Annotated in this window: 58 protein-coding genes, 1 tRNA gene, 1 rRNA gene and 2 riboswitches (1 of these 62 running past the window's edge); of the genes, 54 read left to right on the forward strand and 6 right to left on the reverse strand. The window is 40.1% G+C overall.

Translation table 11 applies throughout. From position 1 onward, the window contains the following. The first annotated feature begins 193 nt into the window (after positions 1-193). The 8 genes from rrf to AC1TPB_RS15065 all read left to right on the forward strand — a co-directional run bounded on the left by rrf (position 194) and on the right by AC1TPB_RS15065 (position 7959). Positions 194-310, forward strand: a 5S ribosomal RNA gene (gene rrf / locus AC1TPB_RS15030). 162 nt (positions 311-472) lie between these two features. Further along, positions 473-1678 (forward strand): GNAT family N-acetyltransferase, encoded by a 1206-nt coding sequence (locus tag AC1TPB_RS15035; RefSeq protein WP_482077253.1) that lies wholly within the window; start codon positions 473-475, stop codon positions 1676-1678. Positions 1679-1821: 143 nt separating this feature from the next. Then, positions 1822-3279 (forward strand): IMP dehydrogenase, encoded by a 1458-nt coding sequence (gene guaB / locus AC1TPB_RS15040; RefSeq protein WP_482077254.1) that lies wholly within the window; start codon positions 1822-1824, stop codon positions 3277-3279. Positions 3280-3488: 209 nt separating this feature from the next. Further along, entirely contained in the window at positions 3489-4784 is a 1296-nt protein-coding gene (locus tag AC1TPB_RS15045) for a D-alanyl-D-alanine carboxypeptidase family protein (RefSeq protein ID WP_482064322.1), read from the forward strand. 121 nt (positions 4785-4905) lie between these two features. Then, the gene (pdxS, locus tag AC1TPB_RS15050) at positions 4906-5787 is read left to right on the forward strand and encodes a pyridoxal 5'-phosphate synthase lyase subunit PdxS (protein WP_482064321.1); all 882 of its coding nucleotides are present in this window, start codon (positions 4906-4908) and stop codon (positions 5785-5787) included. Between the two features lie 77 nt (positions 5788-5864). Next, positions 5865-6449, forward strand: coding sequence for a pyridoxal 5'-phosphate synthase glutaminase subunit PdxT (gene pdxT / locus AC1TPB_RS15055; protein WP_482077255.1), 585 nt, complete (start codon positions 5865-5867; stop codon positions 6447-6449). A 58-nt stretch (positions 6450-6507) separates the two neighbouring features. Continuing rightward, positions 6508-7788, forward strand: coding sequence for a serine--tRNA ligase (gene serS / locus AC1TPB_RS15060; RefSeq protein ID WP_482077256.1), 1281 nt, complete (start codon positions 6508-6510; stop codon positions 7786-7788). Between the two features lie 82 nt (positions 7789-7870). Beyond that, a tRNA-Ser gene (locus tag AC1TPB_RS15065) sits at positions 7871-7959 on the forward strand. Between the two features lie 281 nt (positions 7960-8240). Here the strand turns inward: AC1TPB_RS15065 and AC1TPB_RS15070 are convergent. Continuing rightward, positions 8241-8582 carry a DUF4870 domain-containing protein gene (locus tag AC1TPB_RS15070; RefSeq protein WP_482077257.1) on the reverse strand — a complete coding sequence of 114 codons (342 nt, stop codon included), beginning with the start codon at positions 8580-8582 and terminating at the stop codon, positions 8241-8243. A gap of 488 nt (positions 8583-9070) precedes the next feature. On the opposite strand from AC1TPB_RS15070, the gene AC1TPB_RS15075 reads away from it, so the two are divergent. Continuing rightward, positions 9071-9277, forward strand: a complete 207-nt coding sequence (locus tag AC1TPB_RS15075) for a Spo0E family sporulation regulatory protein-aspartic acid phosphatase (protein ID WP_482077258.1) — start codon at positions 9071-9073, stop codon at positions 9275-9277. 17 nt (positions 9278-9294) lie between these two features. Here the strand turns inward: AC1TPB_RS15075 and tadA are convergent, their stop codons facing one another. Further along, positions 9295-9774, reverse strand: a complete 480-nt coding sequence (gene tadA / locus AC1TPB_RS15080) for a tRNA adenosine(34) deaminase TadA (protein WP_482064316.1) — start codon at positions 9772-9774, stop codon at positions 9295-9297. A gap of 196 nt (positions 9775-9970) precedes the next feature. On the opposite strand from tadA, the gene AC1TPB_RS15085 reads away from it, so the two are divergent. Genes AC1TPB_RS15085 through AC1TPB_RS15095 form a run of 3 tightly spaced genes read left to right on the forward strand, consistent with a single transcriptional unit; the run spans position 9971 to position 13198 of the window. Continuing rightward, a complete protein-coding gene (locus AC1TPB_RS15085) occupies positions 9971-11767 on the forward strand; it encodes an ATP-binding protein (RefSeq protein ID WP_482077259.1) in 1797 nt (598 codons plus the stop codon). A 30-nt stretch (positions 11768-11797) separates the two neighbouring features. After that, entirely contained in the window at positions 11798-12475 is a 678-nt protein-coding gene (locus AC1TPB_RS15090; protein WP_482077260.1) for an NAD(P)H-binding protein, read from the forward strand. A gap of 18 nt (positions 12476-12493) precedes the next feature. Continuing rightward, on the forward strand, positions 12494-13198 hold the full coding sequence (locus tag AC1TPB_RS15095; RefSeq protein ID WP_482077261.1) for a pseudouridine synthase: 705 nt from the start codon (positions 12494-12496) through the stop codon (positions 13196-13198). A 46-nt stretch (positions 13199-13244) separates the two neighbouring features. Here the strand turns inward: AC1TPB_RS15095 and AC1TPB_RS15100 are convergent, their stop codons facing one another. Both AC1TPB_RS15100 and motA read right to left on the reverse strand, forming a co-directional pair. Then, positions 13245-14084: a flagellar motor protein MotB gene (locus AC1TPB_RS15100; protein WP_482077262.1), complete on the reverse strand. Its 840-nt coding sequence runs from the start codon at positions 14082-14084 to the stop codon at positions 13245-13247. Continuing rightward, positions 14077-14868 carry a flagellar motor stator protein MotA gene (gene motA, locus AC1TPB_RS15105; protein ID WP_482077263.1) on the reverse strand — a complete coding sequence of 264 codons (792 nt, stop codon included), beginning with the start codon at positions 14866-14868 and terminating at the stop codon, positions 14077-14079. The genes AC1TPB_RS15100 and motA overlap by 8 nt, the downstream gene beginning before the upstream one ends. Positions 14869-15286: 418 nt before the next feature. On the opposite strand from motA, the gene AC1TPB_RS15110 reads away from it, so the two are divergent. Both AC1TPB_RS15110 and AC1TPB_RS15115 read left to right on the forward strand, forming a co-directional pair. Beyond that, positions 15287-15580: a hypothetical protein gene (locus AC1TPB_RS15110; RefSeq protein WP_482077264.1), complete on the forward strand. Its 294-nt coding sequence runs from the start codon at positions 15287-15289 to the stop codon at positions 15578-15580. Positions 15581-15653: 73 nt separating this feature from the next. After that, positions 15654-16850, forward strand: coding sequence for an MFS transporter (locus tag AC1TPB_RS15115; RefSeq protein ID WP_482077265.1), 1197 nt, complete (start codon positions 15654-15656; stop codon positions 16848-16850). A gap of 184 nt (positions 16851-17034) precedes the next feature. On the opposite strand, the gene AC1TPB_RS15120 is transcribed toward AC1TPB_RS15115, so the two are convergent. Then, entirely contained in the window at positions 17035-17514 is a 480-nt protein-coding gene (locus AC1TPB_RS15120) for a C40 family peptidase (protein ID WP_482077266.1), read from the reverse strand. A gap of 7 nt (positions 17515-17521) precedes the next feature. Next, positions 17522-17667: riboswitch (cyclic di-AMP (ydaO/yuaA leader) on the reverse strand. Between the two features lie 239 nt (positions 17668-17906). Between AC1TPB_RS15120 and AC1TPB_RS15125 the strand changes: the two genes are divergently transcribed. The 20 genes from AC1TPB_RS15125 (at position 17907) to upp (ending at position 38857) form a co-directional block, all read left to right on the forward strand. Beyond that, positions 17907-19580 (forward strand): glutamine--tRNA ligase/YqeY domain fusion protein, encoded by a 1674-nt coding sequence (locus AC1TPB_RS15125; RefSeq protein ID WP_482077267.1) that lies wholly within the window; start codon positions 17907-17909, stop codon positions 19578-19580. 15 nt (positions 19581-19595) lie between these two features. Continuing rightward, complete coding sequence (hisC, locus tag AC1TPB_RS15130) at positions 19596-20657, forward strand: histidinol-phosphate transaminase (protein ID WP_482077268.1); 1062 nt, start codon at positions 19596-19598, stop codon at positions 20655-20657. 323 nt (positions 20658-20980) lie between these two features. Continuing rightward, positions 20981-21397 (forward strand): RrF2 family transcriptional regulator, encoded by a 417-nt coding sequence (locus tag AC1TPB_RS15135; protein ID WP_482064333.1) that lies wholly within the window; start codon positions 20981-20983, stop codon positions 21395-21397. 66 nt (positions 21398-21463) lie between these two features. Next, a complete protein-coding gene (gene trxA, locus AC1TPB_RS15140) occupies positions 21464-21772 on the forward strand; it encodes a thioredoxin (protein ID WP_482064305.1) in 309 nt (102 codons plus the stop codon). 277 nt (positions 21773-22049) lie between these two features. Continuing rightward, positions 22050-23150 (forward strand): redox-regulated ATPase YchF, encoded by a 1101-nt coding sequence (ychF, locus tag AC1TPB_RS15145; RefSeq protein WP_482077389.1) that lies wholly within the window; start codon positions 22050-22052, stop codon positions 23148-23150. A gap of 366 nt (positions 23151-23516) precedes the next feature. After that, positions 23517-24593, forward strand: a complete 1077-nt coding sequence (gene prfA, locus AC1TPB_RS15150) for a peptide chain release factor 1 (protein WP_482077269.1) — start codon at positions 23517-23519, stop codon at positions 24591-24593. Between the two features lie 117 nt (positions 24594-24710). Beyond that, positions 24711-25646: a peptide chain release factor N(5)-glutamine methyltransferase gene (gene prmC, locus AC1TPB_RS15155; protein WP_482077270.1), complete on the forward strand. Its 936-nt coding sequence runs from the start codon at positions 24711-24713 to the stop codon at positions 25644-25646. A 103-nt stretch (positions 25647-25749) separates the two neighbouring features. Next, a complete protein-coding gene (spoIIR, locus tag AC1TPB_RS15160) occupies positions 25750-26448 on the forward strand; it encodes a stage II sporulation protein R (RefSeq protein WP_482077271.1) in 699 nt (232 codons plus the stop codon). A 158-nt stretch (positions 26449-26606) separates the two neighbouring features. Continuing rightward, on the forward strand, positions 26607-27668 hold the full coding sequence (locus AC1TPB_RS15165) for an L-threonylcarbamoyladenylate synthase (RefSeq protein WP_482077272.1): 1062 nt from the start codon (positions 26607-26609) through the stop codon (positions 27666-27668). Between the two features lie 93 nt (positions 27669-27761). Beyond that, entirely contained in the window at positions 27762-28322 is a 561-nt protein-coding gene (locus AC1TPB_RS15170; protein WP_482077273.1) for a manganese efflux pump MntP, read from the forward strand. A gap of 24 nt (positions 28323-28346) precedes the next feature. Beyond that, positions 28347-28940 carry a low molecular weight protein arginine phosphatase gene (locus tag AC1TPB_RS15175; protein WP_482077274.1) on the forward strand — a complete coding sequence of 198 codons (594 nt, stop codon included), beginning with the start codon at positions 28347-28349 and terminating at the stop codon, positions 28938-28940. Positions 28941-29008: 68 nt separating this feature from the next. Next, a riboswitch (ZMP/ZTP riboswitch) is annotated at positions 29009-29089 on the forward strand. 131 nt (positions 29090-29220) lie between these two features. Further along, positions 29221-29679 carry a ribose 5-phosphate isomerase B gene (gene rpiB / locus AC1TPB_RS15180; RefSeq protein ID WP_482077275.1) on the forward strand — a complete coding sequence of 153 codons (459 nt, stop codon included), beginning with the start codon at positions 29221-29223 and terminating at the stop codon, positions 29677-29679. 6 nt (positions 29680-29685) lie between these two features. Next, complete coding sequence (locus AC1TPB_RS15185) at positions 29686-30240, forward strand: TIGR01440 family protein (RefSeq protein ID WP_482077276.1); 555 nt, start codon at positions 29686-29688, stop codon at positions 30238-30240. A gap of 205 nt (positions 30241-30445) precedes the next feature. Beyond that, entirely contained in the window at positions 30446-31693 is a 1248-nt protein-coding gene (locus AC1TPB_RS15190; protein ID WP_482077277.1) for a serine hydroxymethyltransferase, read from the forward strand. Between the two features lie 496 nt (positions 31694-32189). Continuing rightward, positions 32190-33836 carry a peptide ABC transporter substrate-binding protein gene (locus AC1TPB_RS15195; protein ID WP_482077278.1) on the forward strand — a complete coding sequence of 549 codons (1647 nt, stop codon included), beginning with the start codon at positions 32190-32192 and terminating at the stop codon, positions 33834-33836. A 127-nt stretch (positions 33837-33963) separates the two neighbouring features. Continuing rightward, positions 33964-34899 (forward strand): ABC transporter permease, encoded by a 936-nt coding sequence (locus AC1TPB_RS15200; RefSeq protein WP_482064294.1) that lies wholly within the window; start codon positions 33964-33966, stop codon positions 34897-34899. Next, on the forward strand, positions 34899-35822 hold the full coding sequence (locus tag AC1TPB_RS15205; protein ID WP_482077279.1) for an ABC transporter permease: 924 nt from the start codon (positions 34899-34901) through the stop codon (positions 35820-35822). The genes AC1TPB_RS15200 and AC1TPB_RS15205 overlap by 1 nt, the downstream gene beginning before the upstream one ends. 127 nt (positions 35823-35949) lie before the next feature. Continuing rightward, positions 35950-36948, forward strand: a complete 999-nt coding sequence (locus AC1TPB_RS15210) for an ABC transporter ATP-binding protein (RefSeq protein ID WP_482064292.1) — start codon at positions 35950-35952, stop codon at positions 36946-36948. Beyond that, a complete protein-coding gene (locus AC1TPB_RS15215; RefSeq protein ID WP_482077280.1) occupies positions 36945-37901 on the forward strand; it encodes an ABC transporter ATP-binding protein in 957 nt (318 codons plus the stop codon). Before AC1TPB_RS15210 ends, AC1TPB_RS15215 begins: the two co-directional genes overlap by 4 nt. A gap of 326 nt (positions 37902-38227) precedes the next feature. Next, positions 38228-38857: a uracil phosphoribosyltransferase gene (gene upp, locus AC1TPB_RS15220; protein ID WP_482077281.1), complete on the forward strand. Its 630-nt coding sequence runs from the start codon at positions 38228-38230 to the stop codon at positions 38855-38857. A 36-nt stretch (positions 38858-38893) separates the two neighbouring features. Here the strand turns inward: upp and AC1TPB_RS15225 are convergent, their stop codons facing one another. Continuing rightward, on the reverse strand, positions 38894-39040 hold the full coding sequence (locus tag AC1TPB_RS15225) for a hypothetical protein (protein ID WP_482077282.1): 147 nt from the start codon (positions 39038-39040) through the stop codon (positions 38894-38896). A gap of 168 nt (positions 39041-39208) precedes the next feature. On the opposite strand from AC1TPB_RS15225, the gene wecB reads away from it, so the two are divergent. The 20 genes from wecB to AC1TPB_RS15325 form a co-directional block, all read left to right on the forward strand. Continuing rightward, the gene (gene wecB / locus AC1TPB_RS15230; RefSeq protein ID WP_482077283.1) at positions 39209-40357 is read left to right on the forward strand and encodes a non-hydrolyzing UDP-N-acetylglucosamine 2-epimerase; all 1149 of its coding nucleotides are present in this window, start codon (positions 39209-39211) and stop codon (positions 40355-40357) included. A gap of 223 nt (positions 40358-40580) precedes the next feature. Then, entirely contained in the window at positions 40581-40778 is a 198-nt protein-coding gene (locus tag AC1TPB_RS15235) for an AtpZ/AtpI family protein (protein ID WP_482077284.1), read from the forward strand. Further along, on the forward strand, positions 40771-41160 hold the full coding sequence (locus AC1TPB_RS15240; RefSeq protein WP_482077285.1) for an ATP synthase subunit I: 390 nt from the start codon (positions 40771-40773) through the stop codon (positions 41158-41160). Before AC1TPB_RS15235 ends, AC1TPB_RS15240 begins: the two co-directional genes overlap by 8 nt. Positions 41161-41169: 9 nt before the next feature. Then, positions 41170-41937 carry a F0F1 ATP synthase subunit A gene (gene atpB, locus AC1TPB_RS15245; protein ID WP_482064286.1) on the forward strand — a complete coding sequence of 256 codons (768 nt, stop codon included), beginning with the start codon at positions 41170-41172 and terminating at the stop codon, positions 41935-41937. 102 nt (positions 41938-42039) lie between these two features. Next, positions 42040-42255, forward strand: a complete 216-nt coding sequence (gene atpE, locus AC1TPB_RS15250; RefSeq protein ID WP_482077390.1) for a F0F1 ATP synthase subunit C — start codon at positions 42040-42042, stop codon at positions 42253-42255. 85 nt (positions 42256-42340) lie between these two features. Then, positions 42341-42823, forward strand: coding sequence for a F0F1 ATP synthase subunit B (gene atpF, locus AC1TPB_RS15255; RefSeq protein ID WP_482077286.1), 483 nt, complete (start codon positions 42341-42343; stop codon positions 42821-42823). Next, positions 42820-43368: a F0F1 ATP synthase subunit delta gene (locus AC1TPB_RS15260; RefSeq protein WP_482077287.1), complete on the forward strand. Its 549-nt coding sequence runs from the start codon at positions 42820-42822 to the stop codon at positions 43366-43368. The genes atpF and AC1TPB_RS15260 overlap by 4 nt, the downstream gene beginning before the upstream one ends. A 15-nt stretch (positions 43369-43383) precedes the next feature. Continuing rightward, a complete protein-coding gene (gene atpA, locus AC1TPB_RS15265) occupies positions 43384-44898 on the forward strand; it encodes a F0F1 ATP synthase subunit alpha (RefSeq protein ID WP_482064283.1) in 1515 nt (504 codons plus the stop codon). Between the two features lie 131 nt (positions 44899-45029). Continuing rightward, entirely contained in the window at positions 45030-45893 is an 864-nt protein-coding gene (gene atpG, locus AC1TPB_RS15270) for an ATP synthase F1 subunit gamma (RefSeq protein ID WP_482064282.1), read from the forward strand. 31 nt (positions 45894-45924) lie between these two features. Continuing rightward, positions 45925-47331 (forward strand): F0F1 ATP synthase subunit beta, encoded by a 1407-nt coding sequence (gene atpD / locus AC1TPB_RS15275; RefSeq protein WP_482077288.1) that lies wholly within the window; start codon positions 45925-45927, stop codon positions 47329-47331. Between the two features lie 21 nt (positions 47332-47352). After that, a complete protein-coding gene (locus tag AC1TPB_RS15280) occupies positions 47353-47760 on the forward strand; it encodes a F0F1 ATP synthase subunit epsilon (protein WP_482077289.1) in 408 nt (135 codons plus the stop codon). Positions 47761-47902: 142 nt separating this feature from the next. Then, positions 47903-49159: a hypothetical protein gene (locus tag AC1TPB_RS15285; protein WP_482077290.1), complete on the forward strand. Its 1257-nt coding sequence runs from the start codon at positions 47903-47905 to the stop codon at positions 49157-49159. A gap of 2 nt (positions 49160-49161) precedes the next feature. After that, complete coding sequence (locus AC1TPB_RS15290) at positions 49162-51429, forward strand: proton-conducting transporter transmembrane domain-containing protein (RefSeq protein ID WP_482077291.1); 2268 nt, start codon at positions 49162-49164, stop codon at positions 51427-51429. 14 nt (positions 51430-51443) lie between these two features. Continuing rightward, the gene (locus AC1TPB_RS15295) at positions 51444-51674 is read left to right on the forward strand and encodes a DUF1146 domain-containing protein (protein WP_482064277.1); all 231 of its coding nucleotides are present in this window, start codon (positions 51444-51446) and stop codon (positions 51672-51674) included. A gap of 231 nt (positions 51675-51905) precedes the next feature. Next, on the forward strand, positions 51906-53234 hold the full coding sequence (gene murA, locus AC1TPB_RS15300) for a UDP-N-acetylglucosamine 1-carboxyvinyltransferase (protein ID WP_482077292.1): 1329 nt from the start codon (positions 51906-51908) through the stop codon (positions 53232-53234). A 338-nt stretch (positions 53235-53572) separates the two neighbouring features. Beyond that, positions 53573-54661, forward strand: coding sequence for a stage II sporulation protein D (gene spoIID, locus AC1TPB_RS15305; protein WP_482077293.1), 1089 nt, complete (start codon positions 53573-53575; stop codon positions 54659-54661). Positions 54662-54725: 64 nt separating this feature from the next. After that, positions 54726-55472 carry a peptidoglycan DD-metalloendopeptidase family protein gene (locus tag AC1TPB_RS15310; protein WP_482077294.1) on the forward strand — a complete coding sequence of 249 codons (747 nt, stop codon included), beginning with the start codon at positions 54726-54728 and terminating at the stop codon, positions 55470-55472. A 245-nt stretch (positions 55473-55717) separates the two neighbouring features. Then, a complete protein-coding gene (gene spoIIID / locus AC1TPB_RS15315; protein ID WP_482064273.1) occupies positions 55718-56008 on the forward strand; it encodes a sporulation transcriptional regulator SpoIIID in 291 nt (96 codons plus the stop codon). 164 nt (positions 56009-56172) lie between these two features. Beyond that, entirely contained in the window at positions 56173-57162 is a 990-nt protein-coding gene (gene mreB, locus AC1TPB_RS15320; RefSeq protein WP_482077295.1) for a rod shape-determining protein MreB, read from the forward strand. Between the two features lie 242 nt (positions 57163-57404). Then, positions 57405-57671: the start of a flagellar hook-basal body protein gene (locus AC1TPB_RS15325; RefSeq protein ID WP_482077296.1), read on the forward strand. 591 nt of this gene lie beyond the right edge of the window; 267 of the gene's 858 nt are visible here — the first part of the coding sequence; the start codon lies at positions 57405-57407; its stop codon lies beyond the right edge, outside the window.

Here is a 57671-nt window from a genome sequence, read left to right on the forward strand (position 1 = left end):
GATAGGTTCGGGGTGTAAGTGTAGCAATACATGTAGCTGACGAATACTAATCGGTCGAGGGCTTATCCTACAATTTTTCTAGACGGAGCGCAAGCGAAGATAGAAAAATACATCGGAAGCATAGATTCAAATGATTCACTTTGGAGTTTTACCTTTCACATCCAGTTTTGAGGGCGCAAGCTCTAGTAAGACGTTTGGTGATGACGGCGAAAGGGAACCACGCGTACCCATCTCGAACACGACCGTTAAGCCTTTCAGCGCCGATGGTACTTGGACCGCAGGGTCCTGGGAGAGTAGGACGTCGCCAAGCACGGATGAGTCTACTGCATATGCAGTAGACTTTTTTGTTGTTTTCTAACTTATGTTATAGGAGTGGGACAATAAAAGGATTACTGATTACTAGGTGCTGTGAATATTGCTTATTAACTACGAACTTTGTATAATACATTTAATTATAGAGGGGGTTATATGTATGTCTGATGCGAATTTAAGGAAATTGACAGCTGACGATTTTGAGAAAAGTACTCATTTATCATCCTATTCCTTTCAATATCCGTTATCCACTGAGCAGTTTGAGGATCGCAGAACGAGATTTATTCATGACTCTGAGGATCGATATGGTATATTTCTAGAAGATGAACTGTGCGCTCAAGCAAGTTTATTACATTTAAACGTATATATTGGTGGGAAATCAATGAAAATGGGTGGCTTGGCCGGAGTATGTACTGCTCCTGAACAGAGAAGAAACGGCAATGTTGCTATAATTATTGAAAAATTATTGCAAGAAATGCGCGCCAATGGTGAAGTTATTTCTATGTTGCACCCCTTCTCCTTTGCCTTTTATCGTAAATATGGCTGGGAAACGTATATAGAATATAAACAATATGAGATGGCTTCCGAGCACCTTACTTCGATTTTGAAAAAAGAACGTCAACGCGTACGTATAGGAAAAGTAAGTAGAGTACACAATTATGAAGAGCTACTTCCTGTATATGAGCGTTATGCTTCCATATATCATGGTATGCTGCAGCGTAATCTGGATTGGTGGACGGAAAGAATTGCAAGTCGTAAGTCCGGACATATCGCACTTTATCGCTCAGCTGAGGGGAATGCGGAAGGGTATATCCTTTATGATGTTACTAACAGAGTCATGAACATTCATGAAATAATAGCTGTAACTGCCGTGGCTGAGAACGAGCTATGGTATTTCATTGCTCAGCATGATTCTATGTTAGATGTTGTTAAATGGACTGCACCAAGTAATGATACATTTACAACTCGCCTAGATAATCCTCGTATTAAGCAGGAAATTGTCCCATATTTCATGGCGCGAATTGTTGATATTGAACCATTTATCCGTCAATATCCATTCACTAATGCTGCTGAAAGTGATACATTGATCATTAAGATTGAAGATCCACATGCGGATTGGAATAATGGCCTCTACCAACTTGTGATTGCAGCAGATGGAGTTGCGAACATTGAACGAATTGTTGATAAAAACGGTGAGGAATCTGATATGAATATGGATATCGGAGCATTAACGTCCACTTTATTGAATTATCAAAATTTGGAAGTCCTTCGGAAATTCGGGCGTGTAACGGGTAATGAGGAAGCTATCAATCGCTTACAAAATCGTATATCCGAACAAACTTCTTATTTATCTGATTTTTTCTAATAGATTGATGATTTCGTCAATTCAAAATGAATCATTTGATGAGTTTTAGACCATTTGTATTACATTGACACCCCTTATATCAAGTGATATCATTGCAATAATATACATGAGAGAGACATAAAAAATAAGGGAGGAACATACTCGTGTGGGAAAATAAATTCGCTAAAGAAGGCTTAACGTTTGACGACGTATTGCTTGTTCCGCGCAAATCTGAAATACTACCAAGAGCTGTTAATGTATCGGTTCGTCTAAGCGATACTGTGAAACTTAATATTCCTTTGATTAGTGCAGGAATGGATACCGTAACGGAGTCTGCTTTGGCGATTGCAATCGCTCGTGAGGGTGGAATCGGTATTATTCATAAAAACATGACAGTCGCTCAACAAGCTGAAGAGGTTGATCGTGTTAAACGTTCGGAAAGTGGAGTTATTACCAATCCATTCTCATTAACACCTGATCATCACGTATATGATGCCGAAGAGTTGATGGGCAAATATCGTATTTCTGGTGTACCTATCGTTGATGAAAACAAAAAACTTGTTGGTATCTTAACAAATCGCGATCTGCGTTTTGTACATGATTTCTCTATTAAAATTAAAGAAGTTATGACTCATGAAGAATTAGTTACCGCGCCTGTTGGAACTACTCTGCAAGATGCGGAAGGAATTCTTCAAAAACATAAAATCGAGAAGCTTCCACTTGTTGATGAAAATAACATGTTGAAGGGCCTTATTACAATTAAAGATATTGAGAAGGCTATTCAATTCCCTAATGCTGCTAAAGATATCCAAGGTCGTCTACTATGTGGAGCGGCAATTGGTATTTCTAAAGATACAGAAGAACGTGCTGCAGCACTTGTTGCCGCTGGTGTTGATGTGCTTGTCGTTGACTCTGCTCATGGACATCATATTAATATCGCTAATGCTGTAAGACAACTTAGAGCAGATTATCCTACGCTAACTATTATCGCGGGTAACGTTGCTACAGGTGAAGCAACTCGCGACCTAATCGAAGCTGGTGCTTCTGTAATTAAAGTAGGTATTGGTCCTGGTTCAATCTGTACAACACGTATTATTGCAGGTATCGGAGTTCCACAAATTACGGCAATTTACGATTGTGCTGCTGTTGCTCGTGAATATGGCGTACCAATTATCGCTGATGGTGGTATCAAATATTCTGGAGATATTACGAAAGCAATTGCTGCTGGTGCAAATTGTATTATGATCGGTAGCTTATTCGCAGGAACTGCTGAAAGCCCAGGCGAAACTGAAATCTTCCAAGGTCGTAGCTATAAAGTGTATCGCGGTATGGGATCACTTGGAGCAATGAAGGAAGGGTCGAAAGATCGCTATTTCCAAGAGAACGAAAACAAACTTGTTCCTGAAGGTATTGAAGGCCGTGTAGCATTCAAAGGACCTCTAGCAGATACGGTTCATCAATTACTTGGTGGATTACGTTCTGGTATGGGATATTGCGGTACATCTACATTGGACGAGCTTCGTGACGATACACAATTTATTCGCATTACTGGTGCTGGCTTACGCGAAAGCCATCCACATGATGTACAAATTACAAAAGAAGCTCCAAACTATTCACTATAATAGTAGATGTTCAACAAGCTTAATTTTTGAACCGTTTTTTATAATATAAGTGTGAAATATAAACCAGAGACTACTTATCAACTAAGATATATAGTCTCTGTTTTTTTATGTTCATTGTTAATTCGACTCTATTCCGCAAAAAGTTTAACTCAGTAGTGAAATTATGATACAATAATTGAGGATAAATCAATGAGAAGAGGGGAATTTAGGTGTTAAAGAAAATGGGGAAAATTCGATTACTATCGATTATAATACTTTGTACTTTACTTTGTATTTCGTCGCTTACAGTTGGTGGACAACAAGTAGGGGCTGTCGGTTATAATGATCGACCAAGTACAGATAATTCACTAGGTTTACAAGTGAAATCTGCAATGTTAATTGAATTTGAAACCGGGCAAGTGATGTATGAAGTTAATCCCGACGAGGCATTACCGATTGCAAGCATGACTAAACTTATGACAGAATATATCGTAATGAAAGAAATCGAGAATGGTCGATTGAACTGGGACCAGATCATCACTGTAACACCTGAGGCGGCAGATACTCATCCTTCAGAATCACAAATTTATTTGGCTACTGGCGATCAACATACTGTTGAAGAGTTATATATTGCAATGGCAGTAGGCTCAGCTAATGATGCTACAAAAGCTTTAGCAATTGCAGTTGAAGGCAGCATTCAAAGTTTTATTGACCGAATGAATGAAACTGCTGATCAACTTGGACTTACATCTGCAGTATTTACAAGTGTGACGGGTCTTGAGGATACAACAATAATGTCAGCGCGCGATATTGTTTCATTAGCCCGTACAGTTTTGACAGAAAGTCCTGATTTCTTGAAATATTCAGGTATGCAGGAATATAAATTCCGTGAACGCGATGCCGATCCTATTATTAACTTTAACTATATGCTTGGCGTTAATACGAATAAATCAGGTCTGAAGCATTTGGCTTATGAAGGCGTTGATGGGCTGAAAACAGGGTTTATCAGTGCAGCTGGTTATAACTTTGCAGGCACAGTACAACGTGAGGGAGTTCGTTATATTAGTGTTGTAATGGATACTCGCTCTAAAGATGCTCGTTTCCAAGAAACAGCTTCATTGTATAACCATGCATTTGCTACTTTCGAAAAGAAAACAGTTATTGCGCCGAAAAGTGTAGTAGAAGGCTACGAAAAGGTTAAAATAAAAAAAGGTGTGGAAAAAACTATTCCAGTTGTGACTGCATCTGATATTACAGTTCTAACGAATAAAGGTACAGAAGCGACGGTTGAACTAGTCAATGCCGACATTATGACGGAAGATCAGCTTGTTGCACCGATTGCTGCTGGTACTAAAGTAGGTACATTAAATTACAAATTTATCGATCCAGCTGGTAAAGAACTACAATATAGTGTAGATCTGCTTACTTCGGCAGAAGCAGAAAAAGCATCTTGGTTCAAATTATTTTTCCGTGGAATAGGCAATTTCTTCTCGGATCTATTCGATAGTATTATGAACATCTTTTAATCCGAGTTAATTACAGGGAAATAAGTACTTGCCTTAAGTGCTTGCATTACTGTACAATCAAAGCTTAGAGTAATAACGGTTATTATAATTCAGATGAATGAATATAGGAGGAGTATTTACTATGGAAACAGGTACTTTTCGAGTGAAAAGTGGTATGGCAGAAATGCAAAAAGGTGGCGTCATTATGGACGTTATGAACGCTGAACAAGCTAAAATTGCTGAAGCAGCAGGTGCAACAGCGGTTATGGCATTAGAACGCGTTCCTTCTGAGATTCGTGCTGCAGGTGGCGTTGCTCGTATGGCTGACCCGACAATCGTTGAACAGGTTATGAAAGTCGTATCTATTCCAGTAATGGCAAAAGCTCGTATCGGTCATATTGTTGAAGCAAGAATTCTAGAATCTATGGGTGTTGACTACATCGACGAAAGTGAAGTTCTTACACCAGCAGATGAAGTTTTCCATATTAGCAAACATGAATACACCGTTCCATTCGTATGCGGAGCTAAAGATCTTGGCGAAGCACTTCGTCGTATTCAAGAGGGTGCGGCAATGTTACGTACGAAAGGTGAACCAGGAACAGGAAACATTGTTGAAGCGGTACGTCATCTACGTCTAATTAACGGCCAAATCCGTAAAATACAAGCTCTATCTAAGGACGAGCTATATAATGAAGCAAAAGTTCTAGGTGTGCCTTATGAATTACTTCTAGGCGTACATGTAAGTGGTAAGCTTCCAGTTGTTAACTTTGCTGCAGGTGGTGTAGCTACACCAGCTGATGCTGCATTAATGATGGAGCTTGGTGCTGACGGCGTATTTGTAGGATCTGGTATTTTCACATCAGAAAACCCTGAGAAATTCGCTCGTGCAATCGTTGAAGCTACAACTCATTACCAAGATTATAAATTAATCGCTGAAGTTTCCAAAAACCTTGGAGCACCGATGAAAGGTATTGAAATTTCTAAGCTTCATGCATCAGAACGTATGCAAGATCGTGGAATCTAATATAGAAAAGCCCTAAGAGCCGATTTGACCTAGTAATAGGTTAGGTCGGCCTTTCCGAAACAGGGAGGAAATTGGATATGAAAATTGGAGTGTTAGCACTTCAAGGTGCTGTTGCTGAGCATATGCGCAGTCTTGAGGCTGCAGGTGCCCAGGCAGTAGCGGTTAAACGTGTTGAGCAGCTTGCTGAAGTAGAGGGTATTGTCATTCCTGGTGGTGAAAGTACAACGATCGGGAAACTAATGCGTCATTATGGTTTTATTGATGCATTACGTCAATTTCATAGCGACGGCAAGCCGTTATTCGGAACTTGTGCAGGGTTAATCGTGCTTGCAGATCGAATTGAAGGACAAGCAGATGCACATCTTCAGCTGATGGATATGACAGTAGCTCGTAACGCCTTTGGCAGACAGCAAGAAAGCTTTGAAACACAATTGCCTGTAAAAGGGATTGATGAGCCGATTACGGCAGTATTTATTAGAGCGCCTTTAATTACACAAGTAGGGGCGGAGGTTGAAGTGCTATCGGTATACAATGGGGAGATTGTTACAGCTAGAGAAGGTAATCTTCTTGCTTGTTCCTTCCACCCAGAGCTGACGGAAGACTATCGCCTGCACGCTTACTTTGTTGAAATGGTGAAAGAAGCTCAATCTATTGATGTATAAATTATATTAGAACCATAGCTGACGCTATGGTTCTTTAAAAGAGAGGAGCTTACCGCTCGTGCTTGATGTTAAATTACTTCGTACAGATTATGAAAAAGTTGAACAAGCATTGCTGAATCGTAACGCTTCAACTGATTTAATCGTACAATTTCCAACGCTTGATCAAAAGCGCCGTGAATTGATCCAAGATACCGAAACTTTGAAAAACAGACGTAATACCGTATCACAAGAAGTTGCTAAAATTAAAAAAAGTGGCGGAGATGCGCAAAGCTTAATCGTAGAAATGCGTGAAGTGGGCGACCGTATTAGAGAACTTGATGATGAGCTTCGAATTATTGATGCACAAGTTAATGATCTCTTATTAGCTATTCCGAATATGCCTAATGCATCTGTTCCTATCGGAGCATCAGAAGATGACAATATTGAAATTCGTCGTATAGGTGAACCTAAAGCATTCTCTTACGAGCCGAAAGCGCATTATGATCTTGCAGCTGACTTAGCTATTCTTGATTTTGAGCGTGCAGCAAAAGTAACAGGTTCTCGATTTGTGTTTTATCGCGGTCTAGGAGCTCGTTTAGAGCGTGCGCTAATGAACTTCATGATGGATCTTCACAGTGATCAGCATGGATATGAAGAGATCCTACCCCCTTACATCGTTAATCGTGATAGCTTGATCGGTACTAGTCAGCTTCCTAAGTTCGAAGAGGATCTATTCAAAATTGTTGATACGGATTATTATCTTATTCCAACGGCAGAAGTACCAGTTACAAATATATATCGCGATGAAATACTGGATGCACAAGCATTTCCGGCTAAGTTCGTTGCATTCAGTGCTTGTTTCCGCTCTGAAGCAGGATCAGCAGGTCGAGATACACGAGGGTTAATTCGTCAGCATCAATTCAATAAAATTGAGCTAGTAAAACTTGTTAAGCCAGAAGATTCTTATGCAGAGCTAGAAAGCTTGTTACAAGACGCTGAGAAGGTGCTACAGCTATTAGACTTACCGTACCGAGTGGTAACACTATGTACAGGCGATATGGGCTTTGCTTCGGCTAAGACTTATGATATTGAGGTTTGGATTCCGAGTGCGAATACGTACCGTGAAATCTCTTCTTGTTCTAACTTTGAAGATTTCCAAGCACGTCGTGCTAGCATTAAGTATCGTCCAGAGCCGAAGAGCAAAGCAGAGTTTGTCCATACATTGAATGGGTCAGGTCTTGCAATCGGTCGTACAGTAGCTGCAATACTTGAAAATTACCAGCAGGAGGACGGTTCTATCGTCATTCCAGCAGTGCTTCGTCCTTATATGGGTGGCGCAGAAAAAATTTCTTTGAAATAAATTAAAATAAATTAAAAAGGGGGTTGCAACCCCCTTACTACCTGTGATACAATATGTCTTGTCAGCAAATTAAATGCTTTTTGGAGAGGTACCGAAGTGGTCATAACGGGGCGGTCTTGAAAACCGTTAGAGCGCAAGCTCACAAGGGTTCGAATCCCTTCCTCTCCTCCATTATGTACACAACACGCTCAAGCGCAAAGCTTGGGCGTTTTTTTATTTTACGGATAATGGAACCGCGATAGTAGGGTGTATCATACTATGGCGGTTCCATTATTGGTGAAGTCTATATGCCTGTATGGTAGGCAACGGTGAACTACTACGATAAGTTAATTAGGCGTCTATACGCTTCGATAGGGTTGATACAAGCTAGTGGCAATTAATATACGCATATAACAATACAACACGCTCAAGCGACTCGCTTGAGCGTGTTGTATGAGAAATGTATGTAGGTGTTATTTGATAAAACGAATAGTTAGTGGGTAACGGTAAAATTCGCCGTTGTTAGCTTTTATTGCAGCGATAATAGAACAAACAATCCATACAATACCTACAGCAATTGAAGTAAGGAATCCAATAAAAATAAGCATTAGAATAGCGGAACCAATAAAGTAGATCATCATGCTAATATTAAAGTTAACTGCTTCTTTGCCTTGTTGATCCACGAAATAGGATTGATCCTTTTTGATTAGCCAGATAATTAATGGACCAAGAATAGTACCGAATGGTATTATAAATCCTGAAAATGTTGCAATATGAGTTAACATACCCCACATACGTTCATCTTTTATATTCATTTTCTCACCTCCCACAACTTTTCGTAGCTTCCCGATATTCCTCATGTGATGAAAAGTAGCATCGGAAGCACCTACTAAAAACTATATGCGATTGTATAGCTTTCATAACTAGCCTAATCATTAATATAATCAAGGAATGTTATTTAGGATATAGCGAAAAATGTAGAAAATTGTGATTTTTATTAGTATGTAGTCGAAATTAGATGATTTAATGTAATAGAAGCTTAAAAAGTCGCACTACTTGCGACGAATTTGCGACTTTATTTGAAGAAATTTCCCTGTTATTGGGATACAGGAACTGGAAATCAATATAGGACTTATTAAGGATTGTATTTATTGGGAATAAAGAGATATAATTTGAGATATTATCACAACTATTGTCGTTAAATAACTTTATTTTGGAATAATATATCGACATTTTATAACAAACAAAGTCTGGGAATATCGTTATAATAGGCGTACAAGCTATGAAATGAAAAATAAGGAGTGTGACGAAGCGAACCATGGACAAAAACCAATTAATGATACAGTTACAGTCGCTTCGGCACAAGTTATATGAAGTTGCTGAAGCAAAGGGGAGTTTTACTGATCCAGATGTTATAGCTATTAGTGAAGAAGCTGATCAGCTCATCGTCGCATTACAATATATGAAACGTAATCAAGAGTACGTCCACCAGCAACATATAAACAACTGAACAATAATGTGAGCCAATTATAGAGGTTCGGCTTTACGTCGTAATCTTAATTGCTTGAAAAATGTTTTTAACAATGTAGCGCACTCTGTTTGAAGAACGCCGCTAGTGAGCTCCGTTTCGTGGTTGAAACGGGGCTCTTGTAGTAAGTTCATCAACGTCCCCGCACAGCCAGCTTTATGGTCGCTTGTACCATAGACGACTCTTGTAACGCGAGATTGAACAATAGCTCCTGCGCACATTGGACAAGGTTCCAACGTTACATAGAGCGTACAATTTAGTAGTCTCCAAGCGTTGAGATACTGACTAGCCTGTTTAATTGCTATTATTTCTGCATGAGCGGTAGGGTCATGTAATGTCTCCCTTAGATTATGGCCTCTACCGATAATGACACCATCTTCCACGATGACAGCACCTATAGGGACTTCGCCTAGCTGCTGCGCCTTCTGAGCTTCAGCAATAGCTTCTTGCATCCAACGTTCATCTTCATGAATATACATAGCGATCTCCTTTATCTACAGAAAAATGGATTTATACATCGAACAAACATTCTTTTGTTAACAGACTGTGCATAACCTTGTTGATAATTTTATTATATCCACATATTTATTCACAAATAATCCACTTAAATATAACGGAAATGTGGACTATGTTAATAAAATGTGGATAAGTATATGATATAAGGATGTGAAATGGGTGTCGATCAAGTATAAGTTAAGTATTACTATAGCAGTAATGTTAGCTATTGTAATTGCAATTTTTCATTATGTGTGGGGCTATAATGAGCAATCCAAAAATTATGATTTGCTCGATCGTTTCAGCTTTACTTTATCAGAGCAAATTTATGAAGGGCTAGAACTTGAATCGCCAACGGCCCAGCAAGATCTTCATAACATGTTTCAATTGCTCAGTATAGGTAAACCGTACCTATTAGACATTGTGTATTACAATACAACGAATGAAGAAATTGTATATTCGGCTAATCAGTATGCCAATGCCGACATTATTATATCTAATGTACAACACAATTCCAACTATTTATATCAGTTATCAAACTTGTCTGAGCAGTCAGGAAATTATTATATAAGTGACTATCGCAACGATACAGTAAGTGAATTTAGAATAATTACACTGTATAATAAAGATATTTATAACGATATATATGGAAATAATAATTCATTGTTTTATGCAATATTAATATATTTAGTGTTCTTTTCTAGTATTGTTAGCTATTGGTTTATTGGTCGAATGCTTCAACCACTGAAAGATATATTGTGGAAGGTTAATGAAGTCAGTTCCGTCCGCTTTCATCGACCAATATCGATTACTACGAAAGATGAGTTTGGACTACTAGCATTTAAAATTAATGCGATGAGTCAAAATCTAAGCATCTATATGAATAAATTGAGAACTGCTTTTGATGAGAATCGTAGAATGAGACTGTATATGGAATCATTTCTTAATCATTCTACTGATGCGATCTATATTATGGATCTTGATGGAACGATTAATCAGACGAACCAATCATTTGTGCAGTTGTTTGGCTATACAGAGGAAGAGACAATCGGGCAACGTTATATTACTGTCCCTGAACATCTTATTCAAGAAAAAGAAAATATATTTTCGAAAATACATAAGGGTGAAATCATTTCCTCTATTGAAACGTTGCGAAGTACAAAAGATGGCGAGCTTATCCCTGTCAGCATTACAATAACGCCGATTCGCGATTCCTCTAATACGATGACAGGCTTTGCGAGTGTATGCAGAGATATGCGCCATCGTAATCAGATGGAAGAGCTCATGCGTCGCTCGGAGAAGCTTAATATGGTTGGACAGCTGGCTGCAGGTGTAGCGCATGAAATACGTAATCCATTAACAACTTTAAGAGGTTTTCTACAATTACAGGAGCAAAGTAAAAAGCTTAATGTAGATCATATCCATGTTATGTTATCAGAGTTAGATCGAATTAATCTTATAGTAGGAGAATTTCTAATATTAGCAAAGCCACAGGCGGTTAAGTTCAAAGTGAGAGATATTAGAGATATTGTCGCAGAGGTGACTTCTCTAATGGGAAGCGAAGCATTACTGCACGGTGTCACCTTAAAGGAGACCTATACTCTTGATGGTTGTCGAATTACCTGTGAAGAAAATCAATTAAAGCAGGTATTTATAAATGTGTTGAAGAATGGTATAGAAGCAATGCCAAATGGTGGACATGTGCATATTGCCGTACTACGCAATGATCAAGCCATTAGTGTGCATATTACCGATGAAGGCATTGGTATGGAAGAGGAAACATTAAAGCGCATTGGAGATCCTTTTTTCACGGGGAAGGAAAATGGTACAGGACTCGGTATGATGGTCAGTCAGAAGATTATTACGACGCATCAAGGGCAATTAGAGCTAACGAGTCAATTGAACGTTGGTACAACGGTGAAAATATTGTTACCTGCCTATCAGGATGTAGAACTAGCGGATGCGAGTAGCTTATAAACTCGATCATCTATTAAGAAGGATGTGAACATGACATTGAAGGCGGTTATCGTAGGAGCAACCGGTCTAGTAGGACGAGAATTAGTTCGGGTGCTACTAAATACTAAAAGGTATGAAAAAGTTACAGTTATAGCTCGCCGCAGACTAAGCATTGTTCATCCTCGTTTAGAACAACAACTTATTCAATTCGATCAATTGCATGAGTGTCCCCGGCAGTGGTTTGAGGAGGCAGATGTATTTTGTGCGTTAGGCACGACGATCAAGAAAGCTGGTTCAAAAGAGCAATTTGAAAAGGTAGATAATCATTATGTGATCGAGACAGCAAAGATTGCAAAGCAATCTCATAGCAACAAATTTATTGTCATAACTGCTATGAGCTCAGATGAGCAATCTAAAATATTTTATAATCGGGTAAAAGGAAAAACGGAGCAACAATTGCAGCAATTACAATTACAACAGCTGATCATTGTAAGGCCATCACTGATTTTGGGTGAGCGTAATGAAGTGAGATTCGGAGAAGCACTAGCAGTAAAGCTATCGACGTGGCTATCGTTCATATTTAAGGGTAAGATGAAAAAGTATAAGCCTATTCAAGCAAAGGATATTGCTATCGGTATGTTTAAGTTAGCAAAACTTTGCAAAGAGTCATTGATCATAGTATCATCAGATGAAATTGAAGTATGGTCCAAGAAAAAGCTAAACAAGTGAATGAACGAGGTGACATCATTGAGAATTAACAAATTTATTAGTGAGACAGGTTATTGTTCAAGGCGAGAAGCAGATAAGCTAGTAGAAGCTGGTGAAGTAACTATTAATGGAGTAAAGGCTGAGTTAGGCAGTCAGGTCGATCTTAGTGACATTGTCTGTGTAAGTGGAAGTAGAATAGGCGAGCAGAGAAAACATGTCTATATCGCGCTCTACAAGCCTACTGGGATTACATGTACGACTGAGCTTCATATACAAGGCAATATCGTTGAGTTTGTAAATCATCAGGAGCGTATTTTTCCAATTGGTAGATTAGACAAGGACTCGGAAGGACTTATTCTTTTGACGAATGATGGTGATGTTGTTAATCCTATTTTGCGCTCAGAAGGAAAGCATGAGAAAGAATATATTGTAACGGTAGATAAGCCTGTTACTGCTAGTTTCTTGAAGGGCATGAGTGAAGGTGTGCATATATTAGGAAGTATGACGCTCCCTTGTAAACTAACGCGTATAGGTGATCATACGTTCAAAATTGTTTTGACAGAAGGTCGCAATCGTCAAATAAGACGAATGTGCGATGCATTTGGCTATAAAGTTCGAGGGTTGAAGCGAATCCGTATTATGAATATTCATCTTGCAGAATTGCCTAAAGGTGAGTGGAGAGAATTAACAGAAGAAGAGAAGGATGTTTTATTCAGAGACATTCATTATCAACCGTCAAACTAAAAAAAGGCGTATATACCGATTACACGGTGTATACGCCTTTTCGTAATTATTGTTGTGATTTTACGGAAATACTTTGCGCTTTATTAGTATCAATGAAGGTATGAACGATAGAAAGTTCAACACGACGATTTTTCGCTTTGTTCTCAGCGGAATCATTGTCTACCACAGGGCGATATTCACCATAGCCGACTGGACTGAAGCGTACAGGATCAAGATTATCGTTGGATAGCATAATATCCATGAAACGAACGGCACGCATAACGCTTAGATCCCAGTTGGACTGGAATTTGCTATTGTGGATCGGCGTTGTATCGGTATGACCTGCAACAATAATGTTGAAGTCCGGATATTCATCTAACATATTAGCGATAGTAATAGCTAGCTCTTTACCATCGGTATTAACGATAGCCTCACCGGAATCGAATAACGCATTATCGCGAATCGTAATTAATAATTGTGACATATTCAATGATGTTTCTAGGCTAGTCGTTAGACCGTTAGAAGCGATGTACTCATCTAGTTCTTCCTTCAGCTCACTTAGTTCTTTCTGACTTTTGTCTAGTATATCCTGAATTTCTTCATCTGTTAGCGTTTCTTCTTGTTCAGCGGTGGCATTTTGATCATCTTCATCTTTTGATCCGCCATCTATCTGTTCAACATCAGAACCTTTTTCGATAATAGAAGGCATATCTAGTACGCCTTGACCACTGCTGAATGCAACGCTGAATGCTTTAGATAGCTCATCGAATTTTTTGGTATCAACGGAATTCATAGAATAGAGAACGATGAATAAGGCAAGTAGCAAGGTCATAATGTCTGCATAAGGAACAAGCCATGATTCATCGATATGTTCTTCGTGCTCTTCATGCCTACGCTTTCTACTCAACGTCACCTTCCTCCTTCTGTTTCATTAATTTACGCTCTGTAGGTGTCAAGTAAACAGAAAGCTTTTGCTCAATAGCAATCGTTGAGACGCCAGATTGGATGGATAGCAATCCTTCAAGCATCATTAGTCGAATTTGAATTTCTTGCTTAGACAAGCGTTTCAATTTGTTAGCCATTGGATGCCAAAGTACATAACCTGTAAATATACCTAGTAATGTTGCCATGAACGCAGCTGAGATCGCACTTGCAAGCTTATCCATATCGCTCATGTCTGATAAGGCAGCAATTAGGCCGACTACGGCGCCAAGTACCCCTAACGTAGGGGCATAAGTACCTGCTTGAGTGAAGATCAAAGCGCCACCCTTATGACGATCTTCTGTAGCAGAAATATCTTCAAGTAATACATCACGTACAAGATCTTGATCATTACCATCAATAATCATACGCATACCATTTTTCAAAAAGGCATCCTCAATATCATCAACTCTAGTTTCTAGAGCAAGAAGACCTTCACGACGCGTAATTCCTGCCCACTCAACGAATTGCTTAATAAGCTGTTCGCGCTCAGGAAGAGGGTTCTCTTTGAATAATAATTTGAATAATTTACCTACTTTTTTAAGTTCGCTTAAAGGGAAAGCGATGGTTACTGCTCCTACCGTACCGACAATAATAATCATAAAAGCTGCTGGATTGAGAAAAGCACTTAGACTTGCGCCCTTTAATGCCATACCTACTAATAGTGCTACAAAACCTAAAATTAAACCAATCACTGTTGAATTTTTCATATTACACCTCTATTAATCCGTATTCGTCATATTACTACTTCTACTATTATCGTCAAAAGGGTATTGTGAAGTTATAGTTATTTATTAGGAGGGTAGAAATAACTATAAATTTGTCGTAATTGTTACGTAATTTGTTATATTTTATATAGTAACAGTATTATGCGGTAGCGCACAAGATGCTTTATATCTAGCTGGTAGTTATGTAACATAGGTTGTCCGTATTGAAAATAGAATGATAAGTAGACTTATGGCGTTCAAAATGTCGGTAAAGTGCAGACATGCTGAGTGCAATATGTGATAATATGTCGGTATAGGAAGCGCTGTTTGGTGAAAGAATGGTAGGGTTATTGAATCAATAATGACCATTAAGTAGTGAGTAATTCAATAGTGTGAGGAATGACAAGGAGGCAATATTATTATGGGTATACGTCATGCAAGAGAATATAATGACATTTTACAAGACTTAACAGAAGCAATAGGTCAAATCGAAGACTGTTTCCGCTTCTTTGAGATGGAAGCTGCAGAATGGGAAGTTCTATCAACGGAGGAAAAACACGAGGTGTTAGAAGCACTTGCCGATGATGTTTTTTATGGGTTAGGAGAAGAATCTGTCATTGAAGTAGGTTCTGGAACAATAAGCTATAAAGCGGAACATCATATTATTGAGGTGGGGCAAAGTGACAAGGTGTCACAAATCATTCGCTTAATCTAGTAGAGGTAGTTCGAAAAGCAGACTTTGATCACGAATTAATAGTATTTATATTGAAAAGGAGTTTGTCATACTTGTGAGAAAAATTTTATGGCTAGCGTGTTTATCATATCTTGTTATTGGAATTGCACATATTATTGGTGGATCTATTCTTGAGCAGCTAGTGACGCATTATAATGTTTCGTATGCTAGTGGTGGTCAGTGGATTATGAATCAGTTTCTCGGTTTTCTCGTGGGTGTCCTGCTTGGTCCTACGCTATCAGCTAGATTAGGTAAGCGGATAACAATTGTTGTAGCAATGGGTGCATTAACGGTTGCCGAAGCATTATATAGTATGTTGTTACCGTGGGAGTGGATGCTAATCGTTGCTCCAGCAGCCGGATTTGGATTCGGTATGATTGAATCTATTGTAGGTGCACTTATTATTGAAATGTATAAGGATGCGAAGGCATCTGCAATGAGCAAGCTCGAAACGTTTTTCGGGATCGGAGCATTAATTATTCCGTTAGCTGCAGCCTTCTTAATTCGTAATCATATTTGGGAATGGTCATTCCCCATTTTAACAGCAATTAGCGGCATTACATTATTACTATGGCTATGCTTATCCTTCGGAAAAGATATCGATGATCAGCTATCACGGCCAACGAAAGCGCAGCGTCAAGAAGCGGGTGTTCGATTGAAGTATACATCAAGGGCGCTTCCGTTTCTTATTATATCCATGGCATTTTTCTTTTTATATGTAGGGACAGAAATGAGTTTCTCTAATTACTTACCCTCAATATTAATTGAACGTACTACATTATCAGAATCTAGTGCAGCAGGAATGTTGAGCTTATTCTGGGGCTTTATGGTTATTGGTCGAATGTTCTGTGGTATTTTGGCAGATCGCTATGGATATATTCGTTATCTAATAATCTCGATGGTCGGATCGGTCATAGCATTTATTGGGATAGCGGTATTTGAAGGAACAACGGCTATTCTTATTATGATCGCCTTAAGTGGTCTAAGCTTCTCAGGCGTGTTTGGCATTGGTTTGGTATATGTGAACTCTTGTATTTCCGGCATGACAGAACGGACGACAAGTCTGTTAGTAGCTTGTGGTGGAATCGGCGGTGCGCTCTTCCCGAGATTAACAGGCTGGGTGATGGATAAATATATGGTATCGGCAACATTGGCTCTTATTGCTTGTATTGTGGCTGTGATGCTTGTTTGTATGGTCGTCATGATGTTAGTAGGTCGTAATCGTGATTTGCAACAAGTGAAAAGCGCTTAGCTGTACAATAAGGCGGTAGGAAGAACAATCTTCGTACCGCCTTTTGCTATAGAAATAGATCAGAGTAAGCAATGGTATAAATTTGTACAGGCTAGCATAGTGTATCTAATATATAGAAAAAAAAAGCATTTCAGGAGCACTTCACATAAATGAAGTGTTCTCGAAATGCTTTTTTCGAAAACTATTATTTACTTGCTTTTACATATGTATCGTAGTCTTCATCAGATAAGATGTGACGAGCAGTTACATAACGTGGCTTGTAGTAGGAAGAATCCAATGAATCGATAACTACGCCCTTACTAGTAGAGGAATGGGCGAATTTACCATCACCTACATAAATACCAACGTGAGTAATGCCACCGTTGTTAGAACCGCTAGTATCGAAAAATACTAGATCTCCAGCAACTAAATCTGCTGTAGCAACTTTCGAACCTTCTAAAGCTTGGTCGGCAGAACGTCTTGGCAATTCATAACCCATTTTATCGAATATGTATCTTACAAAACCAGAACAATCAAATCCGCTAGTTGTATTACCACCGTATTTGTATTTTGTTCCTTTTACATCTTCGATGCTCGTAAGCATGGATGAATTTGCGGAAGCGTTTCCCACAGAGAAAGTCAAAAGAACGATAAGTGCTGTAAGCATTAAACTAAACTTCTTCACAATTTAAGACTCCTTCCAAATGTGCCGACGAGGTTAGCTGACGGGTTCGGTTGAAGGTTCCCTATGAGACTAGCAATTATGAATATTCATAATCTAGCTCAATTCACCCCAAATGGATCCCCCGTTTCTTAAGTGATTAAGCTTAAGAATTTGGCAATATAGGCTTACTTGTTACAAGCTTTATCATAGACTGAAAATTCAATTCTGTGTAGAATGTGAGAATATTCTAATGGTTTCTCATTCTATACTCAGAAATATGACTAGAAAATTTACTAGGCAGATTAGCTTGATCCGGTAATAACATCCGCATTTGCACGCATAAATGGGTGTATTTTCATAAGAATTTGTGTATGATAAGAGGATAATATTCGTTGTGTGAAAGGTTGGTCTATATGGAAAATAGTAATGAAAATAAATCGGCTCCGTCTAATTTCATTAAAAATATAGTAATAGAGGATTTACAAGAGGGCCGGGTTCAGGAAATTTACACGAGATTTCCCCCAGAACCTAATGGATATCTTCATATTGGGCATGCCAAATCTATTTGTTTGAACTTTGAGCTGGCTGATGAATTTAAAGGGAAAACAAATTTACGTTTTGATGATACTAATCCTGTTAAGGAAGATACGGAATATGTAGATTCTATTATGGAAGACGTAAGATGGTTAGGTTTTGAATGGGATGCGTTATTCTATGCCTCTGATTATTTCGAAGAGATGTATAATCGTGCGGTATTGCTTATTAAGAAGGGTAAAGCATATGTATGTGACCTGACAGCGGAACAAACTCGTGAGCTGCGTGGTACGTTAACTGAACCTGGTAAGGATAGTCCTTATCGTAATCGCAGCGTGGAAGAGAATCTTGATCTATTTGCACGTATGCGTGCAGGTGAATACGAGGATGGTGCGCGAGTACTTCGTGCCAAAATTGATATGGCTGCTCCTAATATTACATTGCGTGATCCAATATTATACCGCATTGCTCATGTACATCATCATCGCACTGGAGATGCGTGGTGCATCTATCCGATGTATGACTATGCGCATCCACTAGGTGATGCAATTGAAGGTATTACTCACTCTATTTGTACATTAGAATTTGAAGATCATCGTCCGATGTACGATTGGGTTATTGAACAATGTGAGATGGAAACACAAACGCATCAATATGAGTTTGCGCGTCTTAACATTACAAATACAATTATGAGCAAGCGCTATTTGAAATCGCTAGTAGATGAAGGCGTTGTTAATGGATGGGATGATCCTCGTATGCCGACGATTAGTGGTATGCGTCGTCGAGGATACACAGCGGAATCTATTCGTAACTTCTGTCGGGAGATTGGTGTTGCGAAAGCGAATAGCATTATTGATGAACGTAATCTTGAGTTCTTTATTCGTGAAGATTTGAAGATGAAGGCCCCGAGAACGATGGCTGTACTTGATCCGATCAAAGTGGTCATTACGAACTATCCAGAAGGTCAAATCGAATGGTTAGATGCTGAGGTAAATGCAGAAAATCCAGAGATGGGTATGCGTCAAATTCCGTTCTCTCGTGAAATTTATATTGAGCGTGAAGATTTCATGGAAAACCCGCCCAATAAATATTTCCGTCTATTCCCTGGTAATGAGGTTCGTTTGAAGCATGCTTACTTTATAGTGTGTAATGATGTGATCAAGAACGAGGATGGTGAAGTTGTAGAACTTCATTGTACGTACGATGTGGCAACGAAATCAGGCAGTGGCTTCAACGCTCGTAAAGTAAAAGGTACGATTCACTGGGTTGAGGCATCAAGTGCTATTCCAGCACAGTTGAGACTGTTAGAACCACTACTAGTAGATGAGACGGATAATAAGGATAAGCCATTATTAGAACGGATCAATCCGAATTCTATGCAAGTTGTGAATGGCTATATTGAACCAAATATGAAGGATGCACAAGCGGGAGATCAGTTCCAATTTTTCCGTCATGGCTATTTCTGTGTAGATAAAGAAAAGAGTAGTGAAGATGTGCTAGTATTCAATCGAATTGTATCGCTGAAAAGCTCATTCGATGCGAAGAAAGCGTAAGGAGAGTCGACAACGGTGAGTAAATATTGGAGTCCGCTAACTGCTGCATTGGAACCTTATATACCAGGTGAGCAGCCGAAGGATAAGAAATATATTAAGTTGAATACGAATGAAAATCCTTATCCACCATCTCCCAATGCAATGGCAGCGATGGCAGATGCAATTAATGAGGATTTGCGCTTGTATCCTGATCCTAATTGCGAATCACTAGTGGCAGCATTAGCAACGCGTCATGGATTACAGCCTAATCAAATATTTGTAGGTAATGGTTCTGATGAAATATTAGCCTTTGCATTCGCATCGTTCTTCGATCCGAGTAAGCCTGTCCTATTCCCTGATATTTCATATAGCTTTTATAAAGTATATGCGAAGTTCTACGGTATAACGCCGAAGCTTATACCATTGGATGAGCAATTCAACATCAAGGTAGAGGAATATGTAGGGGAGCATGGTGGCGTTATTATTCCGAACCCGAATGCTCCGACGGCAATTTTAATATCATTGGAGCATATTAAGCAATTGCTTGAACAGAATCCCGAACAAGTTGTTATTATTGATGAAGCTTATATCGACTTCGGGGGTCAATCTGCGGTTGTCTTAGTGGATAGCTATCCTAATCTATTAGTTATTCAGACCTTGTCGAAGTCTAGATCATTAGCTGGATTACGTGTTGGTTTTGCCTTTGGCTCAGCAGAGCTGATCGAAGGCTTGAACCGTACGAAGAACTCATTTAATTCTTATACTTTAGACCGCGTTGCACTTGCAGGGGCAGTAGCTTCTATTGAAGACGAGACCTATTTTGTAGAAATGAATGCAAAGGTCATTGCTACTCGTGAGCGTGTCGTCAAGCAGCTTGAGCAGCTACACTTTTTGGTTACTCCTTCAGCGGCTAATTTTGTATTTATTTCTCACCGCAGTATACCTGCAACGCAACTCTTTGAGCAATTAAGAGCAGCGGGTGTGCTTGTTCGTTACTTTGCCTCACCGCGCATTGATAATTTTTTACGTGTAAGCATTGGAACGGATGAAGAAATGGATGTGTTTATTAAAGCATTACAGAAATTAACGTTACAATAAATAAGTATGAATACAAGTAATAAGAAGCTAGTTATAGCTAATGAGTAGCTAGTAATGATTGATAAAAGTAGTCTGATTCACTTAAAATGCACCTCTAATTGTTAGCGATGTCTAACTTTTCGGGGTCACTTCACAAGTGGTCGGGCTGCTTTTTTTGCTGTATCGTATCCACCAGCGTGATAATAGTGAAATAATTAGAAATTGATGGCTTGTGTATAAAGGATGACAAAATGCTGAACACTATATAAAGTGGTTTCACTGTTATTGACAATTCTAACTGTAACGTTTATTATTACAGTATAACGCAGGGAGGACCACTTAAAGTGAATAGTGAATTTACAATTGCAGTGCATAGTTTAGTCTATTTGGCTAATTTGCCAGATAACATGGCTAGTAGTGAGATGATTGCTGATAATGTTGGTACTCATTCTGCGCGTATTCGTAAAGTCATGAGTGGTATGCGTCGTAGTGGCTTTGTTAATACAAGAGAAGGTTCTGGTGGCGGGTATCGACTTACTATTGATCCTAGCACTGTAACACTGGCGGATATTTACCGCGTGATGGCTCAAGGATCGCTCATTCCAAGCTGGTGCTCAGGTAATCCTGATGGTGACTGTATGGTTGGCTCGAACATGAATTCTGTTATGTATGGCATCTTTTGTACAGCAGAGAAGAAGTTAGAAGAACATTTCAGCGATATTACAATTAGTGATGTGCTTAAGCAAATTCACAGTTGTTAAGTTTCACCGCATGGTGTGAAGGGATTTTCCCATAATCATATATATTAGTTAGAGAGGATGATTGTAATGGCAATTTCATTAACTAAAGATAATTTTAATCAATCCATCGAAAGCGGAGTAGCATTAGTAGATTTTTGGGCTCCTTGGTGTGGACCTTGTAAAATGCAACTTCCAATCGTTGAAGAACTAGCTACTGAACTTGAAGGTCAAGCAGTAATCGGTAAAATCAACGTTGACGACCAACCTGAGCTAGCTGCTCAATTCGGCGTTATGAGTATTCCAACACTAATTCTTTTCAAAGATGGTCAACCAGTTGATAAAATGGTAGGTCTTCAAAGTAAAGATGCACTTAAAGCAAAAATTTCTAATGCTTAAATAATTGAGGCATTGATATAAGGGGGCTGTTGCTGTAGTGAAATCCACTACAGCAACAGCTTTCTTTGTGTGGATAGGCAGTCATATTCGAAGTCGAGTAAGCTACGAAGCTATCTCATTGTGATCACAAGCGAACGGGTCTTTCTTTGTTTGACTGGCTAGGGTATAATAGCGAAAGCTGTTTACAATCGGTTTCGAGTTAATGCTTCCGAAGTGACTTTATTGTTACGAGGTAGCTTGAGAGTAATATACAATAAAGTATTTAGGAGTTGAAATGATGGGTCTTTCATGTGGTGTTGTTGGTTTGCCGAACGTAGGTAAGTCCACACTTTTTAACGCAATTACGCAAGCTGGTGCTGAATCAGCTAACTATCCATTCTGTACAATTGATCCGAACGTTGGCGTTGTTGAAGTGCCAGACGAGCGTTTAGATAGACTGGTGGAATTAGTAAAGCCGAACAGTATCGTACCAACTGCATTTGAGTTTGTTGATATTGCAGGTCTTGTTGCTGGAGCGAGTAAAGGTGAAGGTCTTGGTAACAAGTTTTTAGCTCATATTCGTGAAGTAGATGCGATTGTACATGTTGTACGTTGCTTCCAAGATGAGAATATTACACATGTATCTGGTAAAGTTGATCCGCTTAGTGATATCCAAACGATTAATTTAGAACTAATTTTAGCTGATATCGATTCTGTTGATCGTCGTATCGATCGTTCTCGTAAAAACATAAAGAACGGTGACAAAAAGATCGCACAGGAAGTTGAAATTCTTGAGCGCGTGAAGGAAGCATTATATAATGACCAACCCGCTCGTAGTATCGAATTAACTCCTGATGAGTTGACGCTAATCAAAGATCTTCATCTATTAACATTGAAGCCAGTATTATATGCTGCGAATGTAAGTGAAGCAGAAGTTGCCAATGCTGATGACAACGAATTTGTGAAAATTGTTCGTGACTTTGCTGCCCAAGAAGGCGCTGAAGTCGTAGCAATTAGTGCAAAAGTTGAATCAGAAATTGCAGAACTTGATGGCGAAGACAAGGAAATGTTCCTTGAAGAGCTAGGTCTTGCTGAGTCTGGACTTAATCGTCTCATTCGTTCCGCTTATAAATTATTAGGTCTATACACGTACTTTACTGCTGGTGTTCAAGAGGTTCGTGCTTGGACGATTCGCAAAGGTATGAAAGCACCACAAGCAGCGGGAGTTATCCACACTGATTTCGAACGTGGTTTCATTCGTGCAGAGGTTGTTTCTTACGATGATTTATCGGCAGCAGGTTCGATGGCTGTAGCTCGTGAGCGCGGTCAATTGCGACTTGAAGGTAAAGAGTATTTGGTAAAAGACGGCGATGTTATACATTTCCGTTTCAACGTATAGCGTCATTGATCAATAATGAATGAAATATGAGTGCTTGGTGAATCCTTGAAGGAGGGACCAGGCACTTTTTTTATCCACATGTGTATACTAAAGGGGTTCGACTGTGATCACGAAGTTATACACTGTGGATTACTCGGCATCGAAGCTATTGTCCACAGAAAGAAAGATCTTAATAAGTTGTGGATAATAGCTTTCCATTTTGTGTATATCCTATTAATATTTGTGGATAATCCTGTGCATAACTCGATACTTTTGTGCATAACTCGATTTTTAGGTATTCAATGCAAAGCAAATATCGATTGAAGCCTGTTGATGTGATATAATAATAATTATCTTATTTTGAGGAAATGACAGAGGTGAGTGACTGTGTTAGATCGTTTACAAGCACTAGCTGATCGGTACGAGAAACTAAGCGAGTTGCTGTGTGATCCGGACGTATCGAGTGATCCTAAGAGGTTAAGAGAGCTTTCCAAAGAGCAATCTGATCTTCAAGGTGCATATGATGCTTTTACAGAGTATAAACAAGTTAGCGAGCAATTCGAAGAGGCTAAAGAAATGCTGGGCGAAAAACTTGATGATGAAATGCGCGACATGGTGAAAATGGAAGTCGATGAACTAGGTGCGCGCAAAACGGAGCTTGAGGAGAAGGTACGTATATTGCTTCTTCCAAAAGACCCTAATGATGATAAAAACGTAATCGTCGAAATTCGTGGTGCAGCAGGTGGAGATGAAGCAGCATTATTCGCATATGAACTATATCGTATGTACAATAGATATGCTGATACACAAGGCTGGAGAACGGAATTGATGGAGTTTACTGAAAATGACGTTGGTGGTTTCAAAGAGGTTATTTTCATGATTAGTGGTAAAGGTGCTTACAGCAAATTGAAATATGAAAGTGGCGCACACCGTGTACAACGTATTCCCGTAACGGAATCTGGCGGGCGTATTCATACGTCTACATCCACGGTAGCAGTAATGCCGGAAGTAGAAGAGGTAGACGTAGAGATCTTCGATAAAGATATCCGTGTAGATACATTCTGTTCTAGTGGCGCTGGTGGTCAGTCCGTTAATACAACGAAATCCGCTGTGCGTGTCCTTCACGTACCAACGGGTATTATGGCAACTTGTCAAGATGGTAAATCTCAACACGAGAATAAAGCCAAAGCACTTCAAGTTCTTCGTGCACGAATCTCCGATGTTCAACGTCGAGAAGAAGAAACAAAGTATGCTGGAGAACGTAAAAGTAAAGTTGGAACGGGCGATCGCTCGGAACGTATTCGTACGTACAACTTCCCGCAAAGTCGGGTAACCGATCATCGTATTGGCTTAACATTGCATAAGCTGGACTCTGTTATGAACGGTGACATTGAAGAGATTATTAATCATCTAACATTGGCTGATCAAGCCGATCATCTTGAACAAGAAACGATGGGTGCATAATAGTTACCTAGAGTGAATATATAGAGCGCTAGTTACGAGCAATATCTTACGAATAGGTAAGAGGCTGCTATGAACTGGCGCTTTCTTTTGATTAGCATTAGAAAGTGGTGAAAAACTGTGACAGCAACAACGGTGACATTAGAAGAGTGTATGGCTATAGATGAGGATATAAGAACAAAATTGCAGCAAGCTACTACTTATTTGACGGAATGTGGTGTGGAAGAAGCTAAGGAGAATGCACAATTAATTATGCTTCATGTTCTGAATGTGGAGCGGGGGCGCTTATTACTTATGTGGCGGGATATGTTTCCAAAAGCTAAGCTAGTGCCGTGGGGAGAGTTATTAGCTCGTAAAGGTAAAGGTGAACCGATCCAATATATGATTGGTGAAGCCTGGTTCTATGGAAGAAGCTTTACTGTGTCCTCTGCTGTACTTATTCCGCGTCCTGAGACGGAGCTACTTGTTGAAGCGGTGATTAAGGCAGGTACTAAGCTGTGGCAGCATAAAGCGAAGCAACCTGTAGTTCTAGATATAGGTACTGGAAGCGGCGCTATATCATTAACGTTACAGCTAGAACAGCCCCAGTGGCGAGTGATTGCCTCTGATATTTCCGCTGATGCATTAAGCGTCGCTAAGCATAATGCAGCCCAATTGGGCATCGCGCATAAAATAGGCTGGCAACAAGGTGATTTACTACAACCATTTATTATAGAAGGGCAAGCGCTGCAATATGAAGGTCAACATATTGATATTTTAGTATCCAATCCGCCCTATATTCCACAGAGTGATATGGCACAGCTCCAAAGAGAAGTGCGTGATTATGAACCGCATCTTGCATTAGTTGGTGGTGAGGATGGGCTTGATCCTTATCGTGTGATGTTATATAAGCTGGCCAAATTAGAAGTTAAGCCAACGATTGTGGCGTTTGAACTGGGGATTCATCAGCCTGCCATTGTCGTAGATATGATGAAAGAGATGGGCGCTTGGGACGATATCTCGGTTATTACAGACTATAATGGAATAGACAGACATGTTATCGCGGTAAAAAAGTAGATTGATAGGTTTATAGATTAGATGAGCTGGACATAATAGGGTTAGAGACGTTCCGGGACGCAAGCAAGTACATTTTAGCGGATGTACGAGAGGAGCTTGTGTAATGTTATCTAATTCATCTAATCAATTTTCTTTTTCTTATCGCAAAGTATATGGGTATGTCGCTATTATTTTAATCGTGCTAATTATGAGCTGGGAAAATCAAAAGGTTGACGCAGCATTTAATATGGAATCTATTCCAGAAGAATCTATTCGTCTACGTATTCTTGCTAATTCCGATGCTCCCAATGATCAACTTATTAAAGCAGTCGTTCGTGACGAAGTTGTCGCAGCAATGAATAGTTGGGTAACTGAACCATTAACGATTGAGGCAGCTAGAGAAGTGCTAAGCGCACATGAAGCGGAATTGCAAAACATTATTGCAACAACACTTACTAATAACGGTTATCAATATGGATTTACTACAGAGATTGGCCAAGTCGAATTTCCTACAAAAATGTATGGGCAGCTTGTCTATCCTGCCGGGATGTATGAAGCATTACTCATTACATTAGGCCAAGGGGAAGGGCGTAACTGGTGGTGTGTACTATTTCCACCGCTATGCTTTGCTGATACAGTATCAGGCGAAGCGACAGCTAGTCCATCTGTAGAGGCGGCAGTAGTGACAACGGGAGTAGAACAATTAGCAGCAACGTCAGAGGTAGAAACAGCATCGGTAGCAACGACAGATGTAGAAGTTGATTTTTTCATCGTTGAATTGTTTGAAGATTTGGGAGCATGGTTCTCCTCACTATTTGCATAAACATTAGCGAATTCAAATATTGAAGCGATAAGCGGCATAGCTGTTTATCGCTTTTTATTGTGGTCATTTGAAGCTATACTGTAAGTATAAGAAGTCATACTGTAGATATATGAAGTTATACTATAAGTATAAGTTGAAGAAACGAAGGATTGATAGCCGTGAATAACAGTACTCATTTATGGAAAATTAATATAGAGCAATCGGGCTGGGAGCAACAGCTAGAGGAAGCGGCATATGCACTTCAGCAAGGGAAACAAGTAGCCTTTCCTACAGAAACGGTATACGGATTAGGAGCAGATGCAACTTCAAGTGAAGCAGTACAAGGAATTTTCGCGGCAAAGGGCAGACCGTCTGATAACCCCTTAATCGTACATATTAGCGATAAGAGGCAATTGGATGGATTAGTTGAACATTATGATGGACTTGCAGAGCAGTTGATGGAGCGTTTCTGGCCGGGACCTTTAACTATCGTGTTACCTGTAAAGGAAGGTGTACTATCTCCTTATGTAACAGCAGGACTCGCAACAGTAGGTGTTCGTATGCCTGATCATCCTATAGCACTTGCGTTGATCGAGCAAGCCAATTGTCCGCTTGCTGCGCCAAGTGCAAATCGTTCGGGCCGCCCAAGTCCTACACTTGCCGGGCATGTATATGAAGATTTGGCAGGACAAATCGCAGGTATTGTCGATGGTGGAGCGACAGGAGTTGGCTTAGAATCTACTGTTGTTGAGGTCGATGGTGATTCTACCATTCGTGTGTTGCGCCCAGGCGGAGTAACGGAGGACGATTTGAGAGTATGTTGTCCAGAGGCGAACATTGTGACGGAAACGGAGCTGCAAAGTAGGGAGGCACCTCGTTCCCCAGGGATGAAATATACGCATTATGCACCGAAAGGACAGCTTATCGTTGTGAAAGGTGAAGCAACTCAAGTGGCTGCCTATATCGGGGCGCAATTGGATCGTTACCAAGCGACTGAGCGATGTGGTGTATTGGCTTTTGCTGAGCATATGGAGCATTATCGTGCCGCTGAGCTTGTCATTAGTATGGGAAGTATTCATCATCTTGAAGAAGCTGCGGCTTCGCTCTATGCTGCCTTACGAAGCTTTGATGAACAGAATATTTCTCGGATATGGTCGGAAGCAAGTAGCTACGATGGTATCGGTGCGGCATTGATGAATCGATTGCATAAGGCGGCTGGTCATGTCGTTGTCAATGTCTAACGAACATTATTTTTTGATTTATTAAATTAATAGTCAACTTTATCTCCTTCTCCGCATATGTTTGTACAAGTATAGTGGACAAGGAGATCATTTATGTTAGATACAAACGCATGGATAGGACAGCTTATGGCGATCATGATGATTGCGATCGCATTAGGTTTTGATGCATTTTCACTCGGAATAGGCATTGGTCTGAAAGGAATTCGTTATCGACATATATTGAAGCTTGGTATCGTAATCGGGTTGTTCCACATTGTGATGCCCATTGGTGGTATGCTCATGGGCAATCTGATGAGCTCGGTTCTTGGCAACTGGGCTACTATTGTAGCGGGAATACTATTAATTATGTTAGGTACGCACATGATTATTAATTCCTTTAAGGAAGAAGAAATGCAAATGTTAGATCATCGAACATTTTGGGGACTTATGCTGCTATCATTTAGTGTAAGTGTAGACTCTTTTTCAGTGGGCATTACACTTGGAATGTTTCAAGCAGAATTCTGGCTAACGGTATGTTTATTCGGGATATTGGGAGCTGTAATGGCTATGCTAGGATTAAGTCTTGGTAAAAGAGTGAGTCAATCAATGGGAATATACGGTGAGACATTTGGTGGCATTATTCTTGTCGTGTTTGGGGTTTATTTTATAGTATAATAGGAGTTGAAGGGAGTTGGCGCTATGAAAAGAATATTATTCATATGCACGGGTAATACTTGTCGATCTCCTATGGCGGAAGCATTTCTCAAAAGTCTTGCCTATGAAAAGGGGTTAACCGTTGCTGTACGTTCAGCAGGAATATCGACGGTGAATGGTATGCCAGTATCGGCTAATTCGTTACACGCTCTGAATCGTCGTGGTATTCAACATAAAGGAAGCTCATCTGTACTGCAAGAAGAAATACTGGAATGGGCGGATCTCGTCTTAACGATGACATCTGCACATAAACGAGATTTGTTGCAACAATATGCTCATATGATGGACAAAACCTTCACGTTGAAGGAGTTCGCCTATATGGATGAAGATCTGGAACAGATAATTACGGAGCTAGAAAGTTTATATACAGATGTGCAGATGAAGCAAATTTTAGGACAACCCGTAGAGGAAAAGCAACGTCAGCGGTTGATGGCATTGGAGCGGACTATTCCTAGCTTTGATATTGCAGATCCATATGGAGGCACACAGTCACATTATGATCATTGTGCCGATGAACTAGAGGAAGCGATCTTCAAGCTAGTCGACAAACTATTATTACGTAATCAACAACAAAAATAGATGATAAATTCTAATAATTAGATGATTGATATTTGCAGCTAAATCCGCTATTATATAGCTATATAAGCGGTCTTCGATGTAACTGGCGACGGAAGTGGGTAACCACGATGGAGCATCGGAGTATACGGCCGGTCGCCTGGGCAAAGAGCAACGTGCTATTCATAGCATGTTTTGCTCTTTTTTTCATTTTTTAAGGAAAAGCGGTATACTACAAGTATACTTTATGTTCAAAAAAACATCTTGTATCCAATCAAATTATCGAACCGAGAGGGTGTTATGCTTGAAAATTGCAATTGGTGCTGATCACGGTGGATATCGTCTAAAAGATGAAATTGTCCCATTTTTGAAATCATTAGGTCATGAAGTGGAAGATTTTGGCTGTGATTGTAATGGTTCAGTAGATTATCCTGATTATGCATTGCCCGTATGTGACCAAGTTACAGCAGGTAAGGCAGATCGTGGTATTTTAATTTGTGGAACAGGTATTGGAATGTCTATTGCTGCTAACAAGCATGCAGGTATCCGTTGTGCTTTAGTAGGCGATACATTCTCAGCACAAGCCACTCGAGATCATAATGACACGAATGTACTTGCACTTGGTGAGCGTGTTACTGGTCCAGGTCTAGCGTTAGATATTGTGAAGATTTGGATTGAGACACCATTCTCTAATGGTGAACGTCATGTCGGTCGCCTGAAAAAAGTAACAGATATTGAAAAGCGATTCATTACTGGGGAGTAGTGCAGTATGACACATTCGCTTGATCTTATTGCAACGCAAGTTGAAACTGTCATCTGCGAACTGATGGAAGTGTGTCAATGGACAAAACCGAAATTGTTAGTGTTCGGGACGAGTACTAGTGAAGTGATCGGGGAGCATATTGGCAAAGCAGGGGCAGTTGATGTAGCAAGTGCGATTTATCGCGGAATCGAAGCTGCACGTCAGCAATTCAATTTTATTCCCGTTTTTCAATGCTGTGAGCATCTCAATCGTGCCATTGTTATAGAACAGGATGTAGCGGAGTTACTTCATAAAGATATTGTCCATGCTGTACCAGTGCCCCATGCTGGAGGCTCGATGGCTGCTTACGCATTTACACAAATGAAGCAGCCGTGTCTTGTTGAAACGATTGCAGCAGATGCAGGAATTGATATCGGTGATACGTTTATTGGGATGCACTTGAAGCAAGTAGCGGTTCCCTTACGAGGGTCATTGCGCTCAATTGGTTCAGCGCACTTAACGATGGCGTACTCTAGGCCGAAGTTGATCGGCGGACCTCGTACCACCTATGTTCGCATGTGATTACGATGTGTATGCTGACGTAGCAAATTCGACTTCGAATATGGCTTTCCATGGGGCGTATGATGCCCCTGCTCGGAAGCTCCAATTCTTATTTTTTAACTTTCTTTGAAAGTATATATAAATCAAATTCTAGCCTATGCTTTCGATGTATTTTTGTATCATTGAAGTCTAGCAAGAAGTAACAAAAATTTTAGGAGGAATAATAATGGAAAATTTACGTAAACAGGATCCGAAAATTTTGGAAGCTCTTGGTCTAGAGCTTAAGCGTCAACGCGATAATATTGAGTTAATCGCTTCTGAAAACATCGTTAGCCCAGCGGTACTAGAAGCTATGGGTTCAGTATTAACGAACAAATACGCAGAAGGTTATCCAAGCAAACGTTACTACGGTGGTTGTGAGCATGTTGATATTGTTGAAGATATCGCTCGTGATCGTGCAAAAGAACTATTCGGTGCGGAACATGCTAACGTTCAACCTCACTCAGGTGCACAAGCGAATATGGCAGTTTATCTTGCTGCATTGAAACCTGGTGATACGGTATTAGGTATGAATCTTGCTCATGGTGGTCACTTAACTCATGGTAGCCCAGTTAATGCTTCCGGTATTCTATATAACTTTGTTGCATATGGTGTACAAGAAGATTCTTTCACTATTGATTATGAAGAAGTTCGTAAGCTTGCGTTCAAGCATCGTCCTCGTATGATTGTGGCTGGTGCAAGTGCATATCCTCGTATTATTGACTTTGAAAAACTTGGTCAAATTGCGAATGAAATTGGTGCGTTGTTCATGGTTGATATGGCGCATATCGCAGGTCTTGTCGCTGCTGGTTTGCATCCAAATCCAGTGCCTCATGCTCACTTTGTTACAACGACAACACATAAAACTCTTCGTGGACCTCGTGGTGGTATGATTCTTTGCCGTAAGCCTTGGGCTGCTGCGATCGATAAAGCTGTATTCCCTGGTTCTCAAGGTGGTCCATTGATGCATATTATTGCTGCTAAAGCTGTTGCACTCGGCGAAGCTCTACAAGATGATTTTAAGCAATATGGACAGAATGTTGTTAACAATGCAAAAGATCTTGCAGATGGACTTACTGCAAATGGTATTAATCTAGTTTCTGGTGGTACAGATAATCACCTCATGCTGATCGATACTCGTAACTTGAACATTACTGGTAAAGTTGCTGAACATATTCTTGATGAAGTTGGCATTACAGTGAACAAAAATGCAATTCCATTTGACCCAACTAGCCCGTTTGTAACAAGTGGTATCCGCCTAGGTACACCAGCTGTAACTGCGCGTGGTATGAACGCTGAAGCTATGCAAGTGATTGCTGATGTTGTCGCAATGGTATTGAAAAACCCTGAAGATGAAGCTGTGAAAGAAGAAGCTCGCGTTAAAGTTCGTAATCTTACAGCTAAGTTCCCTATCTACCCAGGTCTAACTTACTAATAGAATAATATATTAGACTGTCCTGTCAGAAAAACACTTCTGATAGGGCAGTTTTTTTATCTTTTAAAGTCAAATAATATGTTTCAAATATAACGAATAGGAGGGATTAATTATGCAAATAGTAAGGAAGTGAAGTATATCTGGAACACAATAATTAATTCAATATATTACCACTATACGTAACATTTAACTGGGATAAAATGTGCTCACAATAAATTCACTATTTTATTGAGTGCGTTAATAATTCAGTAGTACCAAGGGATTATTCGTCAAGGTTTACAAGTATTTAACCATTGTAAATTTTTGTTGTGTTGACACGTTTTACATTCAAGTAGTATAGTCAACCCCATGTTTTCATTTAAGAATTGTATAATCGCAAGATAGCATAAATATTAGTTTTGTTGCATGAGGATACACCCTTCTAATATTTTCATCATGATTTTTACGGTTCAAACAACAAAGCTTAACCACATCTAGATTAAAGGGGAGTAAGAACATGAACAGAAAGAATCTAATTTCTATCCTTTCTTTGGTACTTGTACTAGCTATTTTCACAACTGGCTGTGCTAGTGGTTCTGGAAGTAAGAGTGGCGCAAGTAATAATGAATTCCGTATGAATTTAGCTACCGAGCCTCCAACATTAGATCCAGCACAAGCAACAGATCAAGTATCTTTTACAGTTATTAATGCAATCTATGAAGGTCTAACAATTGTTGACGAGAATGGTGATATTCAACCAGGTGTTGCTGAAAAATGGGATATTTCGGAAGATGGTAAAACATACACATTTACAATTCGTTCAGACGCTAAATGGAAAAATGGCGATGCTGTAACTGCTAACGATTTCGAATTTTCTTGGAAACGTGCGCTTAATCCAGAGTTAGCTCCTAAACCATCTGAATATGCGTACCAATTGTACTATATCAAAGGCGCTGAAGCTTATAACACGGGTAAAGGCTCTGTTGATGATGTAGGTGTAACTGCTACAGACGAGCACACTCTTGTCGTGACACTTAACAGCCCAACAACATATTTTGAATCATTGCTATCTACTGCTATCTACTTCCCAGTTCACTCTTCTGTAACTGAGAATGAAGCTTTCGCTGCAGCGGCTGATACGATGATTACTAATGGTCCATTTACAATGACGGAATGGAAACGTAATACATCGATTGTTCTTGAGCCCAACGAAAATTATCATGCTCTTGCTGATATTAAATTCGCAAAAGTATCCATGACTATCGTTAATGATCCAAGTTCAGAACTTAATATGTATAAAACAGGTAAATTAGATTATGCTGGTCACCCAACGGGTACACTTCCAACTGATCAATATGCAACACTTGCAAAAGAATATCCAAACGATTATGAAGTTAAAGGAACTGCAAGTTTGTATTACTACATTATCAATACAACTGTAGAACCTTTCAATAATGCAAAAATTCGTCAAGCTTTATCAATGGCGATCAGTCGTTCTGACTTAACTGAAAAAGTAACACTTGGTGGTCAAATTCCTGCATTTGGACTAGTTCCTCCAGGTATTAAAGGTGTTGAAGATGAGTTCCGTAGTGAAGTTAAAGATGATTACTTCCAAGAAAATATTGAAGAAGCAAAAGCATTACTTGCTGAAGGTCTTGCAGAACAGGGTTGGACTGAGCTTCCTGCGTTCAAATTAACTTATAACACTGATGCTGCTCATCAAAAAGTAGCTGAGGCAATTGTTGATATGTGGCGTACAAATCTAGGAATTGATGCTCAAATCGGTAACGAAGAATGGGGCGTATTCTTAGATAATCGTACAGCAATGAACTACCAAATCGCACGTGCCGGTTGGGGAGCAGACTATAATGATCCAATCTCATTCATTGGTCTATTCACTTCTAATAGCGGTAATAACAACACAGGTTACGCCAATCCAGATTACGATGCTTTGATCGCTCAAATTAACGCTACGGATGATCAAAAGGTTCGTATGGAATTAATGGCTCAAGCAGAAAAAATGCTTATTGAATCACATTCTATTATGCCGCTTTACTATTACAGTTCAGTGCATATGATGAGACCTGATGTAAAAGGTGTATATGTTGACTTTAAAGGTGATGTTAACTACACACGTGGGTACTACGAACAAGAACAAGAATAGGGTTCAGAGATACTTCTGAAAACTTACTTTTGAACTTGCATTAATAATACAAGTTGGGGGGATATATGCTTCTTTTTCAGCATATATCCTTCTCTTGTAACATGACATATTGGAGGTGTGACATAAGTTGGTCCGCTATATTATACAGAAGATAATGTACATGCTCTTGTCGATATTTGTTTTAGCTTCAGCGACGTTCTTCTTAATGAAGGCGATACCGGGTAATCCGTTCCAGTCAGAGAAAAACATCCCTGCTGCTATTCAACAAAAATTGATGGAGAAATACGGATTTGATAAACCGATATGGGAGCAATACTTAAACTATATGAACAACCTGCTGCATCTTGATCTTGGAACATCAATGAAACAGCAATATACAACAGTAGAATCTGTTATTGTAAATGGTTTTGGATATTCGATGCAGCTTGGTTTATGGGCAATACTCTTATCTATTGCTGCAGGATTGCTTCTTGGTCTTATCGCTGCTTTAAATCATCGTAAATTTCTTGATGGTTTCACAATCTTTATTGCTGTGCTAGGTGTATCTATACCTAACTTTGTCGTAGCTGCCGGATTACAGCATATATTCGGAGTTGAATTACAATGGTTTAACGTAACGGGGCTAAATGGTCCTATGGACTACGTGTTGCCAGTTATTGCTTTATCGTTCCTTCCGACAGCATTCATTGCGAGACTTACTCGTTCAAGCATGCTTGAGGTTCTATCGGCAGATTATATTAAAACAGCCAAATCTAAAGGCTTATCAGGAAAAGTTATTCTTGTACGTCATGCCTTAAGAAATGCAATTTTGCCGGTTGTGACTTATGTCGGTCCGATGACTGCCAACATTATTACAGGGTCTGTTATTGTAGAGCAGATATTCGGAATCGGTGGTTTAGGTAAAGACTTCGTCAATAGTATTACAAATCGTGATTACACGTTAATTATGGGACTTACGATTTTTTATGCAGTTATTCTGATGCTTGCGCGCTTAATTACAGATATCGCCTACGGTTTTGTTGATCCGCGAATTAAGTTAGCAAGAAGCAAAGGAGGATCGTAATGTCAGATCAAACGTTAACTAAGAAAGATTTTGCAAAGCTAGAGAAGAATGAAGTTTCTTCTGATCTAGTTGTGCGTGAAAGTATATCTGCTTGGAAAGATGCTTGGATTCGTCTGAAAGAAAACAAGCTTGCTATGATAAGTTTAGTCATTTTAATAGTCATTATTTTCTTTGCGTTTTTTGGTCAAGCGATGACGCCATATGATTATAAAACGAATGATTTGTCGATTACGAATCAAGCGCCGAGTTCTGAGCATTGGTTCGGTACGGATGCTCTTGGACGAGATATGTTTGAACGTACTTGGATGGGTGCAGGAATATCGTTACAGGTCGGATTATATGCTGCAATAATCGATCTCATTCTTGGAGTTATTATTGGCGGTATTATGGGGTATTACGGCGGTAGAGTAGATGAGATATTGAATCGTTTTTGTGAGATATTGTATTCCATACCAAGTATGCTAGTTGTTATATTGCTAATTGTTATTCTCGAGCCGAGTATGTTCACGATTGTATTAGCACTTAGTATTACAGGCTGGATTAATATGGCGTGGATTGTCCGTGGACAAGTTATGCAACTGAAAAGCCAGGAATATGTGTTGGCTGCTCGTACGCTAGGCGCTAGTACAGGTCATATTATGAGAAAACATCTTATTCCAAATGCAATGGGTCCAATTATTGTTACGATTACAATGACGGTACCATCTGCTATTTTCGCAGAAGCATTTTTGAGCTTCCTTGGTCTAGGTGTTCAATCACCTGCTGCTTCACTTGGTACATTAATTAATGATGCATTGAAAGCTATGACAGTCTATCCGTGGCGTATGATTTTCCCTGCCATTCTAATTAGTTTAACAATGCTTTGCTTTAATATATTTGGTGACGGATTACGTGATGCACTAGATCCGAAAATGAAAAAATAACGGATGCTCACGGTAATTCACTTCGATGAGAAGTAATATAAAAAGTTTTAGATCATGCTTCCGAAGTAACTTTTTATCATGAGAAGTAGATCAAGATGCAATATATAAAGTTTTAGGAGGTGGAATAATGGAAAAGCTACTTGAGGTACAGGATCTTAAAGTTCACTTTAATGTCCGTGGTGGTGTCGTTCAAGCTGTCCGTGGTGTGAATTTTCACATCAATAAGGGTGAAGCGGTAGCGATTGTTGGCGAATCTGGTTGCGGCAAAAGTGTAACTGCCCAATCTCTAATGCGCCTTGTTCCTAGCCCCCCTGCTGTCATAAGCGGTTCTATTATGTTCGAAGGTAACGATTTACTGAAAAAAAGCGAAAAAGAAATGGAAGCGATTCGTGGTAAAGATATCGGGATGATCTTTCAAGATCCGATGACTTCTTTGAATCCTACCTTAACAATAGGCACACAAATCGTTGAAGGATTGTTGAAGCATGAGAAGCTAAGTAAAGCTCAGGCTCGTGATCGTGCTGTTGAAATGCTTACGCTTGTAGGTATTCCGAATCCAGCAGATCGTATTAAACAGTATCCTCATCAATTTTCCGGTGGTATGCGTCAACGTGCGATGATTGCCATTGCACTAGCTTGCAATCCTTCACTCTTGATCGCTGATGAGCCCACAACTGCACTAGATGTAACAATTCAAGCGCAAATTATGCAAGTGATGAAAGATTTGCAGAAAAAGATGGGTACTTCCATCGTTCTAATCACGCATGATCTTGGTGTCGTAGCCGACGTATGTGATAGAGTCATCGTTATGTATGCAGGTAAAGTGGTAGAAACAGGAACAAAGTATGAGATTTTCAACAATCCACAGCATCCTTATACTAGAGGATTACTGCGCTCTGTACCACGTCTTGATCAGAAGAAAGATGAACCATTGATTCCGATTCCTGGTACTCCACCAGATCTGTTCTCACCGCCGAAAGGCTGTAGTTTTAGTGCGCGTTGTCCTGAAGCGATGAGAGTATGCGTTAATATTGATCCAGATCTTGTATCGGCAGAAGATAATGAAGCTCATCGTTCTGCTTGTTGGTTATTACACCCTTATGCGAAAGAGGGGGATTCAGAATGAGTAAGCCATTAATAGAAGTTAATCATCTGAGTAAATTTTTCAACCTTGGAAATAATAATATATTGAAAGCTGTTAACGATATAACATTTTCTATTCAGCAAGGTGAAACAGTCGGTGTTGTTGGTGAGTCTGGTTGTGGGAAATCTACTGCCGGCCGTACAATGATGCGACTATATGAGCCTACTGAGGGAGAAGTTCTGTTTCAAGGTAAAAATATTTACGATTTGAAGGGCAGTGAGATGAAGGCCCTTCGTCGTAATATGCAGATGATATTCCAAGATCCGTATGCATCGCTTAATCCTCGTATGACGGTTATGGATATTATTGGAGAAGCGTTAGATGTTCACAAATTAACAAGTAGTCGCGCTGAGCGCAAGAAAAAAGTAGAACAACTACTAGAGCTTGTTAATTTGAACTCTGCTCATGCATCTCGTTATCCACATGAATTTTCTGGTGGACAACGACAACGTATTGGTATTGCACGTGCACTTGCAGTTGATCCAAAATTCATTATTGCCGATGAACCAATATCCGCACTCGATGTATCGATTCAAGCTCAAGTGGTGAATCTATTACAAGAACTACAACGTGATATGGGATTAACATATTTATTCATCGCTCATGACCTATCCATGGTAAAACATATTAGTGATCGTGTTGCGGTTATGTATCTGGGTAAAATTGTCGAGCTGGCAAGTAGTGAAGATTTGTATGCAGATCCAAGGCATCCATATACTAGAGCTTTAATGTCGGCTATTCCAATACCGGATCCAGAGGTTGAGGCAACGCGTGAACGTATTGTATTAACTGGCGATTTACCAAGTCCGATTCATCTACCATCAGGTTGTCATTTCCATACGAGATGTCCGATTGCGACTGATAAATGTAAGGTGGATGCTCCTAAATTGTTAGATGTTAAGAAAAATCACTTTGCAGCCTGTCATTATGCGTAGAGGATATAAAGTGAAAATATTCAAATAAAACAAAAAACGACTGCTGTGCAAATATGCGAACAGAGCCGTTTTTTGGTTTTTTGCTTGAGCCTGTTAGTGTAATAATACAAAATAGTTATGCTAGCACCATAATATTTTGTTATTAATTATTATGTGGAACCAACTTGGTTATATGCCGTAGCAACAGATAAGTTGTTCCCGAGTATTTTATAGAATGATAACGAATTTAGGTGCAACAACAGACCTTCAGTGCTATAATAAGTTGGATTATGATCGATATGAGATATAGTTAGAAAGAAAATATATAGACAATTCTGGGAGGTTCCATGAGCAATTTATTTATTTGTGATCATCCGATGATCCAGCATAAGCTTACTTTTATTAGAGATAAGGAAACGAATACGAAAGATTTTCGTGAACTTATTGACGAAGTAGCTACTTTCATGGCATATGAAATTACAAGAGAAATTCCACTTCAGACGATCAAGGTTGAAACGCCAGTTGCGATCACAGAATCTAAAATTGTCTCAGGACGTATGCTTGGCCTAGTGCCTATTTTGCGAGCAGGTCTAGGTATGGTTGATGGTATTTTGAAATTGATTCCTTCTGCAAAAGTTGGTCATATCGGGCTTGCTCGTGATCATGAGACGTTGCAGCCCAAAGAGTATTATATTAACTTGCCAACTGATGCACAAGATAGAATGCTTATTGTCGTCGATCCCATGCTTGCTACAGGTGGTTCCGCTATTGCAGCGATTAACTCTTTGAAACAGCGTGGTTGTGAGGATATAAAGTTAATGTGTATTATTGCTGCACCAGAGGGTGTGAAAGCAATGCAAGAAGCTCATCCAGATGTAGATATCTATATTGCTGCATTAGATGAATGTTTAGATGAAAAAGGTTATATCGTTCCAGGGCTAGGTGACGCAGGAGACCGTATTTTCGGCACAAACTAAGAGGTAGCTCAAATTATCCGCTTGTGATCACGAAGGTTAAGCTGATGAAGCGTATTCGACTGCGAATATGAAATGAACTTGGAAAGTGTAGCGTAAGCTTCCGATGTATGTTTCTTGCAGAAACATTGTAGGTTCGCGTGTACCAAGTACGTACCTTGCGCTTCCGCCTTTCTCAAGTAACATTCCATCTTCTTGGTGCTGACAAGCGAATAATTTGACCTTGATTGGAATGAGGTAGCTCAAATTATCCGCTTGTGATCACGAAGGTTAAGCTGATGAAGCGTATTCGCCTGCGAATATGAAATGAACTTGGAAAATACGGATTGAAAAGTAGAATTGGAGTGGAGCAGTTTGTCTAAGTTAAAAGTAATGACAATTTTCGGGACTAGACCGGAAGCTGTAAAGATGGCTCCGTTAGTATTAGAGCTGCAAAAACGTGAAGAAGAAATTGAATCGATTGTTTGCGTAACCGCACAGCATCGTCAAATGCTAGATCAGGTGCTCGATTTCTTTGAGATTAAGCCGAATTTTGATTTGAATGTAATGAAGGATCGTCAGACGTTAACAGAGACGACAGTTCGTGTGCTTGAAGGTCTTGATCCTGTACTGGAAGAGGCAAAGCCCGATATTGTGCTAGTCCATGGTGATACTCAAACAACATTTTTAGCTAGCTATGCATCATTCTTGAAGAAAATCAAAGTAGGTCATGTTGAAGCGGGACTTCGTACATGGAACAAGATGTCTCCGTATCCCGAGGAGATGAATCGTCAGCTTGCTGGTGTATTGTCTGATGTTCATTTTGCACCTACCGATTCGTCTGCGAATAATCTGCGCAAAGAGAATAAGCATGAAGATACGATTTATGTTACGGGTAATACAGCTACCGATGTATTCCAATATACAGTGGATGATTCCTTTACACATCCTGTTATTGAATGGGCGAAAGGCAAACGAATGATTTTAATGACAGCACATCGTCGTGAATCATTAGGTGAACCTCATCGTCATATTTTCAATGCTGTCAAACGGATTGCTGATGAAATTGAAGATGTTGTATTCGTATATGCCGTACATCCAAATCCAGCTGTACGTGAACCAGCTCAAGAAATTTTGGGTAATCATCCGCGTATACAGTTAATTGATCCATTAGATGTATTCGAATTCCATAATTTCTACCCACATACTTATATGATTATGACAGATTCTGGCGGGTTGCAAGAAGAAGCACCATCATTTGGTGTGCCAACACTTGTGTTACGTGATACGACAGAGCGTCCAGAAGGAATCGAAGCTGGTACATTAGAGCTTGTTGGTACCGATGAAGAACAAGTGTATGAACGTGCAAAAGCATTGTTGAGCGATTCAGCATTATATATGCGTATGAGCCAAGCCGCTAATCCTTATGGTGATGGACAGGCTTCAGAACGTATTGTTGATGCGATTTTGCATTATTTTGGAAAATCATCGACTCGCCCCGATTCGTTCACACAACGTTCATAGTTTCGTGGCCATTCATATCGTTAAGAGAAAATGTACAGTATACAGTAGCACTGTACGGTTTGTCATATAAAACATCCCTTGCCTGACAAGGGATTACTAGTAGGAACTATTGTTTTTATGTAGTAAAATCAATTGACAAACCTTATATTGCTTCGATAAAATATATGAAGATTGGCAGGAGTGTCTGTCCATGACGAAGAAGAGCAAGGAAGATAACCCGCTGTTGGGGTTGGCGCTTGTTGGAGCGCTTGGTATTCAAGTTGCTGTTTGTATATTTCTTGGGTATTGGGCTGGAGCCTACATTAGCGACCGATCGGGCAATTCAGGATGGGTCGTAGGCGGTGTTATGTTCGGACTTGCCGTAGGCATTGTATCCGCCATCCTTGTCGTAAAAAAAGTGCTGGAGGACTCCAATGGATAACATGATGAAGTCAGCTGTACGCTGGATGTTCATTCTTATCGCTTCTGCATTTATAATGTGGCTCTTCCTGCCTCAGTGGAAGTCGGTTACATTAGGAATTGCGTTAGGGCTTATAGCAAGCAGTATGAATGCGTTTTTATTGCATCGTAGAGTTGGCTTAATAGCTGAATACGTAGAGAAAAGTGGCAAGCCTTCTAAACCAAAAGGGCTGGGTTTCGGTAATCGGATCGCAACAGTGTTACTACTTGTGATGATTGCTTACCGCTATCCAGATATTATAAATGTACCAGCCGCTCTTGCAGGCAGCTTGGTTATGCCCTTCTTAATTTTAGCAGCAGCTATTGTTCACACTGTGAAAGAAAATAACAGCGGAAAGGAGTGAAGTTGAAATATGCATATTTTCCCAATTGTGGACTGGGGTGGCGTTGAATTTGACCTTTCTGCTATTATTGCCATCACTGTTACTTCAATTCTTGTATTTGTGTTGGCGCGCTTAGCGGTTCGTAATTTATCGGTTGAGAATCCGACCAAAGCACAAAACTTTTTGGAATGGATTGTGGAATTCGTTCACAATACAATTGCGAGTACGATGCCATTGGAAAAAGCCAAAAAATTTGTAGGTCTTGGGATGACAATTATTTTATTCATCTTTACAGCCAATGTGATAGGGCTACCGGCTCAGATAGTGACAGAAACGGATCATGTGATTCTGTCATTGGGAATTACAGAAGAAGTACTCGCAGAACATGACGGAATTGCGCACATCTCTTGGTGGAAATCACCAACAGCGGATCTGTCTGTTACAGCGGGCTTGGCCCTTGTAGTATTCTTTATTATTCATTTCTTAGGAATAAAATGGAATAGGAAGCACTATTTTAAGCATTACTTTGAACCATATCCGGTTTTCTTTCCAATTAACGTAATCGAGACGATTGCAAAGCCAATAACGTTGGCATTGCGTTTGTTCGCTAATATTTTAGCGGGTGAGATATTGATTACGACGATCCTGATGCTAGGGATTTTAGGAACTCCGTTTATGATGTTATGGCAAGGTTTCAGTATTTTTGTAGGCGGACTTCAAGCGTTTTTGTTTACAATACTGACAATGGTATACATTTCTCAAGTAGCTATTCACGAGGAAGATCATCAGCAAACATAACGACAACTTTCTTTGTATGAGCGTGATAAACGCCTTCAAAGTTCGTTATAAATAAGTAATAATAAATAATTACCCAATTATAAGGAGGAATTAGAAATGGATTTGAATGTATTGTCAGCAGCTATTGTAGTAGGTCTAGGCGCGATTGGCGCAGGTATTGGTAATGGTATGATCGTATCAAAAACAGTTGAAAGTATTGCTCGTCAACCAGAACAAAAATCTGCGTTGCAAACAACAATGTTTATCGGTACAGGTATCGTCGAGGTAGTTCCACTAGCTGGTGTAGTTATCGGCTTCTTGGCATTCTTTGCTAACTAATAAAAGTCTTTAATGGCGGGGAAGGGCTTGCCCTCTTCGCCTTTGTTTTGATTATATCGCCCGATCGTTGGAAAGGAGTGCGGTTATGGATTTATATTGGACAAATACTGCGTTTACCATTATTGCTTTTATACTGTTACTGTTGCTTTTGAATAAATATGCATTTGGCCCGTTGTTTGCAGTAATGGAGAAGCGTAGACAGATTATTCAGGAGCAGATGGATGCTGCAACTAGCAGTCAAGCACAAGCAGAGGCTGCTATGGTTGAGCAAAAAGCAGCGCTTGATGAAGCGCGCAAGGAAGCATATTCAATTCTTGAGCAAGCAAGAGCGACTAGCTCCAAGCAAGCTGAAGAAATGGTATCTTCTGCGAAAAATGAATCTATAAGAATTAAAGATGATGCACTCAAAGATATCGAGAGTGAGAAAAATAAAGCGATCTCCGCACTTCGTGCAGAAGTGGGCGGCATTTCTGTGCAAATTGCTTCTAAAATTATTGAGAAACAAGTTGACGAGAAGTCTCAAAAAGAGATCGTTAATAAGTATTTAGACGAGGTTGGAAGTAAATGAGCCGTGATATCGTCGTAGCGAAGCGCTATGCACGGGCGTTGTTCGAGCTTGCAGCCGCTGGCAAGGTCGTATCTCAGATTGAACAAGAATTAAAACTTTTCGTAGATGTAGTTGCTAGCGATGAGCAGTTAAATAAATTTTTGGAACTGCCAAGTGTACAGCTTCAAAGTAAGATGACGTTGCTGAAAGATGTTTTCGGCGAAAAGTTGTCTGAGCTTGTATACCAAACGTTACAGCTTATGGTTGAACGTGGCCGTCAGCAAGGTATACCGAGTCTGTACGAAGCCTATGTGAAAATTGCTGGTGAAGCATTAGGACAAGCGCATGCAGTAGTTTATTCTGCTCAGCAGCTTTCTGATGACGAGCTAGCTAATGTTGCGACTCAATTCGGACAAGTAACAGGTAAGAAAATTATTGCAAAGCAAATCGTTAATTCAGCTCTTCTTGGTGGCGTTCAAGTTCGTATTGGCGATCGTCTATACGATGGAAGCTTATCTGGTAAGCTGGAGCGGTTGCAGAAATCTTTAAATTCTAAAGCACTGTAGATAGGGGTGAACGAATTGAGTATTAGGCCTGATGAAATTAGTACGCTGATTAAACAGCAAATTGAAAAATATAAGTCGGAAATTCAAGTCGTGGACGTAGGCACTGTTATCAATGTCGGTGACGGTATTGCTCGTGTACATGGTCTTGAAAATGCGATGCAAGGAGAACTTCTTGAATTCGCTAACGGTGTCGTTGGTATGGCTCTTAACCTTGAGGAGAGCAATGTCGGTGTCGTTATTCTAGGACCTTACACGGATATTCGTGAAGGAGACCAAGTTAAACGTACGGGTCGTATTATGGAAGTTCCAGTGGGCGAAGAGCTGCTTGGACGTGTTGTCAACGCACTTGGACAACCAGTTGATGGTAAAGGTCCAATCAATACAACGGAGTTCCGTCCGATTGAATCACCAGCACCTGGTGTTATCGATCGTAAATCTGTACATGAGCCCATGCAAACAGGTCTTAAAGCAATTGACTCTATGGTACCTATCGGTCGTGGACAACGTGAGTTGGTTATCGGTGACCGTCAAACAGGTAAAACGACGATTGCTATCGATACCATCATCAACCAAAAAGGCACTGGCGTAAAATGTATATATGTAGCTATAGGTCAAAAACAATCTACTGTTGCTAACGTAGTAGAAACACTTCGCCGCAACGGTGCACTTGATTACACAATCGTTGTAACTGCTGGTGCTTCTGAGCCATCTCCATTGCTATACCTAGCTCCTTATGCAGGCTGTTCAATGGGTGAGTACTTCATGTACAAAGGCGAGCATGTACTAGTTATCTATGATGACTTGTCCAAGCAAGCTGCAGCATACCGTGAGCTTTCCCTACTGCTTCGTCGTCCACCAGGTCGTGAAGCGTATCCAGGGGATGTATTCTACATTCACTCTCGTTTGCTAGAGCGTGCAGCTAAGCTAAGTGATAAATTGGGTGGCGGTTCTCTAACGGCTCTTCCATTTATCGAGACTCAAGCTTCTGACGTATCTGCTTACATTCCAACAAACGTAATCTCCATCACTGATGGACAGATCTTCCTAGAGTCTGACTTGTTCTACTCTGGACAGCGTCCTGCGGTTAACGTAGGTATTTCTGTATCCCGTGTTGGTGGTGCTGCACAAATTAAAGCAATGAAGAAGGTTGCTGGTACACTTCGTCTTGACCTTGCAGCTTATCGTGAGCTTCAAGCATTCTCTCAATTCGGTTCTGATCTTGATAAATCTACAGTTGCCCGTCTAAATCGTGGTGCTCGTACGATGGAAATACTTAAGCAAGGTGTTAACCAACCGATGCCAATTGAGAAACAAGTTGTATCGATCTATTCTGCGGTTAAAGGTCATCTTGATGATATCGCAGTTGAAGATGTTCTTCGTTTCGAGCAAGAATTCCACGCATTCCTTGATAGCAGCCGCTTAGAAGTACTTGCTTCTATCCGTGATACGAAGGATCTTGTTGCTGATAACGAGAAAGCACTTGTTGATGCGATCAATACATTCAAAAAAGGCTTTGCTGGTTCCGTATAATTGGACAGTGTAAGTTCGAGATATATGCTATATATGGGTACATGTATAATTGTCTGCACCTAGCCTGCTAAGTGCAGACCCCTTACCACGCTTGGATAAAGCACCGAGCAAAAGAAGGCGGGTGAAACGAAATGGCAAAAGGCATGCGTGAGATAAAACGTGAGATCAAAGGTAAGCAAAGTACAAGACAAATAACTAAAGCGATGGAAATGGTTGCTGCATCTAAGCTTAGAAGAGCACAAGAGGCTGCAGTTGCTGCAAGACCATATGCTGACAAGTTGTTAGAGGTTGTTAACAATATCGCTGCTGGCACGAAAGATGTGCGTCACCCCATGCTAGAGACCCGTCCGATCAAAAGAACGGGATATCTTGTTATTACTTCCGACCGTGGTTTGGCTGGTGGTTACAATGCGAACGTCTTACGTAAAGTAACGCAAACAATTAAAGAAAAGCATAAGTCTTCTGAAGAGTATGTAATTTTCGTTATCGGACGAAAAGGACGCGACTACTTCCGTCGTAGACAAATGCCAATTCTTGAAGAAGTAATCGGCTTGTCTGATTCCCCTTCATTTGGCGATGTGAAATCTATAGCTGCTACAGCAGTTCAAAAGTTCTCAGAAGGTGCTTATGATGAACTTTATATTTATTACAATGAATTCATTAACGCACTTACTCAACTCCCAACAGAAACTCGATTATTACCATTGGAAGATGTATCTGATGGCAAGACACCAGTTTCTTCATACGAATATGAGCCATCTGCTAAAGGAGTGCTTGAAATACTCCTTCCGAAATATGCAGAGACACTTATATACAGCGCTGTACTAGACGGTAAAGCTAGTGAATTTGGTGCTCGTATGACGGCAATGGGAAGTGCAACGAAAAATGCAACGAAGATGATTAACCAATTGACATTAACGTATAACCGTGCGCGTCAAGCGGCAATCACGCAAGAAATAACTGAAATCGTTGCAGGAGCTAACGCACAATCTTAAGTTCATATATGAGGAACCGGGAGGGAAAGCAATGAAAAAGGGACGCGTTGTATCCGTCATGGGTCCGGTCGTCGATTTAGAGTTTGAACGAGGGTCTTTGCCACAAATTATGAATGCTGTAACCATCAATCATAAGGCAGAAGCTGGTAGTGTAGCTATTAATCTTACACTTGAAGTTGCCGTTCACCTAGGCGATAACCTAGTTCGTGCAGTAGCGATGAGTACTACCGACGGTCTAGTTCGTGGTATGGAAGCAGTTGATACTGGATCCGCTATTACAGTACCTGTAGGTATGGCTACTCTAGGACGTGTATTTAACGTACTAGGTCAACCCATCGATGAAGCTGGCGATGTTGTATCTGAAGTTAAACTTCCGATTCACCGTGAAGCACCGAAATTCGATGAATTATCTACACAATCGGAAATTCTTGAAACAGGGATTAAAGTTATCGACTTGCTTGCCCCTTATTCCAAAGGTGGTAAAATCGGTTTGTTCGGTGGTGCCGGTGTAGGTAAAACAGTAACAATCCAAGAACTTATCAATAACATCGCCCAAGAACATGGCGGTATTTCTGTATTCGCGGGTGTAGGTGAGCGTACTCGTGAGGGTAATGACTTGTACCATGAGATGAAGGATTCCGGCGTACTTGCAAAAACAGCGATGGTATTTGGTCAGATGAATGAACCTCCAGGAGCACGTCTACGTGTAGCCTTGACAGGTCTTACTATGGCTGAGTATTTCCGTGATAATGAAGGTAAAGACGTACTTCTATTCATCGATAATATTTTCCGCTTTACACAAGCGGGTTCTGAAGTATCTGCGCTACTTGGTCGTATGCCGTCAGCGGTAGGTTACCAACCAACACTTGCAACGGAAATGGGTCAATTGCAAGAGCGTATTACTTCTACTAACAAAGGTTCTGTTACATCAATCCAAGCGATCTACGTTCCAGCCGATGACTATACGGATCCGGCTCCTGCAACGACGTTCGCCCATCTTGATGCGACAACTAACCTTGAGCGTAAAATTTCCGAAATGGGTATTTTCCCAGCGGTAGATCCGCTTGCTTCATCTTCTCGTATCCTAAATCCCGAGATTCTAGGAGCAGAACATTACAACGTAGCTCAAGGCGTGAAGAAAATTCTTCAAAGCTATAAAGAGCTTCAAGATATTATTGCAATCCTTGGTATGGATGAGCTTTCTGATGAGCAAAAATTGATTGTATCGCGTGCGCGTAGAATTCAATTGTTCCTATCTCAACCATTCCACGTTGCTGAACCGTTTACTGGTCTTGCTGGTAAATACGTTCCAGTTAAAGAATCAATTCGTAGCTTTAAAGAAATTCTCGAAGGCAAACATGATGACCTACCTGAGGAAGCATTCCGTTATGTAGGTGTTATTGAAGAAGCCGTGGAGAAGGCCAAAACGCTAGTATAGCGAAGAGTGGGAGGAATCCACATGAGTACGTTTCTAGTTGAAATTGTAACGCCTGAACGTAAAGTTTATGCGAAAGAAGCAACTTTGGTGACGGTAACTGGTGTTGAAGGTCAATTAGGCATTATGGCTAATCATATTCCATTTGTTACACCATTGAAGATTGCTCCTGTTATCATAAAGCGTGATGGTAGTTTAGATGAAATTGCAGTAAATGGCGGCTTTATTGAAGTTCGTAAAGATAAAGTAGTTATTCTAGCTGAAAGTGCTGAGATATCTGAAGATATTAATATTGAACGTGCAGAAGCAGCGAAGCAACGCGCGCAGCAGCGCCTAGCTCTTGCTAAAAGCGACGAAATTGATTTCAGAAGAGCGGAATTAGCATTACAGCGTGCAATGAATCGTCTGCATACAAAACATGTTATAAAATAAGAAAGCTGATTGTCCGTTCGGAACTTCCGAAATGGGCGATCAGTTTTTTTGTTCTTGGCTTGTTATTACGGTAATAGGTAGCTAGTTATTAGTGAAGTATAGTAATATATGTAGTGACTGTTAACAATTGAGGTGAGGCAAGTTGGCAATGTTTTCGCAAGAGGTATGGCTTATTCCTATATTATATATCGCAGCGTTCATCACGATTATTACTGTGGGCAAAAGCATGAAGCAAGGGGGAGCCCTTGTTAATGTCGTATTTGCTATGCTTGCCTTTGGCTTATCAATTACTGTGCTCATTGAGCGATTACGACCACATACATTAGACTATAGTTTCCATCTAGACTGGTTAGTTGTTGGTGAAGTCTATTACGCGATAGGCTATGAAATTACTGATCTCAAAACATGGCTACTAGTATTAATAACAGGAATATACTTCCTTATACATATTATTTCGATTCAGAAAAAAACTCCAAATCTCGCCTCATCAATCTACGCTTATATGAGCTTATTTATGTTCGGATTGAGCGGTATACTGCTATCAGACAGCATTTTAGTTTTCTATATATGCTCAGTATTAGTTAGTGTAAGTGTATATCTCATGTTAGTACATCCAAGCGTTGAATGTCATCAGACGTTACTATGGCGCTACGTATTATCTCAGTTATTTGCACATACCGCTTTATTAGTCGTAATTGTCGTCCTATATTGGTACATGCCAGACACATCATTACAATTCACGATGCTGCAAAATGTATTTGGTGGGCAGGCTGAACATTTTACAGAAGCGATGCTAGTTTGGTTGTCATTATCTATAGTCGTTAGTGTTATTTGTTTGACGGGACTATTTCCGTATTTACATAGGTTTAGATTAGTTCGCTCTGGGCAGTCGATGGTTCAACTACTTGTTAGTACATTAAGCTTTGTTTTTGTTCCTATATATACACTTATCGCATTTGCTGATCTTATCACAGCATCGCCAATTATGGCGGGCAAGCATTCACTATCGCTATTGGAAGAACAGATCGGCATTGACGTTAATCTAATGCCTGCTTTATGGATTGTTATAATAATAGGTATAGTTGTTTCCTTAGGTCCGCTATATAGTAAGCGTTGGAATGAAAAAGTGGAAAAGCGTTTGATGACTGACGATGGTAAATATACGAATAAATTTTCGGGAAGTATTCGAGGCGCAGCTATTCAAACAGGTTCATACATCGTGCAATGGGTGGCGATGCTTGAACATATTTTATACCAATTGTGTACTGTCTGGTTGCTATATCCATTGCGCAGAATAAGTCATATGTCAGCAAATACGACAATAATGCGTGCGACGATCTGGATGATCATAATTGTTACTTTGTTGACTGGACTATATACATGGATGTGGAGGGGATGACATTGGTTCAATTGATGTTAATAGGTCTAATAGTTATTCCACTCCTTGGGGTTATCGCACTTATGTTACTACGGCGTTCATCGCTACGAATCATTCGCCCGATGACGATATCAATTACAGTTCTACCGATATTCATGATTCTCATATTAATCTATGAAATTTCACATACGGATTCCTTAGAGCTATTTACGATATCACTGCATAGTTTGTCACTGCTTTCCAATCAGCAACATTCTTTACCGGCTACATTGGTATTAGGGCTAGATGCGGTTTCTTTATGGCTGATGTTGTTCGTTACGATCATTATCGTGCTTACTGCATGTGCAGGTGTATATATTAAGAAGCGCCAGAAGCTATTTTACGGATTAATTATGCTTGCTGAAAGCTTACTACTTACGCTATTTATGGCGCGCGAAGGATTGTTACTTATCGGTCTCATTGCTATACTAGCGATCATTATCTTCTTTCTTATTGGCATATGGGGACAAGATGGCAGTGTTATTGTAGCAAGAAAGTTTGCGATAAGACAGCTAACAGCTTGTGTCCTATTGATAGTGAGTAGCTTATTGCTTACAACTTTACATACGAATGAAAGTGATTATGAATATCAATTGTCATTAACGAATGAAGCGAGCTATATGATGCAGGAGCATTTGTTAGATGAGCAATCTGACCAACAACAAGTACGGCAAGCTGCGTTTGTACTGTTTGTCCTTGCATTAATTTGTATGCTACCAATGATAGGGGCACATCACTGGTTTATCGCCCTATTTCGCAAAAGTCATATGGTCGTCCTCATGCTCTATTGTGGAACGATAGCGATCACAGGGTGGTATGTGCTTTATCGAATCGGTAGCATATATTTCTTCGATTTGCTGGCGTCCATTAGTGAAGCGGTACTATGGATATTAAGTATTCAATTTCTATATGCTTGTATGCTGCTTTGGAAGCAACAGCAGCTTAGAGGTTGGTTTGCTTACGGGGTATGGGGGCAAATGTCGCTCATCGGTATTCTTATGCTTACGATGTCGGAGCAAGGCTTAACGATATCGCTGCTGCATCTATTATCCTTCGTAGCGACAAGCTCGCTCTTATGCTTCTTATTAGCTGCGATCATTGAACGAACGGGGACAGATCAGATTCAGCCATTAAGCGGGGTATTGATGAATACACCTTTTCTAAGTGGCAGCTTAGTTGCTACAATTTGTGCGTGGCTCGGTATTCCAGGATTATCACAATTCATCGGTACAGCTCATGCAGTCATTTTGACGTTTCCGACTAGTCGCTGGATTAGTGTAATGGTTACGCTTGGTATGCTATGCAGTGTGTTAGTTGCGGTTCAACTATTGTATAAGCTGCAACGTGGCAAATTAGATGCATCGAATGTACTGAATACACGACATGAATCGAATATACCGAGTAGCGAGTTCAAAGATATGCGCTTCACTGAAGCAATTCCGATTATTGTATTGTTATCTATTATGATATTGATTGGATGTTATCCAATTGTCGTTGCAGATATGTTGGAGCTAGAATTACATACTGTTTATAATATGTGGAATGATATTGGGGTAGCTGCTGCATGGGATATCGGGGGAATTATTGCGATATGGACGACACTCGGTGAACATTCGAATATTATCATTGTGTTTGCTTTGCTTATGATGCTAGCGATTGGGTTAGTTAGTCGGAAAAACACTCGAATAAGTGCCTTAATATATTGGCAGACATTATTTCAGCTACTTGCACTTGTTGTTATCATCGCTTCTAGTTATAGGTCAGGGTATACAATGAATGGGCTAGATCTTACGCTATATGTAGTCGTCTATATTGTGTTGCTAGTAGCCACGATGCTGGGCGTTCGTAGCTTTAACGAGCCGCAACAACGTAAGTCGATATCGGAATGGCAGGGCTTATATTATCGTGATCCGCGATTAGCATTGATGATGCTATGGCTTATTATGCATTGGATGGCATTACCGTTTACTTCGCTGTTTCAAGTGAAGCTTACTGCCATTAGTACATGGCTAGAGCAGGGTAATTTTGGATTGCTAACGGTATGGGCTTTGCTGCATCTTATGATGTTGAAAATGTGGTTGGATTGGCTAGCTGCCATATATCTCGTAAGTGATACGCAACAAGTATCCGCTCGCCGAAGCTTATCGACCTCATCAGATCGTAATGGATTAACGACTTTGAAATCCCGCAATGCCCGCATATTATTAATGGGCTGTTGCTTAGTTCTTATTGTTATAAGTTTTATTGTATAGAAAGAGGTTGTAGTATGACTACAGGAGTAGAAGGTTTATTTTCAATTGTACTTATTGTATTGTCTATTATTTTCGTATGGATTATTATGTCAGAAATTCGCTGGGATAAAATTTTGAAAAAACATACCAGCATAAAATCGCGTATGCTGCAAGTAGTCATAGCTATTGTCATTGGATATTTGTTAGGTAGCTTTATTTTGCAATATTGGGGTTACTCCACAATGCTCCAGCAGTTTGTCGAATAACTGGAGGCAAAGATGCAAACACTTGATATAAATAAGCTCAAAGGTAGTTCAAAACATCCGTTTGTGATCAGGATGTGAACAAATACGACAAAAAATTTAGATTAGAAAATTCTTCTTGTCGATTGATCGCCAAAGATGTTAAGATGAAGATTAGTGGATGCATATTTGCGAACAAATATGGGATTCCATGGAATATTTTTTGGAAAATTATGATTCGCGGAGGGACGTAAGATGGCAAAGATTATCGTCCGCGGAGGTCAACGATTAATGGGAAAAGTGCGTGTAAGTGGTGCAAAGAACGCAGTACTTCCTATTCTTGCTGCCTCATTGTTAGCGACTGAAGGCGAAAGTGTAATAACTGACGTGCCTGCTCTTGATGATGTGATGACGATTCAAGAGGTATTAGCTTCATTAGGTGCTATAAAACAATATAATCAGGAAACAATGCGCATCTCTGTTCCACAGATTACATCGACAGAAGCGCCTTATGAGCTTATTCGTAAGATGCGTGCATCATTTCTAGTGATGGGTCCGTTATTAGCAAGAGTCGGCAGAGTGAAAATTTCACTGCCAGGTGGGTGTGCTATTGGTTCAAGACCAATTGAACAACATCTAAAAGGCTTTGAAGCTATGGGAGCTGTTATTAATTTGGAACATGGTGCTATCGAGGCAACTTGTCCCAATGGACTACATGGTGCTAAAATTTATTTGGATGTAGCTAGCGTAGGTGCAACTGAGAATATTATTATGGCAGCTTCATTGGCTAATGGTACAACCATTATTGAGAATGCTGCACGTGAACCGGAAATTGTTGATTTGGCTAATTACATTAATGCTATGGGCGGCAAAGTTCGTGGTGCTGGTACAGGCATTATTCGCATAGAAGGTGTGCAGTCACTTAAAGGTGCTCATCATCAGGTTATTCCTGATCGTATTGAAGCGGGTACTTACATGATTGCCGCCGCGATTACAGGCGGAGATGTAATGGTCGAAGGTGCAATTGCTGATCATCTAGCTCCTGTAATTTCTAAGCTAGAGGAGATGGGCGTTCAGATTACGAGTAGTGATGCTGGTATTCATGTTCGTGCGCCAAAGAAATTGAAATCGGTTGATGTGAAAACATTACCGCATCCTGGATTTCCTACCGATATGCAGTCACAGATGATGGCATTATTGTTAATTTCTGAAGGGACAAGTGTCATTACAGAAACGGTATTTGAAAACCGATTTATGCATGTAGAAGAATTCCAAAAGATGTCTGCAACAATTAAAGTTGATGGCCGAACTGCTATAGTGACAGGGAATACGTCACTTACAGGTGCAAAGGTTTGCGCAACGGACTTACGTGCTGGAGCTGCATTATTATGTGCTGCACTACGTGCTGAGGGTGAAACTGTCTTAACGGGTCTTCACCATGTAGATCGTGGTTACGTCGATATTACTGGCAAGTTAGCTTCTTTAGGCGCGAATATTGAGCGTATTGAGGCTGAAGAGCAAGTGTTATCTTCACCAGTTAAAGAAAAGAAGCGTTTTTCAATTGTACAAGAGCTTATGGCATAATGTGATAATAATTATTCAAGGGTGTACATTTTATTCGTATCTCATGTAGATGATACGAGTACAATGTTCACCCTTTTTAGCATGTTGAAAAAGCGAATCGTAATCACGATCATTTATTTTGATCCATTCTAATATGAATAATCTTTAATCTTCTATTTTCGCATTACTATTCTATTCTAGTAAATCTATTCATAGGCTATAGCATGAAAGATGAGAGAAACTAGGCAGAGAGGAAAGTGGATCATTTGAAATATAGGCATAGAAAGCCTATTACGCAAATTAGTAGAAGATCAATGATAATTACTCTATTAGTCATATGCAGCATATTGGTAGTCAGTATGTTAATAGCGCGAGCTACGCAGCCATCCAATCAGCTAGACATAGATAGAGCTACAACGGTTGAGATGCCTGCGCTAGCACAGTATGGTATGTTGAATGAACAATTATCAGAACATTCAAGTGTAGCATCATCCAATCGCTTCAACATATGGAACTATGGAATGGCAATGGGGTTTCAGCATGAACAGCATAGCCAAGCGAATCAACAAACAGAGCAGCCCATGATTACTGTATTACTTACTAAGCAGCAAATCGTTGAACAAGTTCCATTGGAACAATATGTGCTGCAGGTGACGTTAGCGGAAATACCGAGCTCATTTGAAGAAGAGGCGATTAAAGCACAAATGCTGGCGGTACGGACTTACATTGTACGTCGGATGATAAACACTTCTAATATAGAACAACATGAACAAAGCGGTGAGCCCTATATTGTAACAGATACAGTGCAACATCAAGTCTATTGGAGCAATGAACATATGCTGACGTATGAGGCAGATGAACGTAATAAGATGACGCTTGAAAAATTTACACGAGCATTAGAAGAAACTAAGGGTCAAATTTTAATATATAACGAAGAACCGATCGAAGCGGTGTTTTTTTCGACAAGTAATGGGTATACAGAAGCGGCAGAGAATTATTGGGGCCATGCGATAGATTATTTACAAAGTGTTGAAAGTAAATGGGATCAATCTATTTCACCTAGCTACGAACAAGAAGTAGCGTTTAGCTATGAGCAACTATATCAATTACTTGGTCTAGCAGCAAATAACAATGATAAGTTGAATATTTCCAATGTGACGCATACTAATAGTAATCGTATTGCTAGCTTGACTATTAATGGGGAAACTTTTGAAGGAAAGCAGCTCAGGCAATCGCTAGGATTAGCATCCACTCATTTTACTTGGACGAAGGATAAGAAGGCACGGACGATTACATTTACAACCTATGGTTATGGGCATGGTGTTGGTATGAGTCAATGGGGAGCGAATGGCATGGCGCAAGCAGGATATCTAGCAAAAGATATTGTCACCTACTATTATAAAGGCGTTCATATTGAACAAGCTTCAAAGCTTGTAAATAACTATTAAAAAATAGTATATATCACGTATAAAGATAGTCAGATTGGTAACAATGGCTATTGAGGTGATATTAATGAGTGAATATAATCAAAACAAATCAAAATCAACAGATGAATCTCTTAAAAATGAAAAGAGAGGTTCTCATGTTGCAAAGTCGGGCTCAGGATTCAAAAGGCTGCTATCGAAGAAATGGTTTTCTCCAGCATTGTTCATGATCACGGCAGCAATTATCGTTACCTTACTGTGGGCGTACCAGGATGCTAATACCGACAAGCCTACAGCAGGTACAGAGGTAACTGAAGGAACAGAGGGTGTTATTGGTACCGACGTTGCTATGGAAGACCCTTTAGATGCAACGGAAGAAATCGCGGCTACTGGTGAAGATATGCAATGGCCGGTTGCCAATGTAGATGAACTACAAGTTGAAATTCCATATTATGATGCGCAAGCAACATTGACAGAGCGCGAAGCGGCTTTAATTCAAGTGGACACGACGTTCGTTCCACATATGGGAATCGACTTTACTGATCCAGAAGGCAAAGTGTTTGATGTACAGGCGGCATTAGCAGGTACAGTAACTTTGGTAGAATCAAATCCTATTAACGGACACCAAGTAGAAATCAGCCATGGTAATGGATTTATAACAGTATATCAAAGCTTATCTGAAGTAACGGTGAAAGAAGGAGATGAAGTTACTCAAGGTACAATTATTGCGAAAGCTGGTCGCAGTGATGTTGAACGTGATCTTGGTAACCATCTCCACTTTGAAGCTCGTCTGAATGGCGTCAACGTCAATCCGAACGACTACATCGTACAATAACAATATTCCAGTCAACATCTTCACTAAAGGCACATCTTCCATTTTCGGGGGATGTGCCTTTATTTATTTTTCAACAGTCATAAACGCTGAAAAATTCGCATAATGTAAGCTTCACTTTCAATAAGGAAAAGCTATTTTTTCTAGAAAGAATAACTTCTTCGCATTCATTTCACGATACATAGAGAATATCTGCCCGCCCCACTCATATAATGTACCAAACTTAATACGAGTAGGGAGGCGGGAGCGTGCACGATTACATCAAGGAGCGTACGATTAAAATAGGCCGTTGTCTTGTGGAAACGAAACAAACGGTACGAACGATCGCCAAAGAATTCGGAGTATCCAAAAGTACAGTGCATAAGGATTTGACAGAACGACTGCCAGAAATTAACCCTGAGCTAGCTGATCAAGTAAAGCATATCCTTGAATATCACAAATCAATACGTCATTTACGCGGCGGCGAAGCAACAAAAATCAAGTATAAAAAGAGTGCGCCGAAGAAGCGGGAGGTGCTAACTGCAGGACATACCAAATGATTTATTAGTATCGCCGGAGCCTAAGAAAGAAATACTATTATAATTTCTTTTTTCTAAGAGAGGATTTTCTGTCATTTTGGCGAATAATGTTAGATAACGGTTATTTCCGGTTAGTGGAGATACGCTAAGTATGATTACATTATTCGTTGGAGGACTAGAGCCTAATGTTTAGTAAGGATATTGGTATTGACCTGGGTACGGCAAACGTATCGATTCATGTAAAGGGCAAGGGTGTTGTATTAGACGAACCTTCTGTAGTAGCTATTGAAAGTGATACAAAAAAAGTGCTTGCAGTTGGCGAAGACGCACATCGTATGGTAGGGCGTACTCCTGGTAATATTGTTGCGATCCGTCCATTGCGCGATGGTGTAATTGCTGATTTTGATATTACGGAAATTATGTTGAAAGAATTTATTCATCGTGTCGATGGACGTACTTGGTATTCACGTCCGCGTATTTTGATCTGCGCGCCTACGAATATTACTTCTGTTGAACAGAAGGCTATTCGTGAGGCCGCTGAGCGCAGTGGTGCCAAAGAAGTGTACCTAGAAGAAGAACCAAAAGCTGCCGCTATCGGTGCTGGAATGGATATCTTCCAGCCTAGCGGCAATATGGTCGTCGATATCGGTGGTGGTACAACAGATGTTGCTGTACTATCTATGGGCGATATTGTTACGGCGTCTTCTATTAAAGTAGCGGGTGACAAGTTTGACGAATCAATAATGAAATTCATCAAGAGCAAGTACAAGTTACTTATTGGTGAAAGAACGAGTGAAGATATTAAAATTCGCATCGGTACTGTACTGGTTAATGCTGCAAAGGAAGAAATGGATATTCGCGGTCGTGATATGGTAACTGGCTTGCCACAAACGATTACGATCCACTCCAACGAAATCCGTGAAGCGCTTTGGGATCCAGTTATGTCCATTGTATCTGCAGCAAAATACGTTCTAGAACAAACTCCTCCAGAGTTATCCGCAGATATTATTGATCGCGGTGTTATCCTTACTGGTGGTGGCGCATTATTAGGTGGCTTTGATTCCTTACTTGCCGACCAATTGAAGGTTCCTGTACTAATCGCAGAGAATCCAATGCATTGTGTCGTGAAAGGTACAGGCATTCTACTGGACAACCTGGACAAGCTTAGACGTTAATAGTTACTATACCTATACAAGATGAGACGAGTGGGTGCAGGTAGGGCGTCGCAGGGGGACGTGCTGAAGCACTACTCACTTGTATAGGTAGTTCAAATTGTCCGCTTGTGTACTAGTAACGTACACTTGCTGTGTAGTATCGGCGATTCCATTTATTGTAATATGCGATAGCGCTATTCACATTGTGTCTTCTTTATCCGATAATGATATAATAGAATTATGAGATGATGAGGAGGGGCAATATGCTTAGAGGGCTCTATTCCGCTGCATCTGGCTTAATTAGTCAGCAGCGACGTCACGATACTGTTACAAATAATATAGCTAATATAGAAACAGCCGGATATAAACAGAATACAACTGCACTGCGTTCATTTAACGAAATGTTATTACAGGTGACGGGTGTAGAAAACAATGGGAATAAAACCATTGGAACGTGGACAGGTGCGGTATTTGGTGAAGAAAGTTTAACGTATCATTCGCAAGGTGATGTAACACAGACGAATAATGCG

The sequence above is a fragment of the Paenibacillus sp. Y951 genome (genome assembly GCF_056786395.1).

Coding starts and splice junctions, on each gene's coding strand:
- atpG (WP_482064282.1), top strand. CDS start 45,030: ATGGCAAAAGGCATGCGTGAGATAAAACGTGAGATCAAAGGTAAGCAA.
- AC1TPB_RS15035 (WP_482077253.1), top strand. CDS start 473: ATGTCTGATGCGAATTTAAGGAAATTGACAGCTGACGATTTTGAGAAA.
- trxA (WP_482064305.1), top strand. CDS start 21,464: ATGGCAATTTCATTAACTAAAGATAATTTTAATCAATCCATCGAAAGC.
- AC1TPB_RS15090 (WP_482077260.1), top strand. CDS start 11,798: ATGACATTGAAGGCGGTTATCGTAGGAGCAACCGGTCTAGTAGGACGA.
- AC1TPB_RS15240 (WP_482077285.1), top strand. CDS start 40,771: ATGGATAACATGATGAAGTCAGCTGTACGCTGGATGTTCATTCTTATC.
- AC1TPB_RS15260 (WP_482077287.1), top strand. CDS start 42,820: ATGAGCCGTGATATCGTCGTAGCGAAGCGCTATGCACGGGCGTTGTTC.
- AC1TPB_RS15110 (WP_482077264.1), top strand. CDS start 15,287: ATGGGTATACGTCATGCAAGAGAATATAATGACATTTTACAAGACTTA.
- AC1TPB_RS15210 (WP_482064292.1), top strand. CDS start 35,950: ATGGAAAAGCTACTTGAGGTACAGGATCTTAAAGTTCACTTTAATGTC.
- ychF (WP_482077389.1), top strand. CDS start 22,050: ATGGGTCTTTCATGTGGTGTTGTTGGTTTGCCGAACGTAGGTAAGTCC.
- spoIIR (WP_482077271.1), top strand. CDS start 25,750: ATGTTATCTAATTCATCTAATCAATTTTCTTTTTCTTATCGCAAAGTA.
- mreB (WP_482077295.1), top strand. CDS start 56,173: ATGTTTAGTAAGGATATTGGTATTGACCTGGGTACGGCAAACGTATCG.
- AC1TPB_RS15175 (WP_482077274.1), top strand. CDS start 28,347: ATGAAAAGAATATTATTCATATGCACGGGTAATACTTGTCGATCTCCT.
- AC1TPB_RS15225 (WP_482077282.1), bottom strand. CDS start 39,040: ATGTTACTTGAGAAAGGCGGAAGCGCAAGGTACGTACTTGGTACACGC.
- murA (WP_482077292.1), top strand. CDS start 51,906: ATGGCAAAGATTATCGTCCGCGGAGGTCAACGATTAATGGGAAAAGTG.
- AC1TPB_RS15295 (WP_482064277.1), top strand. CDS start 51,444: ATGACTACAGGAGTAGAAGGTTTATTTTCAATTGTACTTATTGTATTG.
- AC1TPB_RS15280 (WP_482077289.1), top strand. CDS start 47,353: ATGAGTACGTTTCTAGTTGAAATTGTAACGCCTGAACGTAAAGTTTAT.
- AC1TPB_RS15310 (WP_482077294.1), top strand. CDS start 54,726: ATGAGTGAATATAATCAAAACAAATCAAAATCAACAGATGAATCTCTT.
- AC1TPB_RS15215 (WP_482077280.1), top strand. CDS start 36,945: ATGAGTAAGCCATTAATAGAAGTTAATCATCTGAGTAAATTTTTCAAC.
- spoIID (WP_482077293.1), top strand. CDS start 53,573: ATGTTAATAGCGCGAGCTACGCAGCCATCCAATCAGCTAGACATAGAT.
- tadA (WP_482064316.1), bottom strand. CDS start 9,774: ATGTATATTCATGAAGATGAACGTTGGATGCAAGAAGCTATTGCTGAA.
- AC1TPB_RS15125 (WP_482077267.1), top strand. CDS start 17,907: ATGGAAAATAGTAATGAAAATAAATCGGCTCCGTCTAATTTCATTAAA.
- atpB (WP_482064286.1), top strand. CDS start 41,170: ATGCATATTTTCCCAATTGTGGACTGGGGTGGCGTTGAATTTGACCTT.
- upp (WP_482077281.1), top strand. CDS start 38,228: ATGAGCAATTTATTTATTTGTGATCATCCGATGATCCAGCATAAGCTT.
- atpF (WP_482077286.1), top strand. CDS start 42,341: ATGGATTTATATTGGACAAATACTGCGTTTACCATTATTGCTTTTATA.
- AC1TPB_RS15195 (WP_482077278.1), top strand. CDS start 32,190: ATGAACAGAAAGAATCTAATTTCTATCCTTTCTTTGGTACTTGTACTA.
- motA (WP_482077263.1), bottom strand. CDS start 14,868: ATGAAAAATTCAACAGTGATTGGTTTAATTTTAGGTTTTGTAGCACTA.
- AC1TPB_RS15185 (WP_482077276.1), top strand. CDS start 29,686: ATGACACATTCGCTTGATCTTATTGCAACGCAAGTTGAAACTGTCATC.
- AC1TPB_RS15070 (WP_482077257.1), bottom strand. CDS start 8,582: ATGAATATAAAAGATGAACGTATGTGGGGTATGTTAACTCATATTGCA.
- AC1TPB_RS15190 (WP_482077277.1), top strand. CDS start 30,446: ATGGAAAATTTACGTAAACAGGATCCGAAAATTTTGGAAGCTCTTGGT.
- pdxT (WP_482077255.1), top strand. CDS start 5,865: ATGAAAATTGGAGTGTTAGCACTTCAAGGTGCTGTTGCTGAGCATATG.
- atpD (WP_482077288.1), top strand. CDS start 45,925: ATGAAAAAGGGACGCGTTGTATCCGTCATGGGTCCGGTCGTCGATTTA.
- pdxS (WP_482064321.1), top strand. CDS start 4,906: ATGGAAACAGGTACTTTTCGAGTGAAAAGTGGTATGGCAGAAATGCAA.
- AC1TPB_RS15205 (WP_482077279.1), top strand. CDS start 34,899: ATGTCAGATCAAACGTTAACTAAGAAAGATTTTGCAAAGCTAGAGAAG.
- AC1TPB_RS15170 (WP_482077273.1), top strand. CDS start 27,762: ATGTTAGATACAAACGCATGGATAGGACAGCTTATGGCGATCATGATG.